Source organism: Streptomyces telluris, from assembly GCF_024519335.1.
GTDB classification, from domain to species: Bacteria; Actinomycetota; Actinomycetes; order Streptomycetales; family Streptomycetaceae; genus Streptomyces; species Streptomyces telluris.
The window spans coordinates 1-57,066 of record NZ_JANIID010000022.1 but is presented as its reverse complement, the minus strand read 5'-3'; the positions used below and the strand labels follow the sequence as shown (position 1 = coordinate 57,066).

Annotated in this window: 49 protein-coding genes (1 of these 49 only partly in view); 26 read left to right on the top strand and 23 right to left on the bottom strand. The window is 74.1% G+C overall.

What is annotated here, in order from left to right:
- Positions 1-529: the beginning of a type III polyketide synthase gene (locus tag NQU55_RS22650; protein ID WP_168091214.1), read on the bottom strand. Its footprint begins 551 nt before the window's first position; 529 of the gene's 1,080 nt are visible here — the first part of the coding sequence; the start codon lies at positions 527-529; its stop codon lies off the left edge, out of view.
- 249 nt (positions 530-778) lie between these two features.
- On the opposite strand from NQU55_RS22650, the gene NQU55_RS22645 reads away from it, so the two are divergent.
- Positions 779-1,423 carry a hypothetical protein gene (locus tag NQU55_RS22645; protein WP_168091213.1) on the top strand — a complete coding sequence of 215 codons (645 nt, stop codon included), beginning with the start codon at positions 779-781 and terminating at the stop codon, positions 1,421-1,423.
- Here the strand turns inward: NQU55_RS22645 and NQU55_RS22640 are convergent.
- Positions 1,398-2,759 (bottom strand): APC family permease, encoded by a 1,362-nt coding sequence (locus NQU55_RS22640; protein WP_256791027.1) that lies wholly within the window; start codon positions 2,757-2,759, stop codon positions 1,398-1,400. The two genes, NQU55_RS22645 and NQU55_RS22640, sit on opposite strands and share 26 nt — an antisense overlap.
- A gap of 81 nt (positions 2,760-2,840) precedes the next feature.
- Here NQU55_RS22640 and NQU55_RS22635 point away from each other — a divergent pair, with 81 nt between their 5' ends.
- The 13 genes from NQU55_RS22635 (at position 2,841) to NQU55_RS22570 (ending at position 19,070) form a co-directional block, all read left to right on the top strand.
- Positions 2,841-3,302, top strand: a complete 462-nt coding sequence (locus tag NQU55_RS22635) for an Lrp/AsnC family transcriptional regulator (RefSeq protein WP_058045093.1) — start codon at positions 2,841-2,843, stop codon at positions 3,300-3,302.
- A gap of 4 nt (positions 3,303-3,306) precedes the next feature.
- Positions 3,307-4,956: a carboxyl transferase domain-containing protein gene (locus NQU55_RS22630; protein ID WP_168091212.1), complete on the top strand. Its 1,650-nt coding sequence runs from the start codon at positions 3,307-3,309 to the stop codon at positions 4,954-4,956.
- A 97-nt stretch (positions 4,957-5,053) separates the two neighbouring features.
- The gene (locus NQU55_RS22625) at positions 5,054-6,085 is read left to right on the top strand and encodes a FecCD family ABC transporter permease (RefSeq protein WP_372504772.1); all 1,032 of its coding nucleotides are present in this window, start codon (positions 5,054-5,056) and stop codon (positions 6,083-6,085) included.
- On the top strand, positions 6,082-7,239 hold the full coding sequence (locus NQU55_RS22620) for a FecCD family ABC transporter permease (RefSeq protein WP_168091211.1): 1,158 nt from the start codon (positions 6,082-6,084) through the stop codon (positions 7,237-7,239). The genes NQU55_RS22625 and NQU55_RS22620 overlap by 4 nt, the downstream gene beginning before the upstream one ends.
- A complete protein-coding gene (locus NQU55_RS22615) occupies positions 7,236-8,126 on the top strand; it encodes an ABC transporter ATP-binding protein (protein WP_168091210.1) in 891 nt (296 codons plus the stop codon). The genes NQU55_RS22620 and NQU55_RS22615 overlap by 4 nt, the downstream gene beginning before the upstream one ends.
- Positions 8,127-8,205: 79 nt before the next feature.
- Complete coding sequence (locus NQU55_RS22610) at positions 8,206-9,210, top strand: ABC transporter substrate-binding protein (RefSeq protein WP_256791026.1); 1,005 nt, start codon at positions 8,206-8,208, stop codon at positions 9,208-9,210.
- A 236-nt stretch (positions 9,211-9,446) separates the two neighbouring features.
- Complete coding sequence (locus NQU55_RS22600) at positions 9,447-10,688, top strand: ATP-grasp domain-containing protein (RefSeq protein ID WP_168093012.1); 1,242 nt, start codon at positions 9,447-9,449, stop codon at positions 10,686-10,688.
- Positions 10,685-12,433: an IucA/IucC family protein gene (locus NQU55_RS22595; protein WP_168093013.1), complete on the top strand. Its 1,749-nt coding sequence runs from the start codon at positions 10,685-10,687 to the stop codon at positions 12,431-12,433. The genes NQU55_RS22600 and NQU55_RS22595 overlap by 4 nt, the downstream gene beginning before the upstream one ends.
- Positions 12,430-13,629, top strand: a complete 1,200-nt coding sequence (locus NQU55_RS22590; RefSeq protein ID WP_168093014.1) for an MFS transporter — start codon at positions 12,430-12,432, stop codon at positions 13,627-13,629. The genes NQU55_RS22595 and NQU55_RS22590 overlap by 4 nt, the downstream gene beginning before the upstream one ends.
- Positions 13,630-15,357: an IucA/IucC family protein gene (locus NQU55_RS22585; RefSeq protein WP_168093015.1), complete on the top strand. Its 1,728-nt coding sequence runs from the start codon at positions 13,630-13,632 to the stop codon at positions 15,355-15,357.
- Entirely contained in the window at positions 15,354-16,568 is a 1,215-nt protein-coding gene (locus NQU55_RS22580) for a type III PLP-dependent enzyme (protein WP_168093016.1), read from the top strand. Before NQU55_RS22585 ends, NQU55_RS22580 begins: the two co-directional genes overlap by 4 nt.
- A gap of 237 nt (positions 16,569-16,805) precedes the next feature.
- Positions 16,806-18,671, top strand: coding sequence for an asparagine synthase (glutamine-hydrolyzing) (gene asnB, locus NQU55_RS22575; RefSeq protein ID WP_168093017.1), 1,866 nt, complete (start codon positions 16,806-16,808; stop codon positions 18,669-18,671).
- Between the two features lie 27 nt (positions 18,672-18,698).
- On the top strand, positions 18,699-19,070 hold the full coding sequence (locus NQU55_RS22570; RefSeq protein WP_168093018.1) for a GntR family transcriptional regulator: 372 nt from the start codon (positions 18,699-18,701) through the stop codon (positions 19,068-19,070).
- 189 nt (positions 19,071-19,259) lie between these two features.
- On the opposite strand, the gene NQU55_RS22565 is transcribed toward NQU55_RS22570, so the two are convergent.
- Positions 19,260-20,417 carry a DUF5925 domain-containing protein gene (locus NQU55_RS22565; protein WP_206329344.1) on the bottom strand — a complete coding sequence of 386 codons (1,158 nt, stop codon included), beginning with the start codon at positions 20,415-20,417 and terminating at the stop codon, positions 19,260-19,262.
- A gap of 126 nt (positions 20,418-20,543) precedes the next feature.
- Between NQU55_RS22565 and NQU55_RS22560 the strand changes: the two genes are divergently transcribed.
- Positions 20,544-21,938, top strand: coding sequence for a xylan 1,4-beta-xylosidase (locus tag NQU55_RS22560; protein WP_168093020.1), 1,395 nt, complete (start codon positions 20,544-20,546; stop codon positions 21,936-21,938).
- A gap of 30 nt (positions 21,939-21,968) precedes the next feature.
- Here NQU55_RS22560 and NQU55_RS22555 read toward each other — a convergent pair whose 3' ends face one another.
- The 6 genes from NQU55_RS22555 to NQU55_RS22530 all read right to left on the bottom strand — a co-directional run bounded on the left by NQU55_RS22555 (position 21,969) and on the right by NQU55_RS22530 (position 30,240).
- A complete protein-coding gene (locus NQU55_RS22555; RefSeq protein WP_256791021.1) occupies positions 21,969-25,730 on the bottom strand; it encodes a lipopolysaccharide biosynthesis protein in 3,762 nt (1,253 codons plus the stop codon).
- Complete coding sequence (locus NQU55_RS22550; protein ID WP_256791020.1) at positions 25,723-26,523, bottom strand: polysaccharide deacetylase family protein; 801 nt, start codon at positions 26,521-26,523, stop codon at positions 25,723-25,725. Before NQU55_RS22550 ends, NQU55_RS22555 begins: the two co-directional genes overlap by 8 nt.
- The gene (locus NQU55_RS22545; RefSeq protein WP_206330169.1) at positions 26,520-27,587 is read right to left on the bottom strand and encodes a glycosyltransferase family 2 protein; all 1,068 of its coding nucleotides are present in this window, start codon (positions 27,585-27,587) and stop codon (positions 26,520-26,522) included. Before NQU55_RS22545 ends, NQU55_RS22550 begins: the two co-directional genes overlap by 4 nt.
- Positions 27,584-28,396: a glycosyltransferase family 2 protein gene (locus NQU55_RS22540; RefSeq protein ID WP_168096569.1), complete on the bottom strand. Its 813-nt coding sequence runs from the start codon at positions 28,394-28,396 to the stop codon at positions 27,584-27,586. Before NQU55_RS22540 ends, NQU55_RS22545 begins: the two co-directional genes overlap by 4 nt.
- A 409-nt stretch (positions 28,397-28,805) precedes the next feature.
- Positions 28,806-29,900 (bottom strand): GNAT family N-acetyltransferase, encoded by a 1,095-nt coding sequence (locus NQU55_RS22535; RefSeq protein WP_256791018.1) that lies wholly within the window; start codon positions 29,898-29,900, stop codon positions 28,806-28,808.
- 1 nt (position 29,901) lies between these two features.
- Entirely contained in the window at positions 29,902-30,240 is a 339-nt protein-coding gene (locus NQU55_RS22530) for a hypothetical protein (RefSeq protein ID WP_168092360.1), read from the bottom strand.
- A 474-nt stretch (positions 30,241-30,714) separates the two neighbouring features.
- Here NQU55_RS22530 and NQU55_RS22525 point away from each other — a divergent pair, with 474 nt between their 5' ends.
- Positions 30,715-31,518 carry an SGNH/GDSL hydrolase family protein gene (locus tag NQU55_RS22525; protein WP_168092358.1) on the top strand — a complete coding sequence of 268 codons (804 nt, stop codon included), beginning with the start codon at positions 30,715-30,717 and terminating at the stop codon, positions 31,516-31,518.
- Positions 31,519-31,522: 4 nt separating this feature from the next.
- Here NQU55_RS22525 and NQU55_RS22520 read toward each other — a convergent pair whose 3' ends face one another.
- Complete coding sequence (locus NQU55_RS22520; protein ID WP_168092357.1) at positions 31,523-33,211, bottom strand: serine/threonine-protein kinase; 1,689 nt, start codon at positions 33,209-33,211, stop codon at positions 31,523-31,525.
- Between the two features lie 240 nt (positions 33,212-33,451).
- Here NQU55_RS22520 and NQU55_RS22515 point away from each other — a divergent pair, with 240 nt between their 5' ends.
- Positions 33,452-33,715, top strand: coding sequence for a hypothetical protein (locus NQU55_RS22515; protein ID WP_168092356.1), 264 nt, complete (start codon positions 33,452-33,454; stop codon positions 33,713-33,715).
- Between the two features lie 143 nt (positions 33,716-33,858).
- Here NQU55_RS22515 and NQU55_RS22510 read toward each other — a convergent pair whose 3' ends face one another.
- The gene (locus NQU55_RS22510) at positions 33,859-34,647 is read right to left on the bottom strand and encodes an ABC transporter permease (protein WP_168092355.1); all 789 of its coding nucleotides are present in this window, start codon (positions 34,645-34,647) and stop codon (positions 33,859-33,861) included.
- Positions 34,644-35,624, bottom strand: a complete 981-nt coding sequence (locus tag NQU55_RS22505; RefSeq protein WP_168092354.1) for an ATP-binding cassette domain-containing protein — start codon at positions 35,622-35,624, stop codon at positions 34,644-34,646. Before NQU55_RS22505 ends, NQU55_RS22510 begins: the two co-directional genes overlap by 4 nt.
- A 65-nt stretch (positions 35,625-35,689) precedes the next feature.
- Here NQU55_RS22505 and NQU55_RS22500 point away from each other — a divergent pair, with 65 nt between their 5' ends.
- Positions 35,690-36,421 (top strand): TetR/AcrR family transcriptional regulator, encoded by a 732-nt coding sequence (locus NQU55_RS22500; RefSeq protein ID WP_168092353.1) that lies wholly within the window; start codon positions 35,690-35,692, stop codon positions 36,419-36,421.
- Here NQU55_RS22500 and NQU55_RS22495 read toward each other — a convergent pair whose 3' ends face one another.
- The 5 genes from NQU55_RS22495 to NQU55_RS22475 all read right to left on the bottom strand — a co-directional run bounded on the left by NQU55_RS22495 (position 36,422) and on the right by NQU55_RS22475 (position 40,724).
- The gene (locus NQU55_RS22495; RefSeq protein WP_168092352.1) at positions 36,422-37,177 is read right to left on the bottom strand and encodes a GntR family transcriptional regulator; all 756 of its coding nucleotides are present in this window, start codon (positions 37,175-37,177) and stop codon (positions 36,422-36,424) included. It lies immediately after the preceding gene.
- Between the two features lie 22 nt (positions 37,178-37,199).
- Entirely contained in the window at positions 37,200-38,552 is a 1,353-nt protein-coding gene (hmgA, locus tag NQU55_RS22490; protein ID WP_168092351.1) for a homogentisate 1,2-dioxygenase, read from the bottom strand.
- Between the two features lie 100 nt (positions 38,553-38,652).
- Positions 38,653-39,270, bottom strand: a complete 618-nt coding sequence (locus NQU55_RS22485) for a TetR/AcrR family transcriptional regulator (RefSeq protein ID WP_168092350.1) — start codon at positions 39,268-39,270, stop codon at positions 38,653-38,655.
- 105 nt (positions 39,271-39,375) lie between these two features.
- Positions 39,376-39,966: a TetR/AcrR family transcriptional regulator gene (locus NQU55_RS22480; protein ID WP_168092349.1), complete on the bottom strand. Its 591-nt coding sequence runs from the start codon at positions 39,964-39,966 to the stop codon at positions 39,376-39,378.
- Positions 39,963-40,724, bottom strand: coding sequence for an SDR family oxidoreductase (locus tag NQU55_RS22475; protein ID WP_168092348.1), 762 nt, complete (start codon positions 40,722-40,724; stop codon positions 39,963-39,965). The genes NQU55_RS22480 and NQU55_RS22475 overlap by 4 nt, the downstream gene beginning before the upstream one ends.
- Before the next feature lie 201 nt (positions 40,725-40,925).
- Here NQU55_RS22475 and NQU55_RS22470 point away from each other — a divergent pair, with 201 nt between their 5' ends.
- The 4 genes from NQU55_RS22470 (at position 40,926) to NQU55_RS22455 (ending at position 46,086) form a co-directional block, all read left to right on the top strand.
- Complete coding sequence (locus NQU55_RS22470) at positions 40,926-42,212, top strand: exo-beta-N-acetylmuramidase NamZ family protein (protein ID WP_168092347.1); 1,287 nt, start codon at positions 40,926-40,928, stop codon at positions 42,210-42,212.
- A 138-nt stretch (positions 42,213-42,350) separates the two neighbouring features.
- Positions 42,351-43,661 carry a serine-threonine protein kinase gene (locus NQU55_RS22465; protein ID WP_206329200.1) on the top strand — a complete coding sequence of 437 codons (1,311 nt, stop codon included), beginning with the start codon at positions 42,351-42,353 and terminating at the stop codon, positions 43,659-43,661.
- Positions 43,662-43,875: 214 nt separating this feature from the next.
- The gene (locus NQU55_RS22460; protein WP_168092345.1) at positions 43,876-44,487 is read left to right on the top strand and encodes a hypothetical protein; all 612 of its coding nucleotides are present in this window, start codon (positions 43,876-43,878) and stop codon (positions 44,485-44,487) included.
- 156 nt (positions 44,488-44,643) lie between these two features.
- Positions 44,644-46,086 carry an amidase gene (locus NQU55_RS22455; RefSeq protein ID WP_168092362.1) on the top strand — a complete coding sequence of 481 codons (1,443 nt, stop codon included), beginning with the start codon at positions 44,644-44,646 and terminating at the stop codon, positions 46,084-46,086.
- A gap of 28 nt (positions 46,087-46,114) precedes the next feature.
- On the opposite strand, the gene soxR is transcribed toward NQU55_RS22455, so the two are convergent.
- Entirely contained in the window at positions 46,115-46,570 is a 456-nt protein-coding gene (gene soxR, locus NQU55_RS22450) for a redox-sensitive transcriptional activator SoxR (RefSeq protein ID WP_168092344.1), read from the bottom strand.
- Positions 46,571-46,736: 166 nt separating this feature from the next.
- On the opposite strand from soxR, the gene NQU55_RS22445 reads away from it, so the two are divergent.
- Together NQU55_RS22445 and NQU55_RS22440 are read left to right on the top strand one after the other, a co-directional pair.
- Positions 46,737-48,155 carry an aldehyde dehydrogenase family protein gene (locus tag NQU55_RS22445; protein WP_168092343.1) on the top strand — a complete coding sequence of 473 codons (1,419 nt, stop codon included), beginning with the start codon at positions 46,737-46,739 and terminating at the stop codon, positions 48,153-48,155.
- Positions 48,156-48,201: 46 nt separating this feature from the next.
- Positions 48,202-49,296, top strand: coding sequence for a zinc-binding dehydrogenase (locus NQU55_RS22440; protein ID WP_168092342.1), 1,095 nt, complete (start codon positions 48,202-48,204; stop codon positions 49,294-49,296).
- 31 nt (positions 49,297-49,327) lie between these two features.
- On the opposite strand, the gene NQU55_RS22435 is transcribed toward NQU55_RS22440, so the two are convergent.
- From NQU55_RS22435 to NQU55_RS22415, 5 genes are all read right to left on the bottom strand, one after another.
- Complete coding sequence (locus tag NQU55_RS22435; protein WP_168092341.1) at positions 49,328-49,876, bottom strand: DUF2165 domain-containing protein; 549 nt, start codon at positions 49,874-49,876, stop codon at positions 49,328-49,330.
- An 81-nt stretch (positions 49,877-49,957) separates the two neighbouring features.
- Positions 49,958-51,190 carry an acyl-CoA dehydrogenase family protein gene (locus NQU55_RS22430; protein WP_168092340.1) on the bottom strand — a complete coding sequence of 411 codons (1,233 nt, stop codon included), beginning with the start codon at positions 51,188-51,190 and terminating at the stop codon, positions 49,958-49,960.
- 5 nt (positions 51,191-51,195) lie between these two features.
- Positions 51,196-52,227: a phosphotransferase family protein gene (locus NQU55_RS22425; protein WP_256791017.1), complete on the bottom strand. Its 1,032-nt coding sequence runs from the start codon at positions 52,225-52,227 to the stop codon at positions 51,196-51,198.
- A 121-nt stretch (positions 52,228-52,348) separates the two neighbouring features.
- Positions 52,349-53,293: an MBL fold metallo-hydrolase gene (locus NQU55_RS22420; protein WP_256791016.1), complete on the bottom strand. Its 945-nt coding sequence runs from the start codon at positions 53,291-53,293 to the stop codon at positions 52,349-52,351.
- Positions 53,294-53,425: 132 nt separating this feature from the next.
- A complete protein-coding gene (locus NQU55_RS22415; RefSeq protein ID WP_168096117.1) occupies positions 53,426-53,866 on the bottom strand; it encodes a MarR family winged helix-turn-helix transcriptional regulator in 441 nt (146 codons plus the stop codon).
- A gap of 160 nt (positions 53,867-54,026) precedes the next feature.
- Between NQU55_RS22415 and NQU55_RS22410 the strand changes: the two genes are divergently transcribed.
- A complete protein-coding gene (locus tag NQU55_RS22410; protein WP_168096116.1) occupies positions 54,027-55,520 on the top strand; it encodes an MFS transporter in 1,494 nt (497 codons plus the stop codon).
- 19 nt (positions 55,521-55,539) lie between these two features.
- Positions 55,540-56,466: an NADP-dependent oxidoreductase gene (locus tag NQU55_RS22405; protein ID WP_168096115.1), complete on the top strand. Its 927-nt coding sequence runs from the start codon at positions 55,540-55,542 to the stop codon at positions 56,464-56,466.
- The last annotated feature ends 600 nt before the right edge of the window (positions 56,467-57,066 follow it).

The window sequence follows — 57,066 nt, the reverse complement described above, 5'->3', positions numbered from 1 at the left end:
ACAGCTCCACGGAGACCAGGACGGCCACCTGGTCCGGGTGGCCCTTCAGGTAGTCGTGGACTCTCGACAGTCCGGCGGCGCCTCCCGCGCAGCCGAGGCCGAGCATCGGCGTGCGCGCCACGTGGTGCGGCAGGCCGGCACGCTGGACGAGTTCGGCGTCGAACGACGGGACGGAGGCCCCGGTGGTGGTTGTGGTGACGATGGCCCCGACCTCCCCGGGCCGTACGTTCGCAGCCTTGAGGGCCCGGGCGAGCGCTTCCTGCCCGACTCGGCGTGCGGTGGCGGCCCACACCTCGTTGTACTCGGTGAAGGTGCGCGGCCGGGGATACTCGGCCAGGGGCAGGGAGAGGTTGCGGTACTCGATGCCCGTGTGGGCGGCGATGCCGGTGAACTGCCGGCGGACGGCCGGATCGGCGGAGAGGAACGCCTCGGCGAACACGGCGGCGATGTCCCGCTGGCGGTGCCGGTGCGGCGGTGCGGACACCGCGACGGAGGCCACCCGGGGAGCCGCCGGGCTCGCGTCGCTCATGGGCCGTCTCCCTCTGCCGCCGCTTCCCGCACGGTTTCCCTCGCACGGCCGGGCCCCACCGTGACGCGCGTGCGGCCCGCTCCGGCAGGGCGTGAAGCCGGGCGTGAGGGTGTGTACTGCGGCGTGGACGGAGCTGTGGTGCTCTCGGTGGTGCGTGGAAGGCGGTGGAACCGGAGAGGCCCGGGGGTAGCCAAGGTGCCGGTAACCGCGCCGAGGGCCGGCGCACGCACCGGAAGCGAAGAGGTACCCATGATCGGCAAGCGTGGCATCGGAATCGCTCTGTCCTCCCTCACCCTGGTCGCGGCGAGCGTCGGCTGGACGCCGGTGGCCCAAGCCGGCAGCACACCAGCCGGTACCGCAGAGGCCCGTACCGCAGAGGCCCGTACCGCACAGGCTCGTACCGCACAAGCCCCCGACGCCCGGGCCGACATCACCCACGCCCGCACCGCCCGGGATCACTTCACCCAGGACTGCACGGGGCAGGAGAACATCACCTACGGCCCCGGTCTCAGCCTCTCCTCCGATGCCTCGAAGGTCACCGTCGACGGGGCTTATCACTGCACGGACGCATCAGGCCGCAGCACCACCGCCAAGTACCACACCGAGGGCACCACGGGGGGCACTTGCCTGCTCCTCTCGTGGAACAGGTCGGAGGAAACCCTGCATTACGCGGACGGCGGCACGTCGGTCATCGCTTACCACTCCGGCCCTTCCCTGCGGGTTCTCGGCCTCAACACCGCGAGGCTCACAGGCGTGGTCGTCGCCGGGCGCGGCAAGGGATCGGTCGCCGAGAAGACCATTCAGACGGTGCCCGGCAGCCTGCCGACCGACTGCGTGCTCGCCGACGGCATCCGGCACACCACCGCGTTCACGCATCTGAGCATCCACCCCTGATGCCTCTTGGGCGCCTTCTCGGCATCCCTTTGGTGTGCCGTTTCGGAGCCTGACCGCGACCCCGCCCCGCGAGTGTCGTGAAGCCCCACGACAGCATCGCCAGTACCAGCGGTATCACCAGCAGTACTCCCGAGAAGGCCAGCACTCCCGCCGTGAGGACGGAGCTGGCGATCGCCGCGTACCAGAGCCACGTCCGGCGGGGGAGGAGGGCGAGGGCCGAGAGGAGGCCGGCCAGGGTGACCGAGGCCAGGCAGGTGGACGTCGCGCGCATCAGGCCGTCCAGGTCCGTCGTGCCCAGGGAGGCGATCACGCCGACTCCCGTGCAGGCGACCGCCAGGAGCGCCAGGCTGCGCCGCGGCACCTCGCCCGTGCCGCCGCCGTGGGCCAGCCACCGCGGGGCGGCGCCGTCGCGGCCGAGGGCCGCGCCCAGCCGGGAGGCGCCCGCGAGGTAGGTGTTGACCGCGCCGAAGGTCAGGAACAGGGCCGCGACCGCGGCGATCGGCCGGGCGGCCGTGCCCGCGCTCTGCGCGAGCAGGTCGGTCAGCGGGGTGTCCGTGCCGGCCGCGGCCGGGCCGAGGGCGCCGATCGTCGTCACGGCCAGGACGAGGTAGAGGACGGAGACGGCCGCCAGGGTGTACGCCGTCACCCTCGGCAGGTCGCGGGCCGGGTTCGCGAATTCGCCCGACAGGTGGCTGGCCGCCTCCCAGCCCGCGAAGGCGAAGAACAGCACGCCCGCCGCCGAGCCGACCGAGCCCCAGCCGTGCGGCATGAACGGGGTGAAGTGCGCGGACGTCATGTGCGGGGCCGCCGCGACCGCCGCGCCCAGCAGCACCGCCGCCAGCAGGGCGACGAGCAGCAGCTGCACCCGCCCGGACAGGTGCAGGCCCACGCAGTTGGCCGCGAACGACGCCGCGATGACCACCGCACCGATCGCCGTGGCCGCGGCGGACCCCAGGCCGAGCGCCCCGGCCACGTACTGACCGCCGATGAGGGCCGCCGCCACGACGCCGATCGGCACGGCCCCGTAGAACCACCAGCCGACCGCCGCCGCGGCGCGCGGCCCGGCGGCCCGGTGCACGAAGGTCGCCACGCCGCCGCCGTCCGGGAACCGGGCGCCCAGCGCGGCGAACGAGAGCGCAACCGGCACGCTCGTCACGAGCAGGACCAGCCAGGCCAGGATCGAGGCCGGGCCGGCCGCGTCGGCGGCCAGGGCGGGCAGGGCCAGGACGCCGGGGCCGAGGACGGCGCCGGCGCACAGGGCCGTGCCGCTGCCGATGCCCAGCCGTCGAACGGACGGCCGGGCAGGGGCGGGGGTATGGGTGGTTCGTACGGTCACGGGGGCCGAAGCTAGCCGCACCCGTGGTGGAAAAGGGGACTTGCCGAACGAAATTCGGCGCGTGCGGCATCATGTGCCCTTATGGACGACATAGATTCGGCGATCGTCAGGGAACTGCAGCGCGATGCACGGCAGACCAACCGCGATCTCGCCCGCACCCTCGGCATCGCCCCCTCCACCTGCCTGGAGCGGGTGCGGGCGCTGCGGCAGCGCGGGGTGATCACCGGGTACCGCGCGACGGTCGACCTGCGGGCGCTGGGACGGCCGGTGCAGGCGCTGCTCTCGGTACGGATCCGGCCGATGAGCCGGGAGGTCATCGAGGGCTTCAAGGCGTACCTCATCGGGCTGCCCGAGGTGCTCAACGTGTACGTGGTCGCGGGCGGGGACGACTTCCTCGTCCACGTCGCCGTGCCCGAGGTCGACGACCTGCACAGCCTCCTCATGGACCGCTTCTCCGGGCGCCGCGAGGTCGTGGACTTCCGCAGCTCCGTGATCTACCAGCACGTGACCAAGGACGTGGTGGGGCCGCTCGTGGCAGGGTGACGGCATGGACGCAAGCAGCCCCGGCAGCCCTACGGACGCAAGCAGCCCTACGGACCCGGGCAGCCCTACGGACCCGGGCAGCCCCACGGCCCCGGGCAGGCCCCGTACCTCTGCCCTCGACCTCATCCGCACCGTGGTGGACCCCGGCAGCTGGAGCTGCTGGGACGAGCCCGTCGGCGTCACGACGGACGACCCCGCCTACCGCGCCGACCTCCTCGCCGCCCGCGAGCGCACCGGCCTCGACGAGTCGGTCGTCACCGGCGAGGGCCGGGTGCGCGGCCGCCGAGTGGCCGTCGTGGCCTGCGAGTTCCGGTTCCTGGCCGGGTCGATCGGCGTCGCGGCGGGGGAGCGGCTGGTGCGCGCGGTGGAGCGGGCCACGGCCGAGCGGCTGCCACTGCTCGCGGCGCCGGCGTCGGGCGGCACCCGGATGCAGGAGGGCACGGTGGCCTTCCTGCAGATGGTCAAGGTCGCCGCCGCCATCACCGACCACAAGGCGGCGGGCCTGCCCTACCTCGTCCACCTCCGGCACCCCACCACGGGCGGCGTCCTCGCCTCGTGGGGCTCGCTCGGCCACCTCACCTCCGCCGAGCCGGGCGCCCTCATCGGCTTCCTGGGGCCGCGCGTCCACGAGGCCCTGTACGGCGAGGAGTTCCCGCCGGGGGTCCAGCTCGCCGAGAACCTGCTGGCCCACGGCCTGGTGGACGCGGTCCTGACCGCCGGGCAGCTGCCGGGGACCGTCGGGCGGGCGCTGGCGGTGCTCTGCGGCGACGGCCGGACCGGAGCGCGTTCCGGCGAGCACCGGGAGCACCGGGAGCACCGGGAGCACCGGGAGCACCGGGCGGCGGCCGCGCCCGCCACCGTCCCCTCCGCGGCCGAATCGATTCGCCGCTCCCGTGACCCCGAACGGCCCGGCGTGCGCGAGCTCCTGGACGCCGCCGCCACCGACGTCACCCTCCTCAGCGGTACGGGCGCGGGAGAGCGCGACCCGGGGCTGCTCCTCGCGCTGGCCCGCGTCGGCGGCACGCCCTGCGTGGTGCTCGGGCACGACCGCGGCAGCCGTCACGACGCGGAGAGCACATCAGTGCCGCCCGCCGCCGGCCAGGCGCTCGGCCCGGCCGGTCTGCGCGCGGCGCGGCGCGGGATGCGGATCGCCGCCGAGCTGGGCCTGCCGCTGCTCACCGTGGTCGACACGGCGGGCGCGGCGCTGTCGCGGGAGGCCGAAGAGGGCGGCCTGGCCGGGGAGATCGCGCGCTGCCTGGCCGATCTGGTGACCCTGCCGGCGCCGACGCTGTGCCTGCTGCTGGGGCAGGGCGCGGGCGGCGCCGCGCTCGCGCTGCTCCCCGCGGACCGGGTCGTCGCGGCCCGGCACGCGTGGCTGTCGCCGCTGCCGCCGGAGGGCGCCTCGGCGATCCTGTACCGCACGACGGGCCGCGCCGACGAGGTGGCCGCCCGGCAGGGCGTGCGCTCCGCGGACCTCCTGGCGCACGGCATCGTGGACCTCGTGGTCGAGGAGCCGGACGCCGGCGCCGACGATTTCCTGCCGCGCCTCGGAGCCCTCCTGGGGGCCGAAATGACCGCCCTCGGCGCACGCGAGCAGGGCGAACGGCTGGCCGGCAGGCGGGCGCGCTACCGGCGGATCGGGCTGGGAAGCTGAGGCTCCGGCGCCGCCAATCTGGGCATTGAGGAAATAGCTGGTGTGCGAACCATCGAGAATTGACAAGGTAAGCCTTACCTAACCTAGGGTCTCCTCCGTGAACGAGACCGCTCCAGGAGCCGTCGCGCCCGCCGTCGGGCGCGCGGCTCCGATTCGCCGGGCCGCCCTGCTCCTTGCAGGCGTGGCCGCGCTCGCCGTGTGCGCCGCGCTCAGCCTCGCCGCGGGCTCGCGCCCGGTGCCCCTCGCCACCGTGTGGCACGCGCTGGCCGGGGACGACGCCGGACGCGATGGCCTGGTCGTCACCGGGCTGCGCGTTCCGCGGACCGTGATCGGCCTCGTCGTCGGCGCGGCGCTCGGCGTCGCGGGAGCCGTCGCCCAGGGCGTCACCCGCAACCCCCTGGCCTCGCCCACCACCCTCGGCATCAACGCCGGGGCGAGCTTCGCGGTCGTCACCGCCATCTACGCGCTGGGCCTCACCCGCCCCGTGGAGTACCTGTGGTTCGCCTTCGGGGGCGCCGCGCTCGCCACCGTCGCCGTGCTGGCGCTCGCCCGCCACGCCGGCGAACTCGACCCCGTACGGCTCGCGCTGGGCGGGACCGTGCTGGCCGCCGTCCTCAGCGCGTGGACCTCCGCGGTCATGCTGGCGAGCCACCGCACGCTGGACGAGGCCCGCTTCTGGCTGGCCGGTTCGCTCGCCGGGCGGCGGACCGACATCCTGCTGCCCGTCCTCGCGCCCCTCCTCGCCGGTCTCGTGCTGGCCCTCGCCATCACGCCCGCGCTCAACGCCCTCGCCCTCGGCGACGAGACCGCGCAGGCGCTCGGCGTGCCGGTCGCCAGGGTCCGCGCCGCGGGCGGGCTGGCCGTGGTGCTGCTCGCCGCGTCGTCCGTCGCCGTGGCGGGCCCGCTGTCCTTCGTGGCGCTCGCCGCCCCGCACCTCGTGCGCAAGCTCCTCGGCGCGGACCACCGCTGGCTCGTCCCGGGCTGCCTCGTCGCCGGTCCGCTGCTGCTCCTCGGCTCCGACATCGCCGGCCGGGTCGTCCTGGCCCCCACGGAGATCGAGGTCGGCATCGTCACGGCCTTCCTCGGCGCCCCGATGCTGGCCCTCCTCGCACGGAAGGCGACCCGATGAGCGACCCGGTGTACGAAACCGGCCCGCAGCCGGAAGCCCGCCGGAGCCCGGCTCCCGCGCCCGCCCCCGTACCCGCACCTGCCCCCGTACCCGCGTCCACCCAGGCGCTCCTCCCGCCCCGCCCCGGCGCGGGCCGGTCCGCCCTCGCCCGGCAGCGGCGCCGCGTCGCCCTCCTCTCCGCCGCGGCCGTCGTCCTCCTCGCGCTCCTCCTCGCCCTGGGCCTCAGCGCGGGCGAAGTCCGCGTGCCGCCCCTGGACGCGCTGCAGGCCCTCGTCGGCCTCGGCGACAGCGCCGACGTGATGCTCGTTCAGGAGCTGCGCGCCCCCCGCGCCGTCGCCGCGATCGTGGCCGGCGCCGGGCTCGCCGTCGCCGGCACGCTGATGCAGCGCGTGCTGCGCAACCCGCTCGCCTCCCCGGACGTGGTCGGCGTGACCGGCGGCGCCTCCCTAGGTGCCGTCGCCGTCCTGGCCACCGGCGCCCCGGCCGCCCTCACCCCGGCCGGAGCGCTCGGTGGCGGCATGGTGGCGGCCCTGCTGCTCGCCCTGCTCTCCTGGCGCGGCGGCGTCACCGTCACCCGCATCGTGCTCGTCGGCCTCGCCGTGCAGCAGGGCCTCGCCGCCGTCGTGAACCTCTTCATCGTCCGGTTCCCCGCCGAACTGGCCGCGGACGCGCTGCAGTGGACCACCGGCTCGGTCTACGGCCGCACCTGGACCGAGACGGGCACCGGCGGGGCGCTCGTCCTGGCCGGCGTCGTGCTCGCCCTCGCCGGCCACCGCAGGCTCGCCGTCCTCGACCTCGGCGACGAGTCCGCCGGCGGGCTCGGGATCGCCCCGAACGCGGCCCGCCTCCAGCTCCTCCTGCTCGCCGTCCTCCTGGCGTCCGTCGCCGCCGCCCTCACCGGGCCCGTCGGCTTCGTCGCCCTGGCCGTGCCGCACATCGTGCGGTTCCTGGCCGGGCCCCCGACGGCCGGCTCGCTCGTCCTCACCGCGCTCGGCGGCGCCGTCCTGCTGCTCGCCTCCGACCTCGCCGTCCTGCACCTGCTGCCCGTCCACGGCCTGCCCGTCGGGGTCGTCACCGCCACGCTCGGGGCCCCCTGGCTGCTCGTGCTGATGCTGCGCCAACTCAAGCCCACCACTGGGAGCACCGCCCGATGAGCGACGACCGCACGACCCTGCCCGGCCCCGCCGCCGCACCCCGCCCCGCGGGCGCCGACGGCCCCGCGGCCGCCCCCGGCCTCGCCGCCCACCGCCTCAGCCTCGGCTACGCGGGCCGGACCGTCGTCGACGGCGTCGACCTCGCCGTCCCCGGCGGCGCCGTCACCGCCGTCGTCGGCCCCAACGCCTGCGGCAAGTCCACCCTCCTGCGCGGCCTCGCCCGCCTGCTGGCCCCGACCGCGGGCACCGTCACCCTCGACGGCGCCGACATCCACCGCATGCCCGCCCGCGCCCTCGCCCGCCGCCTCGGCCTGCTCCCGCAGCAGGCCGTGGCCCCCGAGGGCGTCACCGTCGAGGGGCTCGTGCGCCTCGGCCGCTACCCGCACCAGCGCATGCTCACCCCCTGGTCCAAGGCCGACCAGGCCGCCGTCGAAGAGGCCCTCGCCCGTACCGGCACCGACGTCCTGCGCGACCGCCCGGTCGACCAGCTCTCCGGCGGTCAGCGGCAGCGCGCCTGGATCGCCCTGGCCCTCGCCCAGGACACGCCCCTGCTGCTCCTCGACGAGCCCACCACCTTCCTCGACCTGCGCCACCAGCTCGACGTGCTCGACCTGGTCGAGGAGCTCAACACCGAGGCCGGCCGCACCGTCGTGATGGTCCTGCACGACCTCGGCCAGGCGGCGCGGTACGCCGACCACCTCGTGGTCATGTGCGACGGCAGACCGGCCGCCGCCGGCCCGCCAGCCGAGGTCCTCACCGCCGGACTCGTCGAGGAGGTCTTCCAGGTGGAGTGCCGGGTCGTTCCCGACCCGGAGACCGGAACACCCCTGGTCGTCCCCCGGGACCGCTCCGGAAGGCGCCGCGCCCCCGGCCGGCCCGCCGCCTGAGGCGCGGCGCACCCCGCAGAACCCCCAGCCCCACCCCCCCACACCCGTCCCTCCCCTACCGCTCAGACTGGAGCCCGCCGTGACCACCCACCTCAGACCACCCCTCCACCGGCTGCGCGGAGCGCTCGCCGCGCTCCTCGCCGTGATCATCGGTACGGCCGCGCTCACCGCGTGCGGCGGCGACGAGAAGGCCAAGGACGAGGACAAGGCCGCGGGGGACACCGGCTTCCCGCGCTCGGTCACCCACGCCATGGGCACCACCGAGATCAAGCAGAAGCCCAAGCGCGTCGTCGTCCTCGACACCGGCGAACTCGACGACGTCACCATGCTCGGCATCGAGCCCGTCGGCGCGGTCTCCCCCCACATGAAGACCGAGGGCGGCTTCCCGCAGTACCTGTCGGCGAAGACGAAGAACACCAAGGACGTCGGCCCCATGGCCGAGCCGAACATCGAGCGGATCATCTCCCTCAAGCCCGACCTGATCCTGTCCTCCAAGGTCCGCCACGCCAAGGTCTACGACCGCCTCAAGGGCATCGCCCCGACCGTCTTCACCGAGACCACCGGCGCGCCCTGGAAGGAGAACCTCAAGGTCCACGCCAAGGCCCTTGGCCTGGAGAAGGAGGCGGAGACGGCCATGAGCGCGTACGAGAAGCGCGCCAAGGCCCTCGGTGAGGAGATCAAGAAGAAGAACAACGGCACGATGCCGACCGCGTCGGTCGTCCGCTTCGTCGCCGGCCCCACGCGCCTCTACCAGAAGGCCTCCTTCAGCGGCGTCGTCCTCTCCGACGTCGGCCTGCGCCGCCCCGCCTCGCAGGACGTCGACGCCCCGATGACGGACGTCTCGCCGGAGCAGATCGACAAGGCCGACGCCGACCTCATCTTCGTCACCGTCGCCGACGAGCCCGAGAAGACCCAGCAGAGCGCCGTCCAGGACAACCCGCTGTGGAAGGGCCTCGGCGCCGTCAAGAACGACAAGGTCGTCCAGGTGCCGGACGAGACGTGGATGTCCGGCATCGGCATCCAGGCCGCCAACCGCGTCGTGGACGACGTCGCCAAGGCCGCGGGCGTCGACGCCCCCAAGTAGCCGGTCCGCCGGGCCGGTTCACCCCGGCCCCGGCTCCGGCGCCGCCCCCGGACCCGGGCGGCGGCACCCCGTTCCCCGGACCCGCCGCCGGGCCGTCGCCTTCCTCCCCGAGACGGCCCGGCGGCACCCCCCAACACGTACGTCCCACGCATACCCCCACGCACCTCCGGCACCACCGCCCCCGGCACCACCACCCCGGCACCACCGCCCCCCGCAGCCTGTCGAAAGGCGCTCCTGTGCGGCTCCACCTCCTCGCCCTGAACCCGACCGACTCCGTCACCCTCGGCTTCCTGCCCGCGGCCGCCCGCCTCGGACTCGAGGTCACCCTCCTCACCGACCAGCCCGCCGCCCACCGCCGGGCGTACGAACAGAGCGTCGCCGACGGCGGCAAACTGCCCGAGCTCTCCGTCCTCGGCTGCGACGTCACCGACTTCCGCGAGGTCGTCGCCCGGATCTCCGCGCTCGGCCGGCAGGCCCGCCCCGACGCCGTCTTCACCAACAGCGACCACCTCCAGCCCCAGGCCGCCCTGGCCGCCGCCTACTTCGGCCTGCCCGGCAAGGACTGGCGCGCCGCCCTCGACGCCAAGAACAAGGCCTTGCTGCGCCGCCGCCTCGCCGAGGCCGGCGCCGACACCGTCCGCTCCGCCGAACTCGCCCCCGGCGACGACCCGGAGGGCCTGCCCGGCCGGCTCGCGGACCTGGGCCTGCCCTTCCCCTGCGTCGTCAAGCCGCGCGAGGGCGTGGCCAGCGAGGACGTCGTACTCGCCGAGGACGCGGCCTCCCTCGTCCGCCACTGCCACGACATCCGCTCCCGCAGGCCCGGCGCCTCCCTCCTCGTCGAGGAGTACCTGGACGGCGAGCTGCACACCCTGGAGACGCTCGGCGACGGCAGCGCCCTGCACGCACTCGCCTCCTTCCGCACCCGCCTGTCCCCGCTGCCGCACTTCATCGAGGAACGCCTCGACCTGCTGCCCGCACCGCCGCAGCCGCACACGGAACAGGTGCTGGGGCAACTGCGCGCCCTCGGCATCGGCTTCGGCGCCTGCCACACCGAGTACGTGGCCCAGGGCGCCCGCGCCCGCATCATCGAGGTCAACTACCGCGCCATCGGCGACCAGTGCGACCTCGCCCTCGCCGACGCCCTCGGCGTCCCCCTCTTCGAGCACGTCCTGCGCACCCACCTGGGCGAGCCGCTGCCCGCGGACCTCGGCGCGCGACCCGACGGGCGGTTGCGCGTGGAGTATGTCTGCGCGGACCGCGGGGGTACGCTCGAAAAAGCCCCCCCGGCGAGCGACACCGAGCGCGACGGCGTACGGCTGGTCTACCGGCCGCTGCGCGGAACCGGCGAGGCGCACCCGCTCCATCGCACCAACCGCGACTACCTCGGCGTCATCAGGGCGACCGGCACCGACCAGGGCCGGATCGACCGGGAAGTCGACGCATTCCTGGCCGCACAGCGCTGGGAGATTCTGTCATGAGCCTGACCAGTACGGACGTGGTGGAGGACGACCTCCTGCGGCGCGTCCTCAGCACCCTGCTCCGCGAGGACGCCTACGGGCTGCGCCGCCACGCCCTCACCGAGCACCGCCCCGACGGCGACTGGCTCCACCTGCGCACCGCCGACGGAACCGTCCTGCTGCCCGTCGGCCCCGACGGCTTCCAGTGCGAGGTCCGGGCGCGCGAACCGCTCGTCGAGACCGGCGACGGCGTTCTCACCGGGCTGCGCCCCGTCCTCACCCGGCTGCGCGCCGCGGTGCCCCCCGAGGACCGGGCCGGCTACGACGCCTTCCTCGCCGAGTGCGAGGAGGCGCTGGCCGCCGCCCGCCTGCACGACCGCGTCCGCGACGGCGTCACCGCGCACCTGGCGCAGACGTACGGGGAGCGCACCGACGGCTGGACGGGCCCGGGCGGCTCCCTCGCCTACGACACCCTCGCCGCCTACCGCGACCACCCCGTCTACCCCACCGGCCGCTCCCGCGCCGGCCTCAGCGAAGATGAACTACGCGCGTACGCCCCCGAGTTCCACCCCTCCTTCGCCCTGCGCTGGCTCGCCCTCCCGCACGGCGCCGTGCGCGGCGACCGCTCCGGCCTGCCCTCCTGGTGGCCCACCCCCGCCGGGCTCGGCCTGAGCGGGCTGGACGCCACCCACGTCGCCCTGCCCGTCCACCCGCTCACCGCGGCCGGCCCCCTGGACGCGGCCCTGCGCGAGACCGGGCTGAGCGGCTCCGCCCGCTTCGCCGAGAAGCCCTGGCTGGAGGTGCTGCCCACCCTCTCCACCCGGACCGTCGCCGTCGCCGACGACCCCGCCGTCCACCTCAAACTGCCCCTCGCCACCGCGACCCTGGGCCTGCGCAACCGGCGCACCATCAAGCCCGGCACGCTCCTCGACGGCGAGACCGGCCAGCGCCTCCTCGAAGAGCTCATGACCCACGAGCCGCGCTTCGCCGGGCGGATCCTCCTCGCCGACGAGCGCACTCACCTGCAGTCCGACCACGAACTCCTCGCCGTCCTCGCCCGCCGCTACCCCGCCGGCCTGCAGGACGCCCACGTCCTGCCCGTCGCCGCGCTGCTCGCCCGCACCCCCGGCGGCTCCCTCGTCGCCGACGAACTCGCCGACCGCTACTACGACGGCTCCCTCGCCGCCCTCCTCGACGCCTACCTCACGCTCCTCCTGGACTGGCACACCACCCTCTTCTCGTACGGCATAGGCCTCGAGTCCCACCAGCAGAACACCTCCCTCGTGCTGGACGCCCCCGGCGGCCGGACCCGGATGCGGCTGCTGCTGAAGGACAACGACGGGCCGCGCGTGCACGGCGTGCGCCTGGCCGCCCGGCTCGGCGGGGAGGCCGCCGACCTGCTGGGCTTCGACGACCGGCGCATCCTCGTGGCCGGCGACGGCCCCGTGGCCGACGTGTTCGCCACCATCACCGTCCACCTCTGCGCCGCCGCCCCCCTCTTCGAGCTCGCCCGGCTCGGCCGCGCCCCCCTCGGCGAGCTCCTCGCCCGCCTGCGCGACCGGCTCGCCGAAGCCGTCGACCGCACCGCCCGCACCGCACCCGGCGCCGCCGCCGTGCTGCGCGCCCGCGTCCTCGACGCCGACCGGCTGCCGGTCAAGGCCATGGTCACCGCCGGCACCCTGCTCACCAAGGAGCGCTCGGGCGCGGCCGACATCAACAAGCACTACGTCCAAGGGCCCAACTACCTGCGGGAAGCAGGAAGATGACGGCCGTACTCCACGGCGGCCGCACCCGCGAGGAACGGCCCGTGCTGCGCACCCGCCAGGTCCACGCCGTCGCCGCCTGCTACTTCGTCGCGTCGTTCGCCGCCCTCGGCCTGCCGCCCTACCTCACCGAGATCCTGCCCGCCCTCGGCGACCACGGCGCCCGGTGGGCCGGGCTGCTCTACATCGTCCCCACCGTCTTCGGCGCCCTCGGCGCACCCCTGTGGGGCCGGCTCGCCGACCGCTACGGCCGCAAGCGGCTCCTGCTGCGCGCCCAGCTCGGCCTGGCGCTGTCCTTCCTGCTCGCCGGGCTGGCCGACAGCCTGCCCGCCTTCGCCGCCGCCCTCGTCCTCCAGGGCGTCCTCGGCGGCACCTTCGCCGCCTCCAACGGCTACCTCGCCGCCTCCCTGGACGGCCACCGGCTCTCGTGGGCACTCACCCTGATGCAGGGCAGCGCCCGCCTCGCGCTCGTCGCCGCGCCCGTCGTCGTCGGCGGCCTCACGCCCTGGCTCCCCCCGCACCGCCAGTACGCGCTCCTCGCCGTGCTGCCGCTGGCCGCCGCCCTGATGCTGGCCGCCCTCCCCGAACCGCCGCCCACGGCACCGTCCGCACCCGCCGCCCCGGAGGCGGCGGGCCCGCCGCCGGGGCCGCTGCGCACCCTCTACGCCCTCGAATTCGCCTTCGTCCTCGCCACCGTCATCTCCTACCCGTACCTCATCACCCTGGTCGGCGAGCGGCTGCCGGGCCTCGGCCCCTCCGCGAGCGGCGCGCTCTTCGCCCTCCCGCACGCCTGCTACCTGCTGCTGGCCAAGCCCGTCCACACCGCCGTCGCCCACCGCCCGCACCTCGGCGCCGTCACCGGCTTCGCCTGCGTGGCCGTCGCCCTCGCCGGGCACTGGGGAGCCGGCACCGTCGCCTCCTTCGTGGCGCTGCGGCTGCTCCTGGGCGCCGGCATGACGCTCGGCCTGGTCAGCCTGTCCGCACTGGCCGCCGAGGCGAGCCGGGGCCGCGGGCCCGGCCGCCTCTTCGGCTCGCTGGAGTTCATATCCAAGGCCGGAGCCGTCGTCGCCGGAGCGGCAGCCGCCGCCTCCACCGGCCTCTGGGGCCCGGCCGCACCCGCCGTCGCAGGATCCGCCGTCGCCGCCCTGACGGCCGTCATCAGCACCCCCACCCTCCTCCGCACCCGCTGGAGCCGCTGAATGTCCTCCGCACCCGCCGCCGCCCTCCCCGGCGTGGCCACCGCCGACCACGTGGTCGCCCACACGCTGCTCAACTGCCTGCTCCGCGAGGTCTCCGGGCCCGAGCACCAGACCGCCGTCACCGACGGCCACCTGGTGCTGCGCCTGCCCCGCTGCGGCGTCCTGCTCCGCGTGGGGCTGCGGCGCGCCTCCCTGATCGGGGCGCACCGCTTCACCGGCCCCGTCCGCACCCAGCGCGACGGCGCCTGGGCCGAGCTGACGTGGCAGGAGCTCGCCGAGCACATCCACCGCGAGCTGGAGCTGCGCACCGGGGTCCGCAACGAGGAGTTCCTCGGCCAGGTGGCCGCCAGCCACGCCGGCGTCACCGCGGCCCTCGCCGCCCCGCGCGGGGAGGCGGGCCCCGACGCGTACATGGACTCCGAGCAGTCGCTGCTGTTCGGCCACCGCTTCCACCCCACCCCCAAGGCCCGCACCGGCGCCCCCGAGGACTGGGACCGCTACGCCCCCGAGGCCCGCGCCCGCTTCCCCCTGCACCACCTGGCCGTGCGGCGCGAGCACGTGCGCCAGGAGGCCGCGGCCGACGGGTCCCTCGCCGCCCTCGACCGGCAGCGGCCCGTCCCCGACGGCTACCGGCTGCTGCCCGCCCACCCCTGGCAGTACGCGATGCTGCGCGAGCACCCCGTGCTGCGCGCCGCCCTCGCCCGCGGCGACGTCCTCGACCTCGGCCCCGGCGGCGAGCCCTTCGAGCCGACCGCGTCCGTGCGGACGCTCTACGACGGCCGGGACTTCCTCAAGTTCAGCCTCAACATCCGCATCACCAACTGCCTGCGCAAGAACGCCGAGTACGAGCTGACCGGCGCCGTCGCCCTCACCCGCCTGCTGGAGCCCGTCGCCGCCGACCTCGCGGCCCGCTTCCCGGGCGCCGGCCTGCTGCGCGAACCCGCCTACCGCACCCTCGACCTCGGCAGCCGCGAACTCGCCGAGGGCTTCGGCGTCATCGTCCGCGAAGGGCTCGGCGCCCGCCTCGCCCCCGGCGTCACCGGGCTGCTGGCCGCGGCCGTCGCCGACGAGTACCCCACCGGCGGCGCCCACCTCGGCGCACTGCTGCGCGGCGGCGGCCCGGCGCGGGCCCTCGCCTGGTGGAAGGCCTACCTCGCGCTGCTCGTCCCGCCCGTGCTCGCGGCCTACTTCGACCACGGCGTCGTCCTCGAACCCCACCTGCAGAACGTCGTCCTCGGCGTCGGCGCCGACGGCATGCCCCGGCAGGTCCTCTTCCGCGACCTGGAGGGCACCAAGCTGCTCCCCGGCCACCACGGCGCGGCCCTCGCGGCGCTCCCCGCGGACGTGGCCCGCCCCCTCACGTACGACCGCGAACGCGGCTGGGACCGCGTCGTGTACTGCCTGGTCGTCAACCACGTCGCCGAGATGCTCGCGGCCCTCGCCGACCGCCACCCCCGCCTCGAACCCGAGCTGTGGACCGCCGTCCGCCGCGTCCTCGCCGACCGCGCCGCCGCCCACGGCAACCCCCCGCTGCTGCGCGCCCTCGTCGCCGGGGTGCCGCTGCCCGCCAAGGCCAACCTCCTCACCCGCTGGGAGCGCAAGGCCGACCGGGACGCCGGCTACGTGCGCATCTCCTCACCCCTGGTGCCGGACCTGCTGTCCGCGTTCACCCCGGCCGCCCTCACCCCGGCCGCCCGCACCGAGACCACCTGGAGCGCCGCACAGTGATCCTTCCCCGTGTCGCCCGGCACGCCGCCGACCTGCCCGGCGGGGAACTGCCCGCCTACGTCTACGACCTGACGGCCCTGGCCGGGCACGCCGCCGAGGTGCGCGCGGCCCTGCCGCCGGAGACGGAGCTGTACTACGCGGCCAAGGCCAACCCCGCCCCCGAGCTCCTGCAGGCCCTCGCCCCGCACGTCAGCGGCTTCGAGGTCGCCTCCGGCGGCGAACTGGCCCACGTCCGCGAGGCCGTCCCCGGCCTGCCGCTCGCCTTCGGCGGCCCCGGCAAGACCGAGCCCGAACTGCGGCTCGCCCTCGACCTGGGGACCGAGCGCATCCACGTGGAGAGCGAGAGCGAACTACGGCTGCTCGCCGCCCTCGCCGCCGAACGCCCCGGCGAGGCGCCCGTGGACATCCTGCTGCGCGTCAACCTCCCCGTGGGCGAGGAGGACGGAGAGAGCCGCGCCGGGCACGGCGAGCTGGCCGGCGCGGCCCTGGCCATGGGCGGGCGGCCCAGCCCCTTCGGCCTCGACCCGCGCCGCGCCGAGGCCTGCCTGCCCCTGCTGCGCGGCACCCGGCTGCGGCTGCGCGGCATCCACGCCCACCTGGCCAGCGGGCTCCCCGCGCCCGCCCTGCTCGCCGTCGCCGCCCGCGTCACGGCCTGGGCGCGCGAGCTGGACACCCGGCACGGCCTCGGGCTGGACGAGGTGAACGTGGGCGGCGGCATGGCCGTCGACTACGCCCGCCCGCACACCCGCTTCGACTGGGCCGCCTACGGGTCGGGCCTGGCCGCCCTCGCCGCCGCGTACCCCGGCTACACCCTGCGCATCGAGCCCGGGCGGGCGCTGGCCGCCCACTGCGGCTGGTACGTCACCGAGGTCCTCGACGTCCGGCACAGCCACGGCGAGGCGTTCGCGGTCGTGCGCGGCGGCACCCACCACATGCGCACGCCCGCAGCCAAGGGGCACGACCACCCCTTCACGGTGCTGTCCGTCGACACCTGGGAGCACCCCTGGCCCCGCCCGGCCGCACTGGACGAACCGGTCACCCTCAGCGGCCAGTTGTGCACCCCGAAGGACGTCCTCGCGCGGGCGGTCCCGGTCGCCGAGCTGCGGGCGGGGGACCGGATCGCCTTCGCGATGGCGGGCGCGTACGCCTGGAACATCTCGCACCACGAGTTCCTGATGCACCCGGCGCCCGCCTTCCGCTTCCTGTCCTGAGCGTGCCTCTCCGTCCCGGGCGGCGGGTCCGCGATCGTGCGGCGGGGCAGGGGAGTTGGCCGGTTCCCACTGGTTTCCCAGCGTTTTACTCCTACATGGATGGTGAATGCATCTATATGGGCGTACCGTGATCCCCGCGGTCCCCGCCGCCCCCGAGGCGGGGCCCGCACCCCACGGGGGAGCAGCCGTACCCGGGACAGCACCCGGGGCGGCCTACCGAAAGGGGAGAACGCAACGATGTGCGGGATCACCGGATGGATCTCCTACGACCAGGACCTCACGGCCCTCACGACCGCGCGCGGCACGCTCGACGCGATGACGCACACCATGGCCTGCCGCGGACCCGACGCCGGCGGCACCTGGCTCGACGCCCACGCCGCCCTCGGCCACCGCCGCCTCGCCGTCATCGACATCGAGGGCGGCACCCAGCCCATGCGCGTCGAACGCGACGGCCGCACCCTGCTCGTCACCACCTACAGCGGCGAGGTCTACAACTACCGCGAGCTGCGGTCCGAGCTGGAGAGCCGCGGGCACGCCTTCCGCACCGGCAGCGACACCGAGGTCGTCCTGCACGCCTACCTCGAATGGGGCGAGGACTTCACCGAGCGCCTCAACGGCATGTACGCCTTCGCCCTGTGGGACCCGCGCACCGAGGAACTCCTCCTCGTCCGCGACCGCATGGGCATCAAGCCGCTCTACTACCACCCCACGCCCGACGGCGTCCTCTTCGGCTCCGAACCCAAGGCGATCCTCGCCCACCCCTCCGTACGCCCCGCCGTCGACGCCGAGGGCCTCGCCGAGCTCGTCGCCTTCACCAAGACCCCCGGCCACGCCGCCTACAAGGGCATGTACGAACTGCCCCCCGGCCACACCGCCCGCATACGCCGCGGCGGCCTGATCCTGCGCCGCTACTGGGCCCTGGAGTCCCGCGAGCACACCGACGACCTCAAGACCACCGTCCGCCACGTGCGCGACCTGCTCGACGACATCGTCGGCCGCCAGCTCATCGCCGACGTCCCCCTGTGCACCCTGCTCTCCGGCGGCCTCGACTCCTCCGCCATCACCGCCCTCGCCGCCAAGGGCCTCGCCGACGCCGGAGCCGGCCCCGTGCGCTCCTTCTCGGTCGACTTCACCGGCCACACCGAGAACTTCCGCCCGGACCCCCTGCGCCCCACCCCCGACGGCCCCTACGCCCACGCCCTCGCCGCCCACGTCGCCTCCCACCACTCCGACATCGTCCTCGACGCCGCCGACCTGATGGCCAAGGCCAACCGCGACGCCGTCCTCACCGCCCGCGACATGCCCATCAGCGGCTTCGGCGACGGCGACGTCTCCCTCTACCTGCTCTTCAAGGCCATCCGCGAGCAGTCCACCGTCGCCCTGTCCGGCGAGTCCGCCGACGAGGTCTTCGGCGGCTACCGCTGGTTCCACGACCCCGCCCACGTGCACGCCGGCACCTTCCCCTGGGCCGCAGCCGGGGCCGCCGACCGCTTCGCCGGCGAGCACAGCGGAGGCCGCTCCGCCCTCCTCGACCGCGGCCTCCTCGCCAAGCTCGACCTCGCCGGCTACGAGGACACCCGCTACCGCGAAGCGCTCGCCGAAGTGCCCCGCCTGCCCGGCGAGACCGGCCTGGAACGGCGCATGCGCGAGATCAGCTACTTGCACCTGACCCGCTTCGTCCAGCTCCTCCTCGACCGCAAGGACCGCGCCAGCATGGCCGTCGGCCTGGAGGTCCGCGTCCCCTTCTGCGACCACCGCCTCGTCGAGTACGTCTTCAACACCCCCTGGGCCATGAAGACCTTCGACGGCCGCGAGAAGTCCCTCCTGCGCGCCGCCACCCGCGACCTCCTCCCGGACGTCGTCGCCGACCGCGTCAAGAGCCCGTACCCCAGCATCCAGGACCCCCGCTACGCCGCAGCCCTGCGCGCCGAGCTCTCCCGGGTCCTCGCCGACAAGGACGCGCCCGTACGGCCCCTGCTCGACACCGCCGCCGTCGCCGGCTCCCTCGCCGACGACGCCGGCGAGTCCTTCCGCTCCGCCACCGAACTCGTCCTCAACCTGGACACGTGGCTGCGCATGCACGACACCGCGCTGGAGCTGTAGGCGCGGGGGAAGCGGTAGAGTCCGGGCGTGGCCCTGAAGATCACCGTCGACCCGGACGCGGCCGAGCCGCCCTACGAGCAGATCCGCGCCCGGATCGCCGAACGCGCCCGCTCCGGCGAACTCCCCGTCGGCTACAAGCTCCCCACGGTGCGCGGCTTCGCCGAAGAACTGGGCCTCGCCGCGAACACCGTCGCCAAGGCCTACCGCGCCCTGGAGGCCGACGGGGTCATCGAGACACGCGGGCGCAACGGCACGTTCGTCGCCGCGCCGGGCGACACGGCGGCACGGGAGGCCGCGGCCGCGGCCGCGGCCTTCGCGCAGCGCGCGCACCGCCTGGGCCTGGACCACGAGGCGGCCCGCGCCGCGGCGGAGAAAGCCCTCCGCGCGGTCTACGGTTAGCCCACCCGGGCCGACGACCTGCACGGCACCGCCGGGCCGCGCCGTCGTGGCCTGTCGCCGCTGCGGCGGAATCACGACAAGGGCCCCGCCGAAATCCCCCGCCGCAGCGGCGCTCAGCCACCGCGTGGCGTACCGGCGGTGCCGGAACCACCCGGGCCGGAGGCCATGAGGCGCGTCATGGCGGGGGCGTCACAGATACAACCCCGCGTCCGCCCCGTCGTGCTGCGGCGGCACCGACGCCGGCCCGCCGCCGCGCCGCAAGGCGAACAGCTCCGCGAGCGTCGCGCCCTCGCGGCCCACGCCCTGGTCCGTGCCCAGCCAGCCCACGGCCTCCGCGCGGCTGAGCGGGCCCACCTCGATGCGGGCCAGGCAGCGGCCCGGCCGCACCACGGCGGGGTGCAGCCGCTCCAGGTCCTCGTTGGTGGTGACGCCGACGAGGACGTTGCGGCCCTGCCCGAGCAGCCCGTCCGTGAGGTTCAGCAGCCGCGACAGGGCCTGGCCCGCCGTGTGCTTGGCCTCGCCGCGGATCAGCTCGTCGCAGTCCTCCAGGAGCAGCAGCCGCCAGCGGCCCTTGGAGCCGCCGTCGTCCTCGCCGATGGCGATGTCCATCAGATAGCCGACGTCGTTGAAGAGCCGCTCGGGGTCCAGCACGCAGTCCACCTGGCACCAGTCCCGCCAGGAGCGCGCGAGCGTGCGCAGGGCGGAGGTCTTCCCCGTGCCGGGCGGGCCGTGCAGGAGGAGCAGCCGGCCCGCGATGTCATCCGGGGTGATCTTCATCAGCCGGTCCATGGCGTCCGCGACGCGCGCGGTGTAGTTGGGCCGGACCTCCTCCCACGTGCCGGCGGAGATCTGGCGGGTCGTCCGGTGCGGGCCGCGCCGCGGCGAGACGTACCAGAAACCCATGGTCACGTGTTCGGGCTGCGGCTCGGGCTCGTCCTCCGCGCCCTCCACGGCCTGGCCGAGCACCTTCTTGGCCAGTTCGTCGCTGGTGGCCGTGACCGAGACGTCCGCGCCCCGGTTCCAGCGGGAGATCAGCAGCGTCCAGCCGTCGCCCTCGGCCAGGGTCGCGCTGCGGTCGTCGTCGCGGGCGGCGCGCACCACGTGGGCCGCCGGCGGCAGGAGCGTGGCCCCGGACTTCACGCGGTCCACGGAGCGGCTTTGCGCGTACGGCTGCTCGCCGGTGGCGAACCGGCCCAGGAAGAGGGCGTCGATGACATCGGACGGCGAGTCGCTGTCGTCCACGTTGAGACGGATGGGCAGCGATTTCTCGGTCGGAGTGAAGTCCGGGTCGGTGGGCAGGGCCTGCCTCCTGGCGCTCGGTCGGCGGTCGGCACACATGCCGCCCATGATCCGGCACGGAGAGCCCGTGCGCACCCGTGTTTTCCCCTGATTCACGACCGGATGCGCAACACCCGTCCACGTTCGCCCGGAAGGCGCCGCACATCGTTTCGGCCGCGGATACGCTTGCCCGTGATGGGACGACGGGGTGTGAGTCGGACGTTTTGGCGGGCCGGGTGGCGGCGGGCCGGGCGGTGGCGGTTCGCCGTACTGCTCGCGGCCGGTGCGCTCGCCCTGGCCCTGCTGGTGGTCCTCTGGGCGACCGGCCGGCAGACGGGAGGGGACGGTTCGCCGGACGGCGCGAACGGGGACAGGGCGGCGCTGGAGCTCGGCTGGGGCTTCACCCACACCCAGTACAGCGCCGACCGCGGTGACGACGCCGCCCGGCGGACCGCGGCGGGGCTGCTCACCGCCTCCCGCATGCCGCAGAACCAGCACATCATGGGCTGGGGCGTCGACAACCCCGAGCCCAGGCCCGGCACGTACAACTTCGGCGATCTCGACCGCCGCGTCGCCTACATGCGCAAGACCGGCACGACCCCCGTGCTCACCCTGTGCTGCGCGCCCGACTGGATGAAGGGCGGCGGGGAGCGCACCGACTGGTCGCTGAAGTCCCTGGAGAAGGCGCCCGACCGCGCCCACTACAAGGACTTCGCCAAGCTGGCCGGCGTCATCGCCAAGCGCTATCCGGACGTTCGTCATTTCATCGTCTGGAACGAGTTCAAGGGCTTCTACGACGAGGGCCGCAACCGCTGGAACTACGAGGGCTACACCGAGCTGTACAACCTGGTCTACGCGGAGCTGAAGAAGCAGAACAGGGCCAACCTCGTCGGCGGCCCGTACCTCAGCATGGACAGCAATCCGCCCGGCTCCTCCTCCAACGCCTCCTCCCTGCGCGGACCCTGGGGCTCCGTCGACCAGCGGGTCGTCGACGCCCTCACATACTGGAACGCCCACAAGAAGGGCGCCGACTTCCTCGTCGTCGACGGCGCCAGCTATACCCGTGAGGACAGCAAGTTCTTCCCCGACGAGTTCGCCGCGACCCGCAAGTTCGCCGACGTGACCACATGGCTGCGCAGGACCGTCGACCTGCCGGTGTGGTGGTCCGAGTGGTACGTGGAGCCCGCCGACGCCAACGACGACCGCAAGTCCTGGTCCGAGCCGCACCGCACCGCCGTCCACGCCACGGCCCTGATCCACTTCGCCCGCTCGGGCGTCTCCGCGGCCTTCTACTGGAACCCCGAGGAGACGGGTGCGGACTGCCCGGGCTGCCTGTGGCGCAGTACCGAACTCAAGGGCGGCGGGGGCGGGCTGCCGATGCTGGACCTGCTGTCCCGCTTCGGGAAGGCCTTCCCGCCCGGCGCCGAGCTGCGCATCCCGGAGGTCACGGGCGACAACCGCGACGCCGTGTCCGCCCTCGCCTCGGGCAGCACCACCCTCGTCGTCAACATGCAGGACCGCCGGCTGACCGTCGAGGTCGACGGCAACAGCCTGGACCTCGCGCCCAACGAGATCCGCTGGACCGGCTGACTCTCGCCGGAGCGGGCTACGGGGCCCGCTTCACGACATCGTCGCGAAGCGGTGCACCAGCGACGCCAGCAGGACCAGCAGCAGCGGCAGCGCGAACCAGTACGACCCCTGCAGCCAGCGCAGCTGACGCACCCCCGGCCGGGCCGCGACCCGCAGCACCTCCCGCGCCGTCAGCAGCACCAGCAGCGCCACCGCCGCCAGACCGCCGATCACCGACACCGGCGTCCACGTCACCCGGGGGCCCGCCGGGCCCGGCCGGGGCTCCGGGGCCGCACCGGCCGGCTTGTCCTTCAGCTCGTACAGCACCGCATCGTCGTTGACGAGCACGCGCCGCAGCTCCGGCCGGCCGTCGAGCGTGAACCGCATCCGGGAGTCCCAGTCCGCCGCATAGCCTGCGTCGAGTTCGAGATAGACGGACTGGCCGCGGTTGACCATCAGATACGCCCGGGGACCCGCCTTGCGGAGCGCGCTGACCAGATCGTCCACGCGGGCCGGATCACGCGGGGCGAGCGTCGCGTCGTAGTGCACCCGCTCCATGTCCCGGGCACCCCACGGCATGGCGGGGGTGACGTTCTTCGAGGGGTCGCTGCTCATCCACAGCAGCCGTACGGTCGGCTCGTCGTGCGCGTACACGAAGTCCATCGCGGCGACCTCGCCGGGCCGCACCCGCTCGAAGGACTCGTTGCCCCAGCGGGCCACCAGGAAGCCGAAGATCAGGACCAGGCCTGCCAGCAGCGCGGCCACCGGGGCGAGGACCGGTCGGCCGGGCCGCTCCGTGGCGTGCGGGAACAGTGCGAGCGCCGCCAGCACGCACGCGCCCGGCAGGGCGAAGAGGAAGACCCGCAGGGCCACCTCGCCGCCGTAGGACTGCATGCCGAAGGCCAGGAAGGGCACCCCGGTCAGCACCAGCAGGGCCACGTCGCCGATCCCCGCCCGGCGGCGGCGCCACCAGCCGATCGCGGCGAAGGACAGCACCCCGCCCGCGAGCACCACCCTGGCGTAGAGCACCAGCTTGTGGACGGGGCTGCCGCCCTCGATCCGGCCCGAGACCGACGAGGAGACATTGCCGCCGAGGGAGCCCAGGCCGCCGAACAGCTCGTCGAAATGGCCCGACCAGTAGGGCTCCGCCAGGAAGCCCACCCACACAATCAGCATCACCCCGCACAGCAGCGGCAGCCCGCGCAGCGTGGAGCGGCGGGTGAGCACCAGGGCGGTCAGCACCCCCAGCATGACGAACGGCGTCAGCTGGTGGCTGGCCACCGACGCCGCGAACAGCGCGATGACCACGGCCAGCAGCGCGCCCTGCGCCCTCCGCCCGGCCGGCTGCGGCTCCGTCTCGCCCGGGAGCAGCGTGCCGCGCAGCTGCCGGGGCCAGCGGAACCACACCAGCAGCACCGCGGCGAACAGCAGGTAGAAGAAGTAGTTGAGGGCCTGGGGCGAGAAGTAGTCCTGCCCCACCCAGCCGCAGAGCACGAACAGCCAGGCCGCCGTCCACTTCGCCCGCCACCCCGCGCGCACGGCCCGCAGCAGCAGCGCGAGCGGCGCCAGGCACAGCAGCTGGATCGCCGTCGGCCACCAGCGCAGCACCTCGGTGAGGTCGCTCACGCCGGCCGTCTTCGCGGCGAACGCCATCAGGGCGAAGAAGCCGGGCCAGCTCCAGCGGGCGTCCAGGTCCGGCGCCGCCACGCCCGTGCGGTCGATGAAGTCCAGGAAGCCCAGGTGCTGCCAGGCCGTCGCGAAGCGCGGCTGGTCCTCCAGCACCGCCGGCAGGGCGTGCAGGGAGATCACCGTCAGCAGCAGGACGGCCGTGAGCAGCCGGCGCCGCTGCCCGTCCAGCCGCAGCGCGGCCACGAAGGAGACGACCAGCAGCGCCACGCCCCCCAGCGTCGCCACGGGCAGCACGGAGACCAGGCCGAGCCCGCCCATGCGGTCCAGTGCCAGCTCGCCGACGCCTACCAGCGGCAGCCAGTACAGCGCGAGGGCGGCCGCGAGCAGCAGCCAGACCGTCGCCTCGGGGCCGCTCCACCACGGCGCCGGGCCCGGGGGAGCGGATCCCTTCTCCTGCGCGGACTTGTCCTGTGCGGCCTTCTCCCGCGCGGGCCCCGCGACGGGCTGCTCGGAGGCCGCCTGGGACGCGGCCGGGGAGACGGAGTGGGACACGACGACTGCCTCCGGGGTGTGCCGGAGATCAGGGCGCCTCTCCAAGTGGTCGAAGTCCAGCCGCACGCCCAGCGGCATCGTGTCGGCGTCGAGCGCGGCGCGCAGCGCCCAGCGGGTGCCGTAGGCGCCGCTGTCTCTCTCCCCGGGCTCCTGCTCGCCCTCACCTCCTAAGCCACGGGTGATGCCGTGCCGCGCCCCGCGCCGGAGCCCGCGGGGCTCGGTGCGCGGGGCGTCGCGCCGGTCGCCGCGGGCCGCCAGGTCGGCCAGATCGCCGTCCGGGGCCACGTCGGGGGCGTAGGCCGCGGGCTCCGGCCGGGAGGCGCGCAGTATCCGGCGGAGCTTGACCGCCGAGATGGAGACGATGACGGCCAGGCTGCAGATCTCGGCCACCCCCGCACCCGTGAGCCCCATGCGCGGCAGCAGCACCAGCGTCAGCCCGAGCACCAGCACGCACAGCAGCCCCTGGAGATAGGCCAGTCCGGCCGTGCGGCTCTGCGCCCGCAGCACCGCGAAGTAGACCTCCATGACCACGCGCAGCGCCGCGCCCACGGCGAACCAGCGCAGCAGCGGAGTGGCCGCGTGGGCGTAGCCGGGGCCGAAGACGCGCAGGATGTACGGCGCGAGGAGGAACAGCAGCAGACAGACCGGCACCATGATCGTGGCCATCCGGCGCAGCGCCGCCCGGCAGTTCTCCGCCAGCCGCGCCGGGTCGTGCGAGCCCTCCACCGTCAGCGACGCGCCCATGTTGATGGCGAGCAGGTTGACCGTGCCGCCGATGGTGGTGGTGATGTAGAAGTACGCGTTGTCCTCGGAGCTGACCTGGGAGGCGATGATCACCGGCACCAGGTAGACCACGGCCAGGGAGAACAGCGATCCCGTGTAGTCCCCGGCGAGGAAGCGGCCCATCTCCCGGTACGAAGCGGGCCGCGCGATCGCCTCCGTCGCGGTCACGTGCCGGGGCACCAGGCGGCGGAAGACCAGCCAGCCCAGCGGCAGCACCGACACGCCGATCGAGACCACCCACGACACGAACACCCCGGAGGTGGGCAGCGACGCCGCCAGCGCCACCAGCAGGGCGAGCTTCGCGGCCGAGAAGACCGTGTTGCCCACCGGGACCCACAGGGCCCGGCGCAGGCCGGTCAGCACCCCGTCCTGCAGGGTGAGCACCGACCAGGCGACGACGGCGGCGACGAAGCCCAGGCCGTTGAGGGAGCCGTTCAGGAAGTGGTACGAGGGCCCCCACGAGCCCAGGGTGAGCAGGAAGACGCACGCCGCGGACGCGACGAGCAGCGAGCTGCCCGCGTACGTCCGGAAGACGAGCTTGCCCGTCGTCCGCCCGGCGACCGGGATGAACCGCGCCAGCCCCCCGGTCAGGGTCACCGCGGTGAGCCCCGCCAGGAGCTTCATCGCGGCGATGGCCGCCGAGCCCTGGCCGACCGCCTCCTCCGTGTAGTACCGGGCGGCGATCAGCCAGTACCCGAGCCCGAGGACGGCGCTGATGCCCGTGTTGAGCATCAGCGCGAAGGCGTTGCGGAACAGCGGGCTGCCGCCGCCCCGCCCCGGCAGCCGCAGCCTGCGGCCGGCCGGTCCCTCCGTCTCCCGCTCCTCGGTTCGGGTGGACGTGTCAGACACGGGTTTCGGTTGCCTTCCTGACGACCTGACGGGTTCTGCGGTAGAGGGCGTAGCCCTTGGTGAGCGTCCGGTCCCGGGCGAAGATCCGTCCCACGCCCCGGCCCTCCACGAGCCGCTCGAACTCGGCGATGCCCGTCGAGCGCCGCACCGTCACCCGCTCCAGGGCGTAGGGCCCCTGGGGACGGGCGGCCAGGCCGTTGCCCACGGCCAGGGAGATGCCGAAGCCCGCCGCCCGCACGATGCGGCGGACCCTGCGGCTGGAATAGCCATAGGGGTAGGCGAAGGAGACCGGAGCCCGCCCCAGCTCCGTGGCCAGCACCTCGCGGCACTTCAGCACCTCGAACCACAGCTGGTCGTCCGGGAGCTGGTCCAGCTCCGGGTGCGTGTGACTGTGCCCCCCGATCTCCATTCCCGAGGCGGCCAGCTCCTTGACCTGGCCCCAGCTCAGCATCAGGTCGAGCGCGCCCCCGGTGTCGTGCGGGCCGCGGAGCCAGCCGGTGGAGGCGAACAGCGTGGCGCGGAAGCGGTGCTCCGCCAGCGCGGGCAGGGCGTGCCGGTGCACGCCCTCGTAGCCGTCGTCGAACGTGATCAGCACCGGCTTCCGGGGCAGCCCGGAGCCGGAGCGCCACGCCGTGGCCAGCTCCTCGGCCGTCAGCGGGTGGAACCCGCGGTCGGCCAGGAGCCGCATCTGCCGTGCGAACGCGTGCGGCGAGACCGACAGGCCGTAGGTGGCGCGCGCGGGAGCGTGCGCCACCGCGTGATACATCAGTATCGGGACCCGGGACGTGCTCATGCGTCGGCCTCCTCTGCCGGAGGTCTCGGCCCGGCCGGCTCCTGTGTCGCCGCCACCGCGTACCGGCTGCCGCTGCGGCGCGCCCGGAGCGTGCCCACCGCATAGCCGCCGGCCGCGGCCGTCACCCCGGCCAGGATCGCCCCGGCCCGCCCCGCCCCGCCGGGCCTGCCCAGCAGGGCGTCGCGCACCCCGCGGGCGACACCGGCGGGCAGCACCCGCGTGGCGTACCGGCGCTCCGAGGCCAGCCCGGCCTGTGCCCCCACGCTCTGCGCCACCAGGGCCTTGGACAGGCCCTCGGCGTACGAGCGGGTCCACAGGTAGCGGAAGCGCTCGCGGGCCGCGGGCACCCGGTGGTGGATGACCGACCGGTCGTCGATCAGCAACACCGCCTCGGGCATGGCCCGCGTCAGCCGGATGCACAGCTCCGTCTCCTCGCAGCCCAGCGGCAGCCGGTCGCCGTCGCGGCCGATGCCGCAGGCGAACCCGCCGGCCAGCTCGAAGGCCGACCGGCGGAAGGAGGCGTTGCCCCCGAGGACGTTGCGGACGGGCACCCTGCCGGGCGGCAGCCCCCGGTACGTACAGCCGACGGCCCAGTCGAACTCCTCGGGGAACCAGGCGGGCCGCCGCCGGGACTCCCACACCGGCTGGGTGCGGCCCCCCACGGCCATCACCCTGGGGTCGGCATAGCCCTCCGCGAAGTGCCGCAGCCAGTCGCGCTCGGCGACGGCGTCGTCGTCGAGGAAGGCGATGACCTCGCCGGACGAGGCCTCGATGCCGGTGTTGCGGCCCGCGGACAGGCCGCGGGGGCCCGCGTTGGCGAGCACCCGCACCCCGTCCCCGGCACAGCCGTCGTCCCCGAAGTGCTTGGCGAGCCGCCGCAGCAGGGCCGGATTGTGGTCCACGACCACCAGTGTCTCCAGCGCGGGCCGGGACTGCTCGCGGACCGAGGCCACCGCGGCGACGATGTCGTCCCAGCGGTCCTCGGTGTACACGCAGATGACCACCGAGACCGAGGGGCCCGTGGCCGCTCCGGCGCCGTCCGCCGGGCCGGCCGTGATCGTCAAGACACTTCCCCACGGTTGGCCGCGGGTGCGATGGCGAGCCGCTGCGGGCGGCGCCGCCGGGTGCCGCGCTCCTGCAGGATCACTTTCAGTACGCGCAGCCCGTCGCGCACGGCCCGCAGGTTGCTGGTGCCGTGGATGCGGACGAACTCGTGGCTGGGAATCTCCTGGACGCGCAGGCCCGCCTTGACGACTCTGATGTTCATCAGGGTCTCGACCTCGAAGCCGGCGCAGTCGAGGGCGATCTCGTCCAGGCAGTGCCTCCAGAAGGCGTTGTAGCCGTAGCACAGGTCGGTGTAGCGGGCGCCGAACTTGTGGTTGACGATCGAGCAGAGCACGCGGTTGCCGAGCTTGCGGATGGGCGTCATGTCGTCCGTGCCGCCGCCGTTGGCGAAGCGCGAGCCCTTGGCGAAGTCCGCGCCGCCGACGAGCGCGGACACATAGCTGACGATCTCGTTGCCGTCGGCGGAGCCGTCGGCGTCGACCATCACGATGATCTCGCCCGTGCAGGCGGCGAAGCCGGTGATGAGGGCGTCGCCCTTGCCCTTGCCGAGCTGCCGGACCACCTTCACGTCCGGCCACAGCTGCCGTGCGACCTCGATGGTGTCGTCGGTGGAGTTGCCGTCGACGAGGACCACCTCGTGGACCCACTCCGGCAGCGTCTTGAAGACGTACGGGAGATTTTCCGCCTCGTTCATGGCGGGGATGACGACGCTCACGGGTGGAGCTATCGCGAGATGCGACGTCACCGGGCGGTAATGGGCGGCGACCAGGGCCTCCTGATCAGCCGCCGGGCGCAGAAAAGAACTCATGACTCGGATGTCCCTCTCGTCCGGTGGACCGCCCGCCCCGAGCGGTCCTGTGGCGTATCCGGTTCGAAAAGGGGGTACTCACCCCGCCCTGACGGCGCTCATCGCCGCATGGGCCGGGCGAGCTGGCAACACTTGTTCGCCGCGCGGTCAACGCGACACGGCGATTCTGATCAGCCGGACGCGGCACCCCCCACCGCGCCCCGCCCCGGGCACCATCGCGACGCTTGCCCTCCCCTGAGCCGCTTTGCATGATGGGCCGATGCGGGTGGATGTACGACGGTATTGATGGTTGAGACTGTATGGCAAGAGCTGGTGCGGTGACTCCTCCTTTGGGTGTTTTTTGCGCCCAAGTCATGCATCATGTTGACGCTTTGCGTCGTTGGCGGCGCGCGCCGGGCGCAATGCGCCGTCAGTCGCCCTGACGCAGCCTTCCCACGCGCTTGAGCAACCGGTCGGCGGGTTCGAAGAGCTCGGGCCGGGACACCACGGTGTTGCGCAGGGCGCGCACCGGCGCACGCCGGGCCCGGTGCCCCAGCGCCACCGGATGACGCCGCATCACCCACCCCTCCCAGACGCTGAGTTCACGCGTCTTCAGCGAGTCCTTGTACGCCTTGTCGCCCCGGCCGAGATCGAGATAGGCCATCCCCGCGGCGGCCGCCCCCTCCGCCATGTGCAGGTGCAGCAGCAGGCCCGGCGAGAACTTCCCGAACGCCGGGTCGTACGACGGGAACCAGCAGCAGAGCACCTGCCGCGAACGGGGCCCGAAGTGCGCCGCGACCGGCCGTCCCCCGGCGTACAGCACCGACAGCAGCCCCGCGAAGGACTCCGTCCTGGTGTGGAAGAGCTGTTCGACCAGGCGCACTATCCAGGGACGCGCGAACCGGTCGCTGCGGCCTGTTCTTCGGTACTGCGCCGACTTCCAGGCGATCAGGGTCCGCAGCATCTCCGGGTCGCGCTCGTCGTGCACGTAGCGCACGTCGCCGACGTCGCGGCCGAGCCGGCGCTCCTTGGCGAAGGTGGCGCGGAGGAACTTCGGCGACTGCTTGCGCAGGGCCGCCAGGTAGGACTCGAAGCCCTGCTCCACATCCATCACGGGCGAGCGGAACGCCCCGGAGGCGCTCACCTCGAACGGCTTCTGCCCCTCCACCAGGTGGTCGAACTCCCACACCGAGAGCCCGCAGGCGTGCAGCAGCTCACGGGCGTCCCACTGGAAGCCGGTCCGGTGGACGAGCCCCTGGGCGTCCGAGAGCCCGAGCCCGATCGCGCGGCCCACCCCGAGGGCGGTGCGCTGGTACGGGAAGAAGCCCACGGGCTCGCCGTCCTCGCGCACCACCGCGATCCGCACCCCGGCCCGGCACCGGCCGACTGCGAGGGCGAACTCGGGTGCGAGGAAAGGATTCGCAAGCTGCGGCGAGCCGTCCTCGACCGCCGCCGCCTGCAGGGCAGACCAGGCCGCCCGGTCGGCCGCGGTGAGGTCACCGGGCCGGTACACGCTGATGTTCACCTCAGGAAGCCCGACTTTTCGCCGTGCGGTGGTGCCGCACGTGTGCCAGCAGGAACAGGAGAAGGCTGACGGCCGCGACCGCGGCGACGCCACCCCGCACCGTCCAGGTGTGGAGCGCGAGCATGGCCTGGGAGACCAGCACGTCGACGGCGACGGCCCCGCCGGCCGCCACCACGGAGCGGCTCAGCGGATCGAGGCCGCGCAGCGCCGCCCCCACGGCGCAGGCCGGCGCGACGAGCAGGAAGAAGAGCGTGAACGGCGCACGCAGGGGTGAGCCGATGTCCGCGAGCGCCAGCACGGCGCCGACGCCCGCGATCGCCGTGGCGGCCCCGGCCGCCACGGGAAGGGAATCCCCGGCCGGTGTGCGCGCGCCGCCCGGCCGGTCGGGTGCGGCCGGCGGTGCGGACGGGTCGGTGGCCGAGGCCGGATCGGACGGGCCGGAAGGTCCGGGCGTGCCGGACGGGACTGAAGAGCCGGGTGAGCCGGACGAGCCGGTGATACCGGTGGGATCTGTGAAGCTCTGCATTGGCGACTTTGCCCCCCGAAGCGCCGGATGCCGAGGCTTCAATGTCGCGCAATCGGCGGAGCGACGTCAAGATGTGAAGGCCGTGCAAACGGCCTCCGGTTACCCGATCGGCACGGAACCGGAGTCTTTCGGTCAGATGAATACTGCACGAATATGTCGGGCCGTCAAAATGTCCGCCGGTGTCGGTGGTTGAGCGTTCACTGGCTCACACTTTTGACATGGACACTTCCGATCGCCACGGGCTGCTGCTACCACGGGTACGGCAGAAACCCTGGTAAAGGAGGTTCCATGAAGCTGTCCCGCCTCGCGGGTTCCCTCTCCGCGATCACCCTCGCCGCCACCCTGGCCCTCACCGGAGCCGGCTCCGCCCAGGCTTCGACGAAGCCCGCAACTCCCGCCTATGTGGCGCTCGGTGACTCCTATTCGTCCGGTCTGGGGGCCGGGAGCTACTACACGAACAGCGGGGACTGTAAGCGCAGCGCCAAGTCGTACCCTGCGCTCTGGGCCGCCGCGCACGCCCCCGCGAGCTTTGCCTTCGCCGCCTGCGCGGGGGCCCGAACGGGTGATGTTCTCGGCAAGCAACTCGGCTCGCTGAACGGCTCGACCGGGCTCGTCTCGCTCAGCATCGGCGGGAACGACGCCGGCTTCAGCGACACCATGGTCACGTGTGTGCTCAACTCCGACAGCGCCTGCATCAACCGGATCAATGAGGCCCGCACATTTGTCCAGAACACCCTTCCCGGTGAACTCGACAAGGTCTATACCGCCATTAAGGGAAGAGCGCCTTCCGCTCATGTCGTCGTCCTCGGATATCCACGCTTCTACAAACTCGGCGCGAGTTGCGCCGGGCTCAGCGAGACCAAGAGGAAGGCCATCAACGCCGCGGCCGACCTGCTCAACTCCGTCATCGCCAAGCGGGTCGCCGACCACGGCTTCGCCTACGGCGACGCCGCGGCCGCCTTCGCGGGTCACGAGCTGTGCTCCGGCAGCCCCTGGCTCAACAGCGTGACCCTGCCCGTGGAGAGCTCCTACCACCCGACCGCGGCCGGTCAGTCCGGTGGCTACCTGCCGGTCTTCTCCAGGGCCGCCTGACCGCTCAGTACCCGTACGGCGGGTCCGTCGACGCGGAGGACGACGGGCCCGGCGACCGGGAGGGGCGGGACGGTCCCGCCGACGACGGCCCGCCCGAGGGGCGGCCCGACGGCGGCCCCTGGCAGGTGACGGTGAACGGAACGCGATTGGAGGTGATCTTCTGAGGGCTCCTGACCTCGACCGCGAGCCAGTCCCTGCCCGTGCCGTGCTCGGTCTCGACGTACGTCAGGCCGAGGCTCTTGCCCGCCGTGACGTCGGAGGTCCGCCAGGGGTCGACCTGACCGCTGCCCGTGACCACGCGGTAGGAGAGCCGGGCGGGGGTGCGGTCGACGGTGAAGGTCACCCGGAAGGAGGGGCCCGCGCTCTTCGGCGGGCAGGGGCCGGTGTAGGAGTCGCGCACCGCCTCGACGGAGACCCGCAGGCCGTACGAGGTGTCGCCGCCGCCGTCCGCGGTCTTCCCGCCGCCGTCCGCGGACGCCGAGCGCGACCCCGGGTTCTTGTCCGGCACGGTGGAGCCCGCAACACCGCCGCCGGAGGAGCCGTCCTCGTCGCCCTCGCCCCTGCTGAAGGCCCAGGCCAGCCCGCCCACCAGCAGGGCGAGCACGACGGCGGCCACCGCGAACACCAGACCCGGGCGGCGCCGCCGGTCGTCACCGGTGGTGCCGAGGCCGCCCGGAGGTTCCGGGGGCCCATACGGCCCGTCGCTGCCCGGCGGGCCGAAGCCGCCGGCGCCGTGCTCCCCGGAGGGCGTCGCCGGCCCGTCGGGCGGATCGCGCCGCGGGTGCGCCGGGACCGTCGGGGCCTCGGCGGTGGGCAGTGCGCCCGGGGTGGAGAGGGTGCCGCCCTGCGCCACCACCCGCAGCATCCCCTCCGCCTCCTCGGCGCCGAGCCGCAGGGCGGGATCCTTGCGCAGCAGCCCCTCCAGGACGGGCGCGAGCGCCCCTGCCCGCACGGGCGCCGGGAGCTGCTGGTCCACCACGGCCCGCATGGTGGAGAGCGGGGTGTCCTGACGGAAGGGGGAGACGCCCTCCACCGTCGCGTACAGCGTCACCCCGAGGGACCAGAGGTCGGACCCCGGCCCCGGCGGATTCCCCAGCGCCCGCTCGGGGGCCAGGAACTCGGGCGAGCCCACCAGCTCCCCGGTCCGCGTCAGCGCCGAGCTCCCCTCGACCGTCGCGATGCCGAAGTCGGTGAGCACGACACGCCCGTCGTTGGCGAGGATGACGTTTCCCGGTTTTACGTCCCGGTGCAGCACGCCCGCCGCGTGCGCCCCCCGGAGCGCGGAGAGCACACCAGCGCCGATGTGCGCCGCGCGCGCCGGGGCCAGCGGGCCCTCGGCCTCCAGGACGTCGGCCAGGGACAGGCCGCGCACCAGCTCCATGACGATCCAGGGCCGCCCGTCCTCGGAGACCACGTCGAAGACGGTGACGACATGGGGGTGCGAGACGCGCGCCGCGGCCCGGGCCTCGCGCTCCAGGCGCACGTACAGCTGCCGGATCTCGTGCTCGAGCAGGCCCGACGGCGCCCGGACCTCCTTGACGGCCACCTCGCGGTCGAGCACTTCGTCCCGCGCGCGCCACACCACGCCCATGCCGCCCTGGCCCAACCGCTCCAGCAGCCGGTAACGGCCCGCCACCACCCGGTCCGGCGGCACCGCTGCGCCCTCCGGACCGCCCCCGAACGTCCCGCTCATCGACGGGCCCCCTCCACCAAGAGAGCGATTCGGGGTGAATCTACCGCAACGGAGCGTGATTACCCCCTCTTCTGCATATCCTTGTCCCGCTAACTCGCCCACAGTGACGGCAGGTTCACGCCAGCCCTGTCAACGCCCTTGACGGAGTGGTGAATCCGCCCCGCCGATGCGCGGGTGACGGAATAGGGCGGTAGGGTTACCCTGCCTGAGCCGGGTGCCTCGTTCGGGTGGGGAGTCTCAATGGATCAGATAGCAATGCGCGGCAGGCCACGGGTGCCTGCCATCAGCTGCAACAGCGGTGCGTCCAGCGCGCGCCTCGACCGCCATCTCGCGGTGCTGGGCGGGCCTGCCGTGCCCCAGCGCGAAGTCGAAGGGGCGACCCTGCTGATGCGCGAGCTGACCACGCGTGATCACACGCGCACCAAGCAGAGCCGGACCGCGAAGGTCTCCCTCTTGGCGCCGCTCAGACGCCTGCGCCGCTCCCTGTTCGGCAACCACGACTGAGCCCCGCCCCGAGCGCAGCGCCCCGCAGCCGTTCCGTCATCGACAGCGACACCGGTGCGACGCCGTCGGCCCTCCACCCTCTCCCCAGGGCGCGGCCGTACGGCGCCGTGGCATGTCCGGGCCCGTCTCCGGCGGTGCGGCGATCAGGCTGAGTCCCGTGCGTACCGCCGCACCGTGAGCGGCACGAACACCGCGAGCAGCAGCACCGCCCAGCCGGTCGCCGCCAGGACGGGGTGCGCGACCGGCCAGGACGCGTCCGCCGCGGCGGAGCTGTTGCCGAAGAGCTCCCGGCAGGCGGTGGTGAGCGCGCTGATCGGGTTCCACTCGGCCACGGTGCGCAGCCAGCCCGGCATGCCCTCGGTCGGCACGTAGGCGTTCGACAGCAGCGGCAGCATGAAGGTCGCGCCGGCCATCTGGCCCGCGGTCTCCTCGTTCCCGAGCACCAGGCCCAGGTAGTGGCCCAGCCAGGCCGTGACCAGCCGGAAGAGCAGCAGCAGCGCGAAGGCGCCCGCGGCGCCGGCCGCACCGCCCTCGATCCGCCAGCCGACGGCGAGCCCGCACAGCACCAGCGGCACCGTGCCGATCGCCGCGAGCGTCACGTCCGCCGCCGTCTGCCCGGCCGGAAGGGCGAACCGGCTCATGGGCAGGGTGCGGAAGCGGTCCATCACCCCGCGCTGGGAATCCTGCGCCGACGCCAGCATGGATGTCATCACTCCGTTGACGGCCGTCACCGCGAACAACCCCGGTACGAGGTACGCCCGGTAGTTCGCGCCCCCTTCCAGCGCCACTGCGCTGCCGAAGACATAACCGAAGAACAGCAGCATGGTCACGGGCATGGTGAGCGTGATGACGAGCAGCCCGGGCACGCGTCGCATGCGACGGAGGTGGCGGCCGAGGACGGCCCGGGTGTCGGAGAGCGCGAGGGTGCTCATGCGGCGGCCTCCCCGGCTCCGGCCCCGGCTTCGGGGCGGGGATCCGCGCCGGAGGTCAGGTGCAGGAAGACCTCGTCCAGCGTGGGCTGCCGCAGGCCGGCGTCGGCGAGGGGGACGCCCGCCGCGTCGAGTTCGCGCACGAGATGAGGGAGCGTCAGGTCACGGCCGGTGGTGACCGCTGCGGCCGCGCGCCGCCCGGGGTCGAGCACCGGTTGCCCGCCGGTGAGCCGGGCCAGGACGGCCGCCGCGCCCGCGAGCGCCTCCTCTTCCGCGACGACCACCTCGGCGCGCGCGCCGAGCCGGGCCTTGAGCTGTGCGGGGGTGCCCCGTACGGCGGCCCGCCCGTGGTCGATCAGCACGACGTCGTCGGCCAACTGATCCGCCTCCTCCAGGTATTGCGTGGTGAGCAGCACGGTGGTGCCGTGTCGCGTCAGTTCGCGGACGGCGTCCCAGATCGCGCTGCGGCTGGCCGGGTCGAGGCCGGTCGTCGGCTCGTCGAGGAAGAGCACGCGGGGCTTGGTCAGCACGCTCGCGGCGAGGTCGAGCCGGCGGCGCATGCCGCCCGAGTAGGTGCGGGCCGGGCGGTCGGCGGCGTCCCCGAGGCCGAAGTGTTCCAGCAGGACGTCGGCGCGGGCGTGCGCGGTCGCGCGCCCCAGCCGGTGCAGCCGGCCGAACAGCCGCAGGTTCTCGCGGCCGGTCAGGTCGGCGTCCACGGAGGTCGCCTGGCCGGTCACCCCGATGGCGCGGCGCACGTCCCGGGGCGCGCGCACCACGTCGTGCCCGGCGACCCGCGCGGTGCCCGCGTCGGGCCGGATGAGCGTGGTCAGGAGGCGGACGGCGGTGGTCTTGCCCGCGCCGTTGCGCCCCAGCAGGGCGCAGACGCTTCCTTCGGGCACGGCCAGGTCGAGCCCGCGCAGTGCGTGGACGGCACCGAACCGCTTCTCCAGTCCCTCACTAAGTACGGCGTACGTAGTCATGGTGCGACCCTATCTCACGACGTACGCTGTACGTAACTAGGATGGTGGGCGAGGTGATGTGATCCATGGCAGCCAGCGGCCGCACGGCCAACCCCGAGGTCATCTGGGCGCGCCCCGAACGCGCGGCCCGGGGCCCGCGCCCCGCGCACACCCGCGCCGAGATCGCGGCCGCGGCCGTGCGCGTCGCGGACGCGGAGGGGGCCGAGGGCGTCTCGATGCGCCGCGTGGCCGCCGAGACCGGCTGCGGCACGATGTCGCTCTACAACTACGTCCCGCGCAAGGAGGACCTGTACGAGCTGATGGTCGACGCCGTCAGCGCCGAGTACGACCTCTCGGCGGCGCCCTCGGGCGACTGGCGCGCCGACGCGCTGGCCCTCGCGGGGCAGACGCGCGCCCTGATGCACCGCCACCCCTGGCTGCCGCGGCTGATGTCACCCGCCCACGGCTTCAGCCCGAACGCCCTGCGGTACCTGGAGCACTTCCTGTGGGTGCTGGAGCCCCTCGACGCCGAGGGGGGCACCAAGATGGAGCTCATCTCCATGGTCAACGGGCTCGTCTCCACCTACGTGGTCAACGAGCTCTCCGAGGCCGAGCGGGCCCGCACCTCGCCCTTCCCGCCCGGTCAGGAGCACGCCGCGCGCATGGCCCACCTGGCGCGCGAGCTCTCCGGCGGCGCCTACCCGCGCCTGGCCGGCGTCCTCGGCGCGGGCTTCGCCGCCGTGGACCTCGACGCACAGTTCGAGCGCGCCCTCGGCCGGGTGCTCGACGGCTTCGCCCCGGGGCGCGCCGGCGGATAGTCAGTCGGCGTCCGCCTCCAGCGTGACGCTGAAGGAGAACCGGTCGCCCCGGTAGCGGATCCGGGCCACGTCCACCGCCCGGCCCGAGGCGTCGTACGTCACGCCCGTGTAGTGCAGGATCGGGCTCAGCAGCGGCACCTGCAGCAGCCGTGCCGTCTCCGGGTCGGCCAGGCGGGCCTCGACCGTGTCGGTGATCCGGCTGATCCGCACGCCCACCGCGTCCCGCAGCACCTTCGTCATCGGCCAGCGCGCCAGGTCCGCCAGGTCGATGCGCTCCGCGAGCTCGGGGCGGACGAGGTTCTCCGCCCAGTTCGTCGGCTCGCCCGACTCCCCGTCGCAGCGCAGCCGGCGGAAGACCACGGCCTCCTCCAGGTCGGGGAAGTGCTCGCCCAGCTCCGCCGGGACCGCCGCCGACCCGTGGCCCAGCACGGTGGTCCGCTCGCCGGACTGCTGCGCCACGATCGCGTCCACCGAGCCGAGCAGCCGCACGGGGGAGACCCGCCGGGCGCTCGGCTCGATGAAGGTGCCCCGCCGCCGGTGCCTGCTGATCAGGCCCTCCGCCTCCAGCTCCTTCAGCGCCTGCCGCATGGTCAGCACGCTCACGCCGTAGTGCTCGGCGAGGGCGTCCTCGGTGGGCAGGCGCAGCGGGTCGCTCGGGCAGCGCCCGAGTATCGAGGCGCGCAGCGACTGCGACACCTGGTACCACAGCGGCAGTTTGCGGTTGAGCGCGAGGGAGTCGGGGGCGAAGGTGGTCACGGGCTCTCCGGCTCGTACGGCGTCACGGGCGGGGCTGGCGGAAATGCCGCTCCAGACCCTGCCACACGTCGTCGTAGCGCGTCTGGAGATGGCCGGCGGTACGGGCCTGCTCCGTCGCGGTCACGGGCCAGCGCGTCTCGAACATGAAGGCCAGGCCGTCGTCCACCTTCTGCGGCTTCAGCTCGGCCGCGCTCGCCTTGTCGAAGGTGTCCCGGTCCGGGCCGTGCGCCGACATCATGTTGTGCAGCGAGCCGCCGCCCGGGACGAAGCCGCCCTTCCCGGCGGCCTTGGCGTCGTAGGCGCCCTCGATGAGGCCCATGTACTCGCTCATCACGTTCCGGTGGAAGTACGGCGGCCGGAAGGTGTCCTCGCCCACCAGCCAGCGCGGCGCGAAGACGACGAAGTCGACGCCCGCCAGGCCCGGGGTGTCCGACGGGGACGTCAGCACCGTGAAGATCGACGGGTCCGGGTGGTCGTAGCTGACCGAGCCGATGACGTTGAAGCGGCGCAGGTCGTAGACGTACGGGACGAGGTTGCCGTGCCAGGCGACCACGTCCAGCGGCGAGTGGTCGTACGTCGCCGTCCAGAGGTTGCCGCAGAACTTGTTGACGACCTCGACGGGGCCTGCCGTGTCGTCGGAGTCTTCGTAGGCGGCCACCGGGGCGAGGAAGTCGCGCGCGTTCGCCAGCCCGTTCGCGCCGATCGGCCCCAGGTCGGGGAGGGTGAAGGGCTGCCCGTAGTTCTCACAGACGTAGCCGCGGGCGGTGGCGTCCAGCAGCTCCACCCGGAAGCGCACGCCGCGCGGGATCAGCGCCACGTGCCCGGGCTCTGCCCGCAGCAGCCCGAACTCCGTGCGCAGCAGCAGCCCGCCGCGCTCGGGAACGATGAGCAGCTCGCCGTCGGAGTCGCTGAACACCCGGTCCGTCATCGAGGCGTTCGCGGCGTAGAGGTGGACGGCCATGCCCGCGCGCTGGGTGACGTCGCCGTTGCCGCCCAGGGTCCACAGGCCGGCCAGGAAGTCCGTGCCCGCGGCCGGCTCGGGCAGCGGGTCCCAGCGCAGCCGGTTGGGGTCGGGAACGGCGTCGGCGAACGGCGCGCTCGCCAGGCGGCCGTTGCCGGTGCGGGCGAAGGGCGGGTGCGCGGCGGAGGGCCGGATGCGGTAGAGCCACGACCGGCGGTTGCTGTGCCGGGGCTCGGTGAAGGCCGTGCCGCTCAGCTGCTCCGCGTACAGCCCGAGCGGGGCCCGCTGAGGGGAGTTGCGCCCTTCGGGCAGCGCCCCCGGGACGGCCTCGCTGCTGTGCTCGTTGCCGAAACCGGCCGAGTAGGCGAGCCCCTCGGCGGCCTTCCGCGCCTGCTCGTTGCCCGTACCGCTCATCGCGTGCTCCCAGCGCCGATGGATTCCTATGGGAGACCGTAGGATTCCCGGCGGGGCGCGTCAATGGATCAGCCCGGGGAAACGGGCGGGTCGCTCCTTCCTACTTCTTCGCGTACCCCACCATGCGCAGCGCCAGGTCCGCGTACAGCTCGCCCACCTCGTCCGGCGTGCGCTTGCCCTCGGCGTTGAACCACCGGGCGACGTCGATGCACAGCGACAGCACCGCCAGCGTCGTCCCCGGCACGTCCGCGGTGCCGAAGTCGCCCGAGGCCACCCCGTCCTCGACGATGGTGCGCACCGCGGCGTCGGTGTCCCGGCGCAGGGCGACGATCTCGGCGTAGTGCTCCTCGCCCAGCGCCCCCAGCTCGTACTGCACGACCCGGGCGGTGGTGTGGTGCTCGGCGTGCCAGCGGACGAAGCACCGCACGGCCTCGGAGAGGCGGTCGGCCGGGCTGCCGCCCGAGTCCCGCGCCCGGCGCAGGATGTCCAGGGCGAGCCGGTGGCCGACGCTGCTGATGCGGTAGAGCAGCTCTTCCTTCGTCTTGTAGTGGATGTAGAGCGCGGCGGGGCTCATGCCGGCGCGGCCGGCGATGTCGCGGGTGGTGGTGGCGTGGTAGCCGCGCTCGGCGAAGGCCTCGACGGCGGCGATCACCAGCCGCCGCGCGGCGTCGGGCGTGACATCGGCCCACTGCCCGCTCCGCTGCCCCTCCGCACCCATCCCACGCCCCGCTCTCCCGGCCCGCCCCGGGCCCTGCGCCCGCGGAACGAACACCATACCCCGAGGTGAGCAAGCGCTTAGGGAGGTGTGGGGCGGTCCGGTGCGCTACGGCCGCAGCGCCCGCATCAGCAGGTCCGCGAGGTGCCCGGCGACCTCCCCGGCGCTCAGCCGGCCCTCCGCGTGGTACCAGGCGCCCAGGTGGTGGACGGAGCCGAAGTGGTAGTCCACGACCAGGTCCGCGGGGGTGGCCGAGGAGAAGACCCCGCAGCGCTGGCCCTCCTCGACCAGGGCCCGGAAGCGCTCGTGGTAGCGGCGCCGCTCCGCCCGCACCTGCGCGAGCTTCTCGGGGCCCAGGTGGTGCATGGACCGGAAGAAGATCTTCGTGTCGTCGAGGTTCTCGATGGTGGTGACCACCACGTCGGCCGCCGCCTCCCGCAGCCGCTTCTCCACGGGCGCGTCCGAACGGGCGAAGCAGTCCAGCCGCTCCTGCTGCAGGCGCAGCACGCGCGCGTACACCTCGTGCAGCAGGTCGTCCTTCGAACCGAAGTAGTGGTAGAGAGCACCCTTGGTGACGCCCGCGGCCTCCACGATCTCCTGGACGGACGTGCGGTCGTAACCCTGGTCGGCGAAGAGCCGGGTGGCGGCCGCGAGCAGCCGCTGCGGCACCGACCACCCGCCCTCCGCCGCCGCACTCACAGGTCCTCTTCGAGCTTGCGCTGGAGGTGGTTCATGCCGCGCAGCCAGCGGTCGGGGTCGGTGGCGCGGGCCGCGTAGTAGTCGGCGACCTCGGGGTGCGGCAGGATCAGGAAGCGGCCCGCCGCCATCCCCTCGAAGAGCGCGTCGGCGACCTGCGCCGGCTCGATCGCCGTGGGCACGAGCACCAGGTCCCCGGCCGGGCCGGTGCCGCGCAGCATGTCCGTCCGCACGCCCTGCGGGCAGATGGCGTGCACGTCGATGCCGCAGTGGCGGTAGGTGAGGGAGAGCCACTCGGCGAAGGCGAGGGCTGCGTGCTTGGAGACGCTGTACGGGGCCGAGCCCAGCATCGTGAGCAGCCCGGCCGCGGAGACCGTGGCCACGAAGCGGCCGCTGCCGCGGTCGAGCCACTCGGGCAGCAGCTTGCGCGCCGCCCGCACGTGGGCCATGACGTTGACGTCCCAGGCGGTCTCCCAGAGGTCCTCCTCGGCCTCGGGACCGCCCGCGGGGGCCACGCCCGCGTTGGCGCAGTAGATGTCGACGCGGCCGCCGAGCGCCTCGCGGGCCGCCTGCACGACGTCGGAGGCGTCGCCCGGGACGGCCGTGGCGCCGATCTCCGCCGCGACCGCCTCCGCCTTGGCGGCGTCGAGGTCGTTGACCGCCACCCGCGCGCCCTCGGCCGCGAAGCGGCGGGCGAGCGCGGCGCCGATGCCGCCCCCCGCTCCCGTGACGACGACTCCCGCGTCCCGCACGATGCCCACGCTCGGTCTCCCTCGGCTCGGCTGCACCGCGCAGACTAACCAGTCGGTATGTGACGGGGGAAGAGGCCGCAACAGGTCCGGAGGCGCGCCCTCCGGCTGCGGCCTCCCGGGGGGACGCCCCCGTGCCCCCGGCCTGAACTGCGGCGCGGCCCCGGCCCGGCGAAGCGGTGCCACCACCGTCACGCCGTACTGTCCGTGTGCATGCGGCACTCTTCCGGGGGACGCCCCCCGTACGCACGGAATGTGACGAGACGGCAGGTGCTGGGCACGGCGGCCGTCGGAGCGCTCGTGTGCTCCGCCGCGCCGCCGGCCGGGGCCACGGCGGCGGCCCGCGTCCGCACCGGCTTCGACCGGCTGGCGGAGAGCGGCTACGCCCCGCTCGCCGGGGCCCGCACCGGGGTCGTCACCAACCCCACCGGCGTCACCGCCGACGTCCGCCACGTCGTGGACGTGATGCACGCGGACCGGCGGGTGGACCTGCGCGCGGTGTTCGGCCCCGAGCACGGCTTCCGCGGCACGGCGCAGGCCGGCGGCTCGGAGACCACGCGCACCGACCCGGCCACCGGACTGCCGGTGCACGACGTCCACGGCCTGCGCGGCCGGGAGCTCGCCGCGCTGTTCGGCCGCGCCGGCGTGGACACCGTCGTCTTCGACGTCCAGGACGTGGGCGCACGCTTCTACACCTACGTCTGGACGCTCTACGAGTGCCTCGTCGCCGCGGCGCTCGCGGGCCTGCGCACCGTCGTGCTGGACCGGCCCAACCCCCTGACGGGCCGCGGCGCGTACGGCCCGGTCCTGGAGCGCTCCCTGGCGTCGGGCGTGGGCCGCGAACCGATCGCCCAGGCCCACGGCATGACCGTGGCCGAGCTCGCCCTGCTGTTCAACGCCGACGCCGTGCCGAGGGCCGCCGGGCGCGCCGCGCGGCTGGAGACCGTACCCATGAGCGGCTGGCGGCGCACGCACTTCTTCGCCGACACCGGCCTGCCGTGGGTGCCGCCGAGCCCCAACGTGCCCACGCCCGACACCGCCCTCGCCTACGCGGGCACCTGCCTGCTGGAGGGCACCACCCTCTCCGAGGGGCGCGGCACGACCCGCCCGTTCGAGATCGTGGGAGCCGAGGGCATCGACCACCGCTGGGCCGCGGCCCTGAACGCGCTGGACCTGCCGGGCGTGCACTTCCGGGAGGCGTACGCGGTACCGGTGTTCTCCAAGTTCCGGGGCCGCACCATCGGCGGGGTCCAGCTGCACGTGCACGACCGGCGGGCGTTCGACCCGGTGCGCACCGGGGTCGCCCTGCTCGTGACCGCCCGGCGCGTGTGGCCGGGCTTCGCCTGGCGCCCGGACCGGTGGATCGACCGGCTCGCGGGGACGGCGGCGGTGCGCACGATGACCGACGCGGGGGCGTCCGCCGACGACATCGTGCAGGCGTGGCGGCCCGGCCTGGAGGCCTTCCGCGCGACGCGCGAGGAGCACCTCCTGTACGACTGAGCCGCCGCGCGCGGGCCCGGGGCGCACGGGGCACGGACACGGAAGCGTGAACGGCGTGACGGACGTCTGGACAGGCCCTCTTGACGGCGGGACGATGCGCCAGCACCGGACCGCTCAAGGGGGAATGCCATGTCCGGCATGAGTGTGGATCCTTACTGGGAGCTCACGTTCGACGCCGACGGAGACGTCGACGCGGACGAGCGGGACGCCCTGATACGCGGAGTCGCCGAGGCCGGTCTGACCGATCTGGTGGTCTTCGCGCACGGCTGGAACAACGACAGGCCGATGGCCACGCGCTTCTACTCCCGCTTCTTCGAACCCTTCCCGGGCCTGCTCGCCGGCGCGCCCGGCGCCCGCGTCGGCTACGCCGGCGTGATCTGGCCGTCCATGCGCTTCCCCGGGGAGGCCGTTCCCGACTTCCCGTCAGCAGCGGCCGCCGGCGCCGCCGGTGAGGCGGCCGCCCCGCCCGAGCTCGACGCCGCCACCCGCGAGGCGCTCGTCAGGACCCTGCCGTGCGATCCGGCCGTGACGGACCGGCTCGCGGAGCTGGCGGCCGAGCGGCCCGACGACCCCGCACGCCTGGCGGAGTTCGTCTCCCTCGTGCGCGGCCTCGCCCCCGCCCCGCCGCGGGGAGCGGCGGCCGCGGGGGAGCCGGGAGAGCCGGAGGACGGGGACGCCGAGCCCTACCTGCTCACCGGTGACGCCCAGGACGTGTGCGAGGCGTTCGCGTCCGCCCTGGGACACGTGGGCGCCCTGCCGCCCGCCTTCCTCGGCGGGGGCCTGAAGCGGCTGTGGGGAGGCGCCCTCGAAGTGCTGCGGCAGATGTCGTACTACACGATGAAGAAGCGCGCGGGCACGGTCGGCGAGAAGGGCCTCGGTCCCGCGCTCACCCGGCTGGCCGCCTCGGCCCCCGCCCTGCGCGTCCACCTGGCGGGGCACAGCTTCGGCGCGCGCCTGGTGTCGTTCGCGCTGCGCGGACTGCCCGACGACAGCAGCTGCCTGGCCGGCGTGACCCTGCTCCAGGGGGCCTTCTCCCACTACGCCTTCTCCTCGCGCCTGCCGTTCGACACCGGCAGCGGCGGGGCCCTCGACGGGCTGTACCGGCGGGTGCGCGGCCCGCTGGTTTCCTGTCACTCGCGCCACGACTCGGCCCTGAGCGTCCTCTACCCGCTCGCGTCCCGCGTCTCCCGCCAGGACGACAGCGTGCTCGGGTCCGACGACGCCCGGTGGGGCGCGGTCGGCCACGACGGCATCCAGGCCGTGGACCCCTGCGCGCGGCTCGGCCTGGACGAGGCGCTGCGCGGCGGGCTGCCCGCCACGGGCTGCGTGAGCGTGGACGCGTCCTCCGTCGTCGCGCGCGGCGGCCCCCCGTCGGGCGCGCACAGCGACATCTGCCACGAGGAGCTGGCCCGCGTCATCCTGCTGGCCGGCCGGCTCCTGCCGTCGTGAACGACGCCCCGCGTCCGTGAAAGAGATCCCCCATCCGTGAACGAAAGGTGAGCGGAGAGTGAGGATCCGCCACCTTCGCGCGTTTCCACATCCCTGCGCGACTTCGGGGTAGCAGAGCGGAGTCGGCCGCACACCGCGGCCGATGGATCCGAATGGCGATGAGTTACGTCCCTTCCATGTCGATCCGAGTCCGCGCTGTCGGAGGTGGGATGCAGTGGCAGGTTTCAGAGCACTCGCACGAGAGGTGCGCAATCCACGGAACACCATCGCCTTGCGGCGGACCTCCCTGCGCAAGTGTCTTGAGCGCTTCGCCCCGTACGGTCACCGGGCGACCTGGCACCACCTGTGCGACCTCGCCGGGATGGATCCCGCCGACCGGGCCCCCGACCCGGCCCGGCTGGTCGTGGCGCTGACGGAGCTGGAGGAGGCCCGCGCGGTCTGGCTCGCCTACGAGGCGGGGTTCGCCGACCGCCGCAAGCGCGAGAAGCACGACGGCATCCGGCAGCCCGCCGGTGTCGACGCCTGGCACCGCCACACCTGGGGCGGCTGCGACATCGTGCCCTGCGTCAGCCCCACGGCCTACCCGGCCGCACGCCTGTCCGACGTGCTGCGCCGGGTGATCGCCGCGATGGAGGCCGAGCCCGGGGACGCCTGCCCCGTCTGCTCGCAGGACCGCCTCGAATGGCGGCCCGACCTGGACCGCTGCCCCGCGCAGGGCCCCGTCTGCGCGGACTGCGGCATCGTGGTGCCGGCGCCCGTCCTCACCCCGGGGGCGCTGGCAGCGGCGCGGCGCCGGCTGCTGGAGGACCGGTACGCGGCGGTGTGAGGCGGGCGCCCGGGCAGCCGTACAGAAGCAGGCCCGCACGAGCGGGCGGGAAGACCGCAGGGACAGCCGAGGAGACCGGGAACAGGGTGTCCGCCGTCGGCCGGTGGTGCGAGGATGCGGTGCACGGCCCACCGGTTCGAGGAGAAGGCGGACGGCATGGCGCAGTTGCACGACCTGACCGCGTTGGAGCAGGGGGAGGCGGTGCGGACGGGGCGCGTGTCGCCCGTCGAGCTGACCGAGCACTACCTGGAGCGCATCGGCCGGCTCGACGCCACCGTCGGGGCCTTCATCACCGTCACCCCCGATGTCGCGCGCAAGCAGGCGGCCGACGCCGAGAGCACGGCCTCGGCCGCCCGGCGCGAGGGACGCGAACTGCCGCCGCTGCACGGCGTGCCCGTGCCGGTCAAGGACCTCAGCCAGGTCGCCGGCGTGCGCTGGACGATGGGCTCGGCGGCGATGGCCGGGCACGTCGCGACCGTGGACGACCACGTGGTGACCAAGCTGCGGGACGCGGGGACGATCCTGCTGGGCAAGACCAACACCCCCGAGTTCGGACTGCCGGCCCACACCGAGAACGCCGTTGCGCCGCCCGCCCGCACCCCGTGGGACCTTGGCCGGTCGGCGGGCGGGTCGAGCGGCGGGGCTGCGGCCGCGGTCGCCGCGGGGCTCGCGCCCCTGGCTCACGCGAGCGACGGCGGCGGCTCCATCCGCATCCCGGCGTCCGTATGCGGCCTGTTCGGCATCAAACCCAGCCGCGGCCGGGTGAGTCCCGGCCCCGTCCTGGACGACGTGACCGGCCTGGTGACGTCCGGGCCCCTGGCCCGTACGGTCGCGGACGCGGCCGCGCTCCTCGACGTGCTCGCGGGGCCGATGCCCGGCGACCCCTACGCCGCGCCCGCGCTCCCGCCAGGCGAGACCTTCACCGGCCACGCCCGGCGCGCCCCGGGGCGGCTGCGCGTCGCCCACATCACGGAGGCGCCGATCCCGGGCGTCGAGCTGCACCCGGAGTGCCGGCGGGCCGCGGCGGAGACGGCGGAGCTGCTGCGGGAACTCGGCCACGAGGTCGAGGAGTTGACGATCCCCGGCGACGAGGCGCTCGGCCGGGCCTTCACGACCGTGTGGGAGGTGCTGTCGACGCTCGTGCCCGTACCCCCGAGCGGTTCGGAGCACTTGCTTCCGCTCACCCGGCACCTGCGCGAGCGCGGCGCCCGCGTCACCGGCACGGAGTTCGCCGCCGCCCTGTACCGGATGCGCGGGACCGGCCGGCTCGTCGCCGGCGCCCTCCAGGCGCCCGGCACGGGCTACGACGTGCTCCTGTCACCCACCCTCGCCCAGCTGCCGCTGCCCGTGGGCTCCCTGCGCAACGACGACGACCCGGAAGGGGAGTTCGCCGCCATGGCCGGCTTCACACCCTTCACTCCGCTGTACAACGCGACCGGGCAGCCCGCCGTGAGCGTGCCGCTGCACTGGACGCCCGAGGGCCTGCCCGTCGGGGTCATGCTCGGCGGCCGCTACGGCGACGAGGCCACGCTCATCTCGCTCTCCGCACAGCTGGAGGAGGCCCGCCCCTGGGCCGGGCGGCGGCCCGCCGTGTGGTGACGCGGGGCGGGCGCGCCGGGCGACGGTCTCAGTGCTCGACCAGCAGGCGGGAGCCCGCGCCCCGCAGGCCGTTGAGGTCGTCCGGGTTGGACAGCGCGCAGTTCTCCAGCGACAGGCAGCCGCAGCCGATGCAGTCGTCCAAGTGGTCGCGCAGCCTGGCCAGCTGCGTGATGCGCTGCTCCAGCTCGCCGCGCCAGGTCTCGGACAGCCGTGCCCAGTCCTCCCGGTTCGGGGTGCGCTCGTCGGGCAGCTCGCAGAGCGCCTCCCGGATCGTGGCGAGCGGGATGCCGACGCGCTGCGCGGCCCGGATGAAGGCGACGCGGCGCAGGGCGTCACGGTCGTAGCGGCGCTGGTTGCCGGACGTGCGGCGGCTGCTGATCAGGCCCTTGGTCTCGTAGAAGTGCAGGGCCGAGACCGCCGCGCCGCTGCGCGCGGACAGCTGACCGACGGTGAGTTCCTGGACCTTGTTCGAAATCTGCGGCACAGCTCAGACCTTACGTGACGGGCGGCCCCCGGCATTGAGACGACGGCCACACCGGCGGCCACCGCGCCCCCTGGTACGCCTCGCGTCCCCGGCGTTAGCTTGGGACCACAGCTACGGGGGAGCTGAGCTGTGGGACCTTGATTCCGCTTCGGCGAGGAGACGACCAGTGAACGCGCACGACGGCATGTACATCGACGGAAGCTGGCGGCCCGCCGCGGGGAGCGGCACGATCGAGGTCGTGAACCCGGCCGACGAGCAGGTCATCGCCACGGTCCCGGCCGGAGACGCCGAGGACGTCGACGCGGCCGTCCGCGCGGCCCGCGCGGCGCTGCCCGGCTGGGCGGCCACCCCGCCCGCGCGCCGCGGCGAGTACCTCGCCGCCCTGCGCGACGCCCTCGCCGCCCGCCAGGAGGAGATCGCCGCCACCGTCACGGCCGAGCTCGGCGCGCCCACGGGCTTCGCCACGCGGGTCCACACCGGGCTGCCCATCGCCGTCGCCGGCTCCTACGCCGAGCTGGCCGCGAGCCACTCCTTCGAGGAGCGCATCGGCACCTCGACGGTGCTGCACGAGCCCGTGGGCGTCGTCGGCGCCATCACGCCCTGGAACTACCCGCTCCACCAGATCGTGGCCAAGGTCGCCCCGGCACTGGCCGCGGGCTGCACCGTCGTCCTCAAGCCCGCCGAGGACACCCCGCTGACCGCCCGGCTCTTCGCCGAGTGCGTCCATGCGGCCGGGATCCCCGCGGGCGTGTTCAACCTCGTCACCGGGCTCGGCCCGGTCGCCGGGCAGGCGCTCGCCGAGCACCCCGGCGTCGACCTCGTCTCCTTCACCGGCTCGACGGCCGTGGGCAAGCGGATCGGGGCGATCGCCGGGGCGGCCGTCAAGCGCGTCGCCCTCGAACTGGGCGGCAAGTCGGCGAACGTCATCCTGCCGGGAGCGGATCTCGCCAAGGCCGTCGCGGCCAACGTCGCCGACGTGTGCCGCAACACCGGCCAGTCCTGCAACGCCCTCACCCGTACGCTCGTCCACGCCGACCAGTACGAGGAGGCCGTCGCCCTCGCGGCGGCGGCGGTCGCGGAGTTCGTGCCGGGCGACCCCACGGACCCCGGGGTCCGGGTCGGCCCCCTGGTCAACGCCAAGCAGCACGCGCGCGTGCGCGGCTACATCGACCGGGGCATCGAGGAGGGCGCGCGCCTCGTGGCGGGCGGCCCGACCGTCCCGGAGGGCCGGGACAAGGGCTACTACGTCGCCCCGACGGTCTTCGCCGACGTCACCCCCGAGATGACCATCGCCCGGGAGGAGATCTTCGGCCCGGTCCTCTCCTTCCTCAAGTACGAGGACGAGGAGGAGGCCCTGCGGATCGCCAACGACACCGTCTACGGGCTCGCCGCCGCGGTCTGGGCCGCCGACGAGGAGCAGGCCGCCGCCTTCGCGCGGCGCCTGGAGGCCGGGCAGGTGGAGGTCAACGGCGGCCGGTTCAACATCCTGGCGCCCTTCGGCGGCTACAAGGAGTCGGGCGTCGGGCGCGAGCTGGGCGTCCACGGCCTGGGGGAGTACCTGCAGACGAAGTCGCTCCAGTTCTGACCGGTTCCCGCTTCCGACCGGTTCCCGCCGCAGAAAGAGGAATGGCATGGTCCGCGCCGCCGTACTGCCCGCCGTGGGTGCACCGCTGCAGCTAGCCGAGATCGACCTGCCCGCGCCCGGCCCCGGCCAGGTGCGGATCCGCCTCGCGGCGGCCGGGGTCTGCCACTCCGACCTCTCGCTCTCCAACGGGACGCTGCGCCAGCCCGTGCCCGCCGTCCTCGGCCACGAGGGCGCGGGCCGGGTCACCGCGGTCGGCGAGGGGGTGACCCACGTGGCGCCGGGCGACCTGGTCGTCCTCAACTGGGCGCCCTCCTGCGGCGGCTGCCACTTCTGCGGGATCGGCGAGCCCTGGCTGTGCGCCGGCTCCGCGGCCGCCGCCACGCTGCCGTACGCGCGCCTCGCCGCCGACGGCAGCGCGCTCTACCCGGGCCTGGGCACGGCCGTCTTCGCCGAGGAGACCGTCGTCCGGGCGGACGCGGCCATCCCGCTCCCCGAGGGGATCCCGCCCGTGGAGGCGGCCCTGCTGGGGTGCGCGGTGCTCACCGGGTACGGCGCGGTGCACCACTCCGCGCGGGTGCGGGAGGGGGAGTCGGTCGCGGTGTACGGCGTGGGCGGCGTCGGCCTGGCCACCTTGCAGTCCGCGCGGATCGCCGGAGCCGGCACGATCGTCGCCGTGGACGTCTCCCCGGAGAAGGAGGAGCTGGCCCGGGCCGCCGGCGCCACCGAGTTCGTCGTCGCGAGCGCGGACACGGCCAAGGCCGTCCGGGGGCTCACCGGAGGGCAGGGCGCGGACGTCGCCGTCGAGTGCGCCGGGCGGGCCGACGCGATCCGTACGGCCTGGTCCTCGACGCGCAAGGGCGGCCGCACCACCGTCGTCGGCATCGGCGGCATGGACCAGCAGGTGACGTTCTCCGCGCTGGAGCTCTTCTACTTCGGGCGGACGCTCTCGGGCTGCGTCTACGGCAACAGCGACCCGGCCAAGGACCTGCCCGTCATCGCCGGGCACGTGCGCGCCGGGCGCTTCGACCTGTCCGCCCTGGTGACGGCCCGGATCGGCCTCGACGGCATCGCCGGCGCCTTCGAGGCGATGCTGGCGGGGCGCGGCGGACGGTCGCTGGTGGTGTTCTCCGAGGAGGCGTAGCGGGGCGGAAACTCCCCCGGGCGGCGAACCTTCAGCCCTCGGGGGAGTGCCACTGCGGCGAAGGCAAATGGATCAGCACGAGCACGAACCCGGCCACCACGAAGTTCCGCTCGGCGGCCTGCAGGCCGTTCCACTTCTGGGACTGCCACATGGCGAACCACTCGCCGCCGATGCCGATGAAGCCCGCCCCGAACAGCAGCAGGACCATCACCAGCCCCAGCGTGCTCACCCGCCGCGCACGCCGGTAGCCGGCGCCCCGCCCCGTCAGGCCGCGCGCCCACAGGACCGACCCGGCCACGAGCACGGCGGCCGCCAGCGTCTCCCAGGCGATGATCGCGACGTAGGCGATGTCCTGCAGGGTGCGGTCGGTGACGGCCCGCCACATCAGGTCGTCGTCCTTGAAGGTGGTGTCCATCGCCAGGACGTGGCGGACGAACTCCCGGTTCGTGCCGAAGTCGGTGACGTTGCCGAAGGCCACGAGCGCCATGTACAGCGCGACGGTCGCGGTGAGGGCGGCCGCCGCGAACGGCAGCCCTCCCAGCCGCACGGCGCGCCTCGGTCCGTTCCACCTGGTGGCCATGCGATACCCCCCCGGTCCGCCGCACGTACGGACTATGTCTGCCCGCTTGTGCGGCCGGTACGCGGGGGAGCGCCGTCCGCGCTAGCGGTACCGCCGCAGCTCCCGCCGCGCCAGCGACCGCTGGTGCACCTCGTCCGGCCCGTCGGCCAGGCGCAGCGTCCGCGCCGCGGCCCACAGCTCCGCCAGCGGGAAGTCCTGGCTCACGCCGCCCGCCCCGTGCAGCTGGACCGCCCGGTCGATGATGCCGGCGACGGTCCGCGGGGTGGCGATCTTGATGGCCTGGATCTCGGTGTGCGCGCCGCGGTTGCCGACGGTGTCCATCAGCCACGCCGTCTTGAGCACCAGCAGCCGCAGCTGCTCCACGGCCACCCGCGAGTCGGCGATCCACTCCTGGACCACGCCCTGCGCGGCCAGCGGCTTGCCGAACGCCGTACGGTCCAGCGCGCGCCGGCACATCAGCTCGATCGCCCGCTCGGCCATCCCGATCAGCCGCATGCAGTGGTGGATGCGGCCCGGGCCGAGGCGTGCCTGGGCGATGGCGAAGCCGCCGCCCTCCTCGCCGACGAGGTTCGCCGCGGGCACGCGCACGCCCTCGAAGAGGACCTCGGCGTGGCCGCCGTGGTAGTGGTCCTCGTAGCCGTAGACCCGCATGGCGCGGCGGACCCGCAGGCCCGGCGTGTCCCGGGGGACCAGCACCATCGACTGCTGCCGCCGCGGATCGTCCCCGTCCGGATCGGTCTTCCCCATGACGATGAAGATCTCGCAAGCGGGGTTCATGGCACCGGAGATGTACCACTTGCGGCCGTCGATGACGTACTCGTCGCCGTCGCGCACGATGCGGGTCTCGATGTTCGTGGCGTCCGAGGAGGCGACGTCCGGCTCGGTCATGGCGAACGCCGACCGGATCCGGGCGTCCAGCAGCGGCTCCAGCCAGCGCTTGCGCTGCTCCTCGGTGCCGAACTGGGCGAGCAGCTCCATGTTCCCGGTGTCGGGGGCCGCGCAGTTGAGAGCGGTGGGGGCCAGCTGCGGGCTGCGGCCGGTGATCTCGGCAAGCGGCGCGTACTGGAGGTTGGTCAGCCCGGCGCCGTACTCGTGGTCGGGCAGGCTGTGCTGGTCTGTGAAGAAGAGGTTCCACAGCCCCCGCCGCCGCGCCTCCTCCTGGAGCTCCGCGACGACCGGCGGCGCCGTCCACGGGTCGGCGAGCGCGGCCCGCTGCTCCTCGGCGACGGCCTCGGCCGGGTACACGTGCTCGTCCATGAACGCGAGCAGCCGCCCGCGCAGTTCCTCGGTGCGGGCGTCGAATGCGAAGTCCATGCCGGTCAGCCCTTCCGCAGGGTGGCGAGTCCGTTGTCGATGAAGAGCGGGACGAGCTGCCCGATGCGGTCGAAGCCCGCGCCGACGGTCTGCCCGAGGGTGTAGCGGTAGTGGATGCCCTCCAGGATCACGGCGAGCTTGAAGTAGGCGAAGGCCGTGTACCAGGGCAGGGCGGAGACGTCGCGGCCGGAGCCGGCCGCGTAGCGCTCGACGATCTCGGCGGGGTCGGGATGGCCGGGCGCGTTGCGCGTGGTGCTGATGGGGGAGCCGGGGACGGGCTCCTGCTCGCTGTACATCACCAGCAGGCCGAGGTCGGTCAGCGGGTCGCCGAGCGTGGACATCTCCCAGTCGAGGACGGCCCGCACCGAGTCGTCGTCGCCCACGAGGACGTTGTCGAGGCGGAAGTCGCCGTGCACGACGGCGGGCGCGGGGGAGACGGGCAGGGCCCCGGCCAGGGCGGAGTGCAGCGCGTCGATGCCGGGCAGCTCGCGGTTGCGGGAGGCCTCCAGCTGCTTGCCCCAGCGCCGCAACTGCCGCTCCAGGAAGCCGTCCGGCCGCCCGAAGTCCGCGAGCCCGGCCGCCTGCGGATCGACGGCGTGCAGGCGGACGAGCGTGTCGGCGAGGCCGAGCACGACCCGCCGGGTGCGCTCGGGGCCGATCGCGGTGAGCTGCGCGGCCGTGCGGTAGGGCGTGCCCTCCACGAACTCCATGACGTAGAAGGGCGATCCGAGGACGCTCTCGTCCTCGCACAGCAGCACCGTCTCGGGCACCGGGACCGCGGTCGGGCGCAGGGCGCTGATGACCCGGTGCTCGCGCCGCATGTCGTGGGCGGTGGCGAGCACGTGCCCGAGCGGGGGACGGCGCACCACCCAGCGGCCGGTGCCGTCGGTGACGGAGTAGGTGAGGTTGGACCGGCCCCCCTCGATCAACTCGGCCACCAGCGGCCCCCGTACGAGCCCTGGACGCTCCCGTTCCAGGTGGGCGCGCAGCCGGTCCGGGTCGAGTCCCGGGGGGTCGGTCCTGCCGGTCGGGCTCATCGAGTGCTCCTCCACGCGTCGTCGGACCCGCCGCCGGGCGGTCCCGGATCATCATGCCGACCAGTCGGTATGGCGTCCAGGGTGCGCCCGGCGCGGCCGCCTGCGCGTGGCAGGTCGCCGCCTACGCGTGGCAGGTCATCGGACGCCCGCCGTTCATCGTCGTCATGTCGGCGATGACGGCCGGCATGTCGAGCGGCGCGGCCAGGGGGCGGTCGCCCTCCAGTTCGGCGTAGGCGCGGTGCAGGTTGGCCACGAGGCGCTCGCTCTCGCGCAGCTGCGCGAACTCGCCGAGGTCGGCGCGGCGGGCGGCCTCCAGCGGGGTGCGCCCGGCGGCGTGCTCGGCGCGGGCCAGCTCCTGCAGCCAGCGCAAGTAGCGCTCGATGACGTCGTAGACGCCGGCGTCGGTGACCGGCCCGTGCCCGGGCACGACGGTCTCGGCGCCGAGACCGCGCAGCACCTCCAGGGAGCGCAGCGAGCCCTCCAGGGAGCCCATGAGGAGGAAGGGCGTGCCGCCGTTGAAGACGAGGTCGCCGGTGAAGACGACGCGGTGCTGCGGCAGCCAGGCGATGGTGTCGCCGGTGGTGTGCGCCGGGCCCGGGTGGATCAGCTCGACCTCGGTGTCGCCCACGTGCAGCGAGAGGCTGTCGGTGTAGGTGACCTCGGCGGGCGTGATCCGGACGTCGCCGTACTCGACCCAGGGCCAGATGCCGTGCAGTTGCAGCCCCGCGGCGAGGGTCTCCCGGCGGCACTCGCGGTGGCCGACGACCGTCGCCTCCGGGAAGACGCAGTTGCCGTAGGTGTGGTCGCCGTGGTGGTGGGTGTTGACGATCGTGGAGGGCAGGGGAGCGCCCGCGCCGGTGACCGCGTCGCGCAGCAGCCGCGCGCGGCGCTCGGTCGCGGCGGTGTCGATCAGCGCCGTACGGCCGCCATCGGTCACGACGCCCGCGTTGTTCAGGCACCAGCCGCCGTCGGGCTGGACGAACGCCGTGACCCCGGGGGCGAGGCCGACGGTGTAGGGCTCGGTCGGCTCCGCGCCGACGGGCGCGACCGGGCTCGTGCTGGACATGGATGACCTCCCCTTGCCGCCGCGCGGGGTGCGCGGATCGGACTGCCCGTCAGAATACGGGCGCAGGGGGAGGGGTTGCGGAGAGTGCCGGCCGGGGTGCCCGGGAGCTTCCGGCCGGGCGCCCCGGACCCGTCAGCCGCGCTGGTCCGTGGCCGGGCGAAGGCGCTCCAGCAGCCCGTAGAGCGTGGTGCGCTCCTCCTCGTCGAGGGTGTCGAGCGCGCTGTGGGTGGCCTGCATCTCGGCGCGCACCCGGCGGATGGTCTCGCGGCCCTCGTCGGTGGCGACGACGTTCTTCACCCGCCGGTCGCCCGGGTCCGGCTCGCGGCGCACCAGGCCGCGGGCCTCCAGGCGGTCCACGATGCCGGTGACGTTGGAGGCGTCGCACACCAGCAGGGTGGCGAGGCCGCGCATCGGGACGGGCCCCTTGAGCTGCGCGAGGAGCTTCGCCTGGACGGAGGTGAGGCCCTGCCGGGCAGCGGCGGCGGCGAAGTCCTGCCACTGGGCGGTGCCGAGCGCGGCCACGAGCTCCAGGAGCTGGGCCTTGGTCGGGGACGGGGAGGCGGTGCCGGTCATGGTTCGAGTGTACTCAAGAGCTTCATGACTTAAATCATTAACTTGACTACCTTAAATATCTCGGCCTACGGTGGGCGAGTTGCTTGATTGCCTCAAGCATCCATGTCCTGAAGCAATGTCCCGAAGCAACGCCGAGCCACCCGAAGGAACACCCCCACCCATGTCCTCCCCAGCGCCCGCCGAGCGGGGCACCCGGCGCAACGAGACGGTCATCGTCTTCGCCCTGAGCCTTGCCGCCATGGTCGTCTCGATGATGCAGACCCTGGTCGTGCCGATCCTCGGCCTCATCCAGAACGACCTGCACACCACGCCCGCGAACGTCAGCTGGGTCACCACCGCGACCCTGCTCTCCGCCGCCGTCTTCACCCCGCTGCTCGGCCGCTTCGGCGACCAGCACGGCAAGAAGAAGACCCTGGTCGCCGTGCTGGTCGTCATGGTCGCCGGATCCGTCCTCGCCGCCGTGACCCACTCCCTGCTCTGGCTGATCGTCGGCCGGGTGCTCCAGGGCGCCGCCACCGCGATCTTCCCGCTGGCGCTGTCCGTGCTGCGCGAGGAGGTGCGCCCGGCCAAGCTGCCCGGCGCCATGGCCATGGTCAGCGGCACCCTCGCCTTCGGCAGCGGCCTCGCGCTCGTCGCCACCGGCCTGCTCACCTCCGGCGACGACCCCGACTACCGCAGCGCCTTCTGGCTGGCCACAGGCCTCGCCGCGCTCGCCCTGATCGCCGTCGCCGCCCTCGTCCCCGCCACCCGGGAGACCACCGGCGGCCGCACCGACGTCCTCGGCGCGCTCACCCTGGCCGCCACCCTCGTCCTGCTCCTGCTGCCCATCACCCAGGGCCACGAGTGGGGCTGGTCCTCCGGCCGGACGATCGGCTGCTTCGCGGGCGCCGTCGTGATGGCGGCGGTGTGGACGCTCGTCGAGCGCAAGGTGCGCGAGCCGCTGGTCGACATGAAGATGTTCGCCCACCGCCCGGTGCTCTTCGCCAACATCGCGGGCCTCCTCGTCGGCTTCGGCTCCTTCGCCCTCTTCATCGGCGTCTCCTACCTCGTCCAGATGCCGGAGAAGATCGCCGGATACGGGTTCTCGGCCAGCGTGCTGCGCGCCTCCGTCGCGTACCTGCTGCCCAGCACCATCGTCTCGCTGCTCGCCGCGCCCGTCGGCGGCCAGCTCGTCCGCCACAAGGGCCCCCGCCTGGTCCTGCTGCTCGCCTCCCTCATCGGCACCGCCGGCTTCGTGTGGATCGCCCTCGACCACGAGCACACGCTCTCCGTGGTCGCCGCCGGGATGTTCGTCGGCGCCGCCATCAGCTTCGGCTACGCCGCCATGCCCGCCGTGATCGTCGCGAGCGTCCCGCACCACCAGACGGGCATCGCCAACGGCATCAACTCCATCTCCCGCTCGACCGGAAGCGCCATCGGCAGCGCCATGATCACCACGGTGCTGGCCTCCAAGAGCCTCGAACACCTGCCGCCGGGCGCGCCCAAGCTGCCCGCCGAGAGCCAGTTCACCCTCACGTTCGTCATCGCCGGCACGGCGTTCCTGCTGGTCGCGCTCGTCGCCGGGCTCGGCCTGCGCACGATCCGCGCCCGGCGCACCGAAGTGGCGGGGGCCGCCCCCGCGGCGGACGCTGAGACCGCACCCGCCTCCGCCTGACCCTGCTAGGAGCACCACCATGAAGGCCATCAGCTACCGCAGCTACGGAGGACCCGAGGTCCTCGAGTACGGCGAGCGGCCCGACCCCAAGGTCGGACCCGACTCCGTCCTCGTCAAGGTCAAGGCCGCGGCGGTCAACCCCGTCGACTGGAAGGCCCAGGCGGGCTACCTCGAACCCGCCCTCGACGCGGTCTTCCCCGTCATCCCCGGCTGGGACATGGCCGGCGTCGTGGTCCGGCCGGGCGCCGACGCCCCCGAATTCGCCGAGGGCGACGAGGTCATCGGCTACGTCCGCGAGGACGTCCTCTCCCGCGGCACCTTCGCCGAATACGTCGCCGCGCCCGTGCGGACCCTCGCCCGCAAGCCCAAGAACCTCACCTTCGAGCAGGCCGCCGGGCTGCCGCTGGCCGGGCTCACCGCCTACCAGGCGCTGGTCAAGGCGCTGCGGGTGTGGGAGGGCGAGACCGTGCTGATCCACGCGGCGTCCGGCGGCGTCGGCGGCATGGCCGTCCAGATCGCGCGGCACTTCGGCGCGCGCGTCATCGGCACCGCCAGTGAGCGCAACCACGACTACCTGCGCGCGCTCGGCGCGCAGCCCGTCACCTACGGCGAAGGGCTCGCCGAGCGGGTCCGGGCGCTCGCGCCGCAGGGCGTCGACGCCGTGCTCGACCTCGCCGGCGGCGAGGCGCTCATGGCCTCGCCCGCACTGCTCGCCCACGGCGGCCGCCTCGCCTCCATCGCCGACCCGGCCGTCCTCGGCCTCGGCGGCCGCTACGTCTTCGTCCGCCCGGACGCCTCCGACCTCACGGCCCTCACGGACCTGGCCGAGAGCGGCGCCCTCACGGTCGAGGTGGCGAAGGTCTTCCCCCTGGCCCGCACAGCAGAAGCCCAACGCCTCAACGCAGAGGGCCACACCCGAGGCAAGATCATCGTCACGATGGACTAGCCGGGGGGCGGGCGGCGCCCGCCCGATGCGACTCGGGGTGCCCGGCACCGCAGGGGCACCCTGCCCCCGCCGCAGCGGCGAGCAACCGCTGCGGCGGGGTCCGGCGGTGCCGTCCGGGCGGGTGAGGCGGGCCTGGCGATACGCCCGGCGATGCTGCTCCAGGCGTGGATCGGGACGGTCGGCACCGCTCGGGCCCTGGTGCCGCCGGGCGCCATGTCTCCGCCGCAGCGGCGAGTAACCTTCCGCGGTGAAGTCCGGCGGTGCCGTCCCTGGCCGGAGGCGCGGGCCTGGCCGTCACACCGCGGCAGGCAAGGCTCGGGCCCCGGTGCCGCCGGCCACGATGTCCCCGCCGCATCGGCGAGCAACCCCCGCGGCGGGGCCCGGCGGCGCCGTCCGGGCGGGTGATGCGGGCCTGGCGATACGCCGGGGCGGGCAAGGCTCGGGCTCCGGTGCCGCTGGGCACGATGTTCCCGCCGCGGCGGTGAGCAACTCCCGCGGCGGGGTCCGGCGGTGCCGTCCCGGCCGGAGGTGCGGGCCTGGCCGTCAGGCTGGGGCGGGCAAGGCTCGGGACCCGGTGCCGCTGGGCACGATGTTTCCGCC

What these genes read in the sequence shown, in the direction of transcription:
- NQU55_RS22585 (WP_168093015.1), top strand. Translation starts at nt 13,630, where the DNA reads ATGTCCTCCGCACCCGCCGCCGCCCTCCCCGGCGTGGCCACCGCCGAC.
- NQU55_RS22405 (WP_168096115.1), top strand. Translation starts at nt 55,540, where the DNA reads ATGAAGGCCATCAGCTACCGCAGCTACGGAGGACCCGAGGTCCTCGAG.
- asnB (WP_168093017.1), top strand. Translation starts at nt 16,806, where the DNA reads ATGTGCGGGATCACCGGATGGATCTCCTACGACCAGGACCTCACGGCC.
- NQU55_RS22505 (WP_168092354.1), bottom strand. Translation starts at nt 35,624, where the DNA reads ATGACTACGTACGCCGTACTTAGTGAGGGACTGGAGAAGCGGTTCGGT.
- NQU55_RS22465 (WP_206329200.1), top strand. Translation starts at nt 42,351, where the DNA reads ATGAGTGTGGATCCTTACTGGGAGCTCACGTTCGACGCCGACGGAGAC.
- NQU55_RS22550 (WP_256791020.1), bottom strand. Translation starts at nt 26,523, where the DNA reads ATGAGCACGTCCCGGGTCCCGATACTGATGTATCACGCGGTGGCGCAC.
- NQU55_RS22515 (WP_168092356.1), top strand. Translation starts at nt 33,452, where the DNA reads ATGGATCAGATAGCAATGCGCGGCAGGCCACGGGTGCCTGCCATCAGC.
- NQU55_RS22635 (WP_058045093.1), top strand. Translation starts at nt 2,841, where the DNA reads ATGGACGACATAGATTCGGCGATCGTCAGGGAACTGCAGCGCGATGCA.
- NQU55_RS22595 (WP_168093013.1), top strand. Translation starts at nt 10,685, where the DNA reads ATGAGCCTGACCAGTACGGACGTGGTGGAGGACGACCTCCTGCGGCGC.
- NQU55_RS22420 (WP_256791016.1), bottom strand. Translation starts at nt 53,293, where the DNA reads ATGTCCAGCACGAGCCCGGTCGCGCCCGTCGGCGCGGAGCCGACCGAG.
- NQU55_RS22565 (WP_206329344.1), bottom strand. Translation starts at nt 20,417, where the DNA reads ATGGGCGGCATGTGTGCCGACCGCCGACCGAGCGCCAGGAGGCAGGCC.
- NQU55_RS22430 (WP_168092340.1), bottom strand. Translation starts at nt 51,190, where the DNA reads ATGGACTTCGCATTCGACGCCCGCACCGAGGAACTGCGCGGGCGGCTG.
- NQU55_RS22560 (WP_168093020.1), top strand. Translation starts at nt 20,544, where the DNA reads ATGGGACGACGGGGTGTGAGTCGGACGTTTTGGCGGGCCGGGTGGCGG.
- NQU55_RS22630 (WP_168091212.1), top strand. Translation starts at nt 3,307, where the DNA reads ATGGACGCAAGCAGCCCCGGCAGCCCTACGGACGCAAGCAGCCCTACG.
- NQU55_RS22615 (WP_168091210.1), top strand. Translation starts at nt 7,236, where the DNA reads ATGAGCGACGACCGCACGACCCTGCCCGGCCCCGCCGCCGCACCCCGC.
- NQU55_RS22645 (WP_168091213.1), top strand. Translation starts at nt 779, where the DNA reads ATGATCGGCAAGCGTGGCATCGGAATCGCTCTGTCCTCCCTCACCCTG.
- NQU55_RS22410 (WP_168096116.1), top strand. Translation starts at nt 54,027, where the DNA reads ATGTCCTCCCCAGCGCCCGCCGAGCGGGGCACCCGGCGCAACGAGACG.
- NQU55_RS22470 (WP_168092347.1), top strand. Translation starts at nt 40,926, where the DNA reads ATGCGGCACTCTTCCGGGGGACGCCCCCCGTACGCACGGAATGTGACG.
- NQU55_RS22620 (WP_168091211.1), top strand. Translation starts at nt 6,082, where the DNA reads ATGAGCGACCCGGTGTACGAAACCGGCCCGCAGCCGGAAGCCCGCCGG.
- NQU55_RS22440 (WP_168092342.1), top strand. Translation starts at nt 48,202, where the DNA reads ATGGTCCGCGCCGCCGTACTGCCCGCCGTGGGTGCACCGCTGCAGCTA.
- NQU55_RS22510 (WP_168092355.1), bottom strand. Translation starts at nt 34,647, where the DNA reads ATGAGCACCCTCGCGCTCTCCGACACCCGGGCCGTCCTCGGCCGCCAC.
- NQU55_RS22415 (WP_168096117.1), bottom strand. Translation starts at nt 53,866, where the DNA reads ATGACCGGCACCGCCTCCCCGTCCCCGACCAAGGCCCAGCTCCTGGAG.
- hmgA (WP_168092351.1), bottom strand. Translation starts at nt 38,552, where the DNA reads ATGAGCGGTACGGGCAACGAGCAGGCGCGGAAGGCCGCCGAGGGGCTC.
- NQU55_RS22540 (WP_168096569.1), bottom strand. Translation starts at nt 28,396, where the DNA reads ATGAGTTCTTTTCTGCGCCCGGCGGCTGATCAGGAGGCCCTGGTCGCC.
- NQU55_RS22455 (WP_168092362.1), top strand. Translation starts at nt 44,644, where the DNA reads ATGGCGCAGTTGCACGACCTGACCGCGTTGGAGCAGGGGGAGGCGGTG.
- NQU55_RS22500 (WP_168092353.1), top strand. Translation starts at nt 35,690, where the DNA reads ATGGCAGCCAGCGGCCGCACGGCCAACCCCGAGGTCATCTGGGCGCGC.
- NQU55_RS22425 (WP_256791017.1), bottom strand. Translation starts at nt 52,227, where the DNA reads ATGAGCCCGACCGGCAGGACCGACCCCCCGGGACTCGACCCGGACCGG.
- NQU55_RS22590 (WP_168093014.1), top strand. Translation starts at nt 12,430, where the DNA reads ATGACGGCCGTACTCCACGGCGGCCGCACCCGCGAGGAACGGCCCGTG.
- NQU55_RS22485 (WP_168092350.1), bottom strand. Translation starts at nt 39,270, where the DNA reads ATGGGTGCGGAGGGGCAGCGGAGCGGGCAGTGGGCCGATGTCACGCCC.
- NQU55_RS22525 (WP_168092358.1), top strand. Translation starts at nt 30,715, where the DNA reads ATGAAGCTGTCCCGCCTCGCGGGTTCCCTCTCCGCGATCACCCTCGCC.
- NQU55_RS22435 (WP_168092341.1), bottom strand. Translation starts at nt 49,876, where the DNA reads ATGGCCACCAGGTGGAACGGACCGAGGCGCGCCGTGCGGCTGGGAGGG.
- NQU55_RS22520 (WP_168092357.1), bottom strand. Translation starts at nt 33,211, where the DNA reads ATGAGCGGGACGTTCGGGGGCGGTCCGGAGGGCGCAGCGGTGCCGCCG.